At 36.0% G+C, this 57,671-nt stretch carries 55 protein-coding genes and 3 tRNA genes (1 of these 58 running past the window's edge); 22 read left to right on the top strand and 36 right to left on the bottom strand.

From position 1 onward, the window contains the following. A protein-coding gene (locus ACI6PS_RS11595) for a M3 family metallopeptidase (RefSeq protein ID WP_421012732.1) crosses the window boundary here: on the bottom strand, positions 1–1,433 show its 5' portion. The gene continues 709 nt to the left of window position 1, outside the view; 1,433 of the gene's 2,142 nt are visible here — the first part of the coding sequence; it begins with the start codon at positions 1,431–1,433; its stop codon lies beyond the left edge, outside the window. Between the two features lie 353 nt (positions 1,434–1,786). Between ACI6PS_RS11595 and ACI6PS_RS11590 the strand changes: the two genes are divergently transcribed. The 6 genes from ACI6PS_RS11590 (at position 1,787) to ACI6PS_RS11565 (ending at position 6,902) form a co-directional block, all read left to right on the top strand. After that, positions 1,787–3,172: a phage integrase SAM-like domain-containing protein gene (locus ACI6PS_RS11590; RefSeq protein WP_421012731.1), complete on the top strand. Its 1,386-nt coding sequence runs from the start codon at positions 1,787–1,789 to the stop codon at positions 3,170–3,172. Continuing rightward, the gene (locus ACI6PS_RS11585) at positions 3,169–3,927 is read left to right on the top strand and encodes a hypothetical protein (protein ID WP_421012730.1); all 759 of its coding nucleotides are present in this window, start codon (positions 3,169–3,171) and stop codon (positions 3,925–3,927) included. Before ACI6PS_RS11590 ends, ACI6PS_RS11585 begins: the two co-directional genes overlap by 4 nt. Before the next feature lie 78 nt (positions 3,928–4,005). Beyond that, the gene (locus ACI6PS_RS11580; RefSeq protein WP_421012729.1) at positions 4,006–4,290 is read left to right on the top strand and encodes a helix-turn-helix domain-containing protein; all 285 of its coding nucleotides are present in this window, start codon (positions 4,006–4,008) and stop codon (positions 4,288–4,290) included. 145 nt (positions 4,291–4,435) lie between these two features. Continuing rightward, on the top strand, positions 4,436–5,347 hold the full coding sequence (locus ACI6PS_RS11575) for a hypothetical protein (RefSeq protein WP_421012728.1): 912 nt from the start codon (positions 4,436–4,438) through the stop codon (positions 5,345–5,347). Between the two features lie 428 nt (positions 5,348–5,775). Continuing rightward, positions 5,776–6,222, top strand: a complete 447-nt coding sequence (locus ACI6PS_RS11570; RefSeq protein WP_421012727.1) for a hypothetical protein — start codon at positions 5,776–5,778, stop codon at positions 6,220–6,222. Between the two features lie 302 nt (positions 6,223–6,524). Beyond that, the gene (locus tag ACI6PS_RS11565) at positions 6,525–6,902 is read left to right on the top strand and encodes a hypothetical protein (RefSeq protein WP_421012726.1); all 378 of its coding nucleotides are present in this window, start codon (positions 6,525–6,527) and stop codon (positions 6,900–6,902) included. Positions 6,903–6,914: 12 nt separating this feature from the next. On the opposite strand, the gene ACI6PS_RS11560 is transcribed toward ACI6PS_RS11565, so the two are convergent. The 5 genes from ACI6PS_RS11560 to ACI6PS_RS11540 form a co-directional block, all read right to left on the bottom strand. Next, on the bottom strand, positions 6,915–8,174 hold the full coding sequence (locus tag ACI6PS_RS11560; protein ID WP_421012725.1) for a Y-family DNA polymerase: 1,260 nt from the start codon (positions 8,172–8,174) through the stop codon (positions 6,915–6,917). 2 nt (positions 8,175–8,176) lie between these two features. Beyond that, positions 8,177–8,638, bottom strand: coding sequence for a LexA family protein (locus ACI6PS_RS11555; protein ID WP_421012724.1), 462 nt, complete (start codon positions 8,636–8,638; stop codon positions 8,177–8,179). 157 nt (positions 8,639–8,795) lie between these two features. Then, positions 8,796–9,449 (bottom strand): hypothetical protein, encoded by a 654-nt coding sequence (locus tag ACI6PS_RS11550; protein ID WP_421012723.1) that lies wholly within the window; start codon positions 9,447–9,449, stop codon positions 8,796–8,798. 1 nt (position 9,450) lies between these two features. After that, positions 9,451–9,882 carry a Panacea domain-containing protein gene (locus tag ACI6PS_RS11545; protein WP_421012722.1) on the bottom strand — a complete coding sequence of 144 codons (432 nt, stop codon included), beginning with the start codon at positions 9,880–9,882 and terminating at the stop codon, positions 9,451–9,453. 207 nt (positions 9,883–10,089) lie between these two features. Then, a tRNA-Leu gene (locus ACI6PS_RS11540) sits at positions 10,090–10,171 on the bottom strand. A 111-nt stretch (positions 10,172–10,282) separates the two neighbouring features. Between ACI6PS_RS11540 and ACI6PS_RS11535 the strand changes: the two genes are divergently transcribed. The 10 genes from ACI6PS_RS11535 (at position 10,283) to ACI6PS_RS11490 (ending at position 18,641) form a co-directional block, all read left to right on the top strand. Continuing rightward, entirely contained in the window at positions 10,283–11,671 is a 1,389-nt protein-coding gene (locus ACI6PS_RS11535; protein ID WP_421012721.1) for a dipeptidase, read from the top strand. 126 nt (positions 11,672–11,797) lie between these two features. Further along, positions 11,798–12,247, top strand: coding sequence for a WG repeat-containing protein (locus ACI6PS_RS11530; protein ID WP_421012720.1), 450 nt, complete (start codon positions 11,798–11,800; stop codon positions 12,245–12,247). A gap of 6 nt (positions 12,248–12,253) precedes the next feature. Further along, positions 12,254–12,787, top strand: a complete 534-nt coding sequence (locus ACI6PS_RS11525; protein WP_421012719.1) for an RNA polymerase sigma factor — start codon at positions 12,254–12,256, stop codon at positions 12,785–12,787. Positions 12,788–12,790: 3 nt separating this feature from the next. Then, positions 12,791–13,513, top strand: a complete 723-nt coding sequence (locus tag ACI6PS_RS11520) for a hypothetical protein (RefSeq protein ID WP_421012718.1) — start codon at positions 12,791–12,793, stop codon at positions 13,511–13,513. 127 nt (positions 13,514–13,640) lie between these two features. After that, positions 13,641–14,060 carry a hypothetical protein gene (locus ACI6PS_RS11515; protein WP_421012717.1) on the top strand — a complete coding sequence of 140 codons (420 nt, stop codon included), beginning with the start codon at positions 13,641–13,643 and terminating at the stop codon, positions 14,058–14,060. A gap of 11 nt (positions 14,061–14,071) precedes the next feature. After that, on the top strand, positions 14,072–14,443 hold the full coding sequence (locus tag ACI6PS_RS11510) for a BlaI/MecI/CopY family transcriptional regulator (protein WP_421012716.1): 372 nt from the start codon (positions 14,072–14,074) through the stop codon (positions 14,441–14,443). Further along, entirely contained in the window at positions 14,440–16,230 is a 1,791-nt protein-coding gene (locus ACI6PS_RS11505; RefSeq protein ID WP_421012715.1) for a M56 family metallopeptidase, read from the top strand. The genes ACI6PS_RS11510 and ACI6PS_RS11505 overlap by 4 nt, the downstream gene beginning before the upstream one ends. A gap of 55 nt (positions 16,231–16,285) precedes the next feature. Further along, complete coding sequence (locus tag ACI6PS_RS11500) at positions 16,286–16,747, top strand: energy transducer TonB (protein ID WP_421012714.1); 462 nt, start codon at positions 16,286–16,288, stop codon at positions 16,745–16,747. Positions 16,748–16,876: 129 nt separating this feature from the next. Continuing rightward, positions 16,877–17,395 (top strand): energy transducer TonB, encoded by a 519-nt coding sequence (locus ACI6PS_RS11495; RefSeq protein ID WP_421012713.1) that lies wholly within the window; start codon positions 16,877–16,879, stop codon positions 17,393–17,395. A gap of 145 nt (positions 17,396–17,540) precedes the next feature. Beyond that, positions 17,541–18,641 carry a DUF4407 domain-containing protein gene (locus tag ACI6PS_RS11490; RefSeq protein ID WP_421012712.1) on the top strand — a complete coding sequence of 367 codons (1,101 nt, stop codon included), beginning with the start codon at positions 17,541–17,543 and terminating at the stop codon, positions 18,639–18,641. A 108-nt stretch (positions 18,642–18,749) separates the two neighbouring features. On the opposite strand, the gene ACI6PS_RS11485 is transcribed toward ACI6PS_RS11490, so the two are convergent. The 5 genes from ACI6PS_RS11485 to ruvC form a co-directional block, all read right to left on the bottom strand. Continuing rightward, a complete protein-coding gene (locus ACI6PS_RS11485) occupies positions 18,750–19,487 on the bottom strand; it encodes a PH domain-containing protein (protein ID WP_421012711.1) in 738 nt (245 codons plus the stop codon). Positions 19,488–19,548: 61 nt separating this feature from the next. Then, positions 19,549–19,920, bottom strand: coding sequence for an MmcQ/YjbR family DNA-binding protein (locus ACI6PS_RS11480; protein ID WP_421012710.1), 372 nt, complete (start codon positions 19,918–19,920; stop codon positions 19,549–19,551). Between the two features lie 32 nt (positions 19,921–19,952). Then, complete coding sequence (locus tag ACI6PS_RS11475; protein ID WP_421012709.1) at positions 19,953–20,720, bottom strand: cyclase family protein; 768 nt, start codon at positions 20,718–20,720, stop codon at positions 19,953–19,955. A 21-nt stretch (positions 20,721–20,741) separates the two neighbouring features. Beyond that, positions 20,742–21,875 (bottom strand): radical SAM family heme chaperone HemW, encoded by a 1,134-nt coding sequence (gene hemW, locus ACI6PS_RS11470; protein WP_421012708.1) that lies wholly within the window; start codon positions 21,873–21,875, stop codon positions 20,742–20,744. 49 nt (positions 21,876–21,924) lie between these two features. Further along, a complete protein-coding gene (ruvC, locus tag ACI6PS_RS11465; RefSeq protein WP_421012707.1) occupies positions 21,925–22,479 on the bottom strand; it encodes a crossover junction endodeoxyribonuclease RuvC in 555 nt (184 codons plus the stop codon). Positions 22,480–22,531: 52 nt separating this feature from the next. Between ruvC and ACI6PS_RS11460 the strand changes: the two genes are divergently transcribed. Together ACI6PS_RS11460 and ACI6PS_RS11455 are read left to right on the top strand one after the other, a co-directional pair. After that, entirely contained in the window at positions 22,532–23,458 is a 927-nt protein-coding gene (locus ACI6PS_RS11460; RefSeq protein WP_421012706.1) for a hypothetical protein, read from the top strand. Next, positions 23,446–24,573, top strand: a complete 1,128-nt coding sequence (locus ACI6PS_RS11455) for a glycosyltransferase (protein ID WP_421012705.1) — start codon at positions 23,446–23,448, stop codon at positions 24,571–24,573. Before ACI6PS_RS11460 ends, ACI6PS_RS11455 begins: the two co-directional genes overlap by 13 nt. Positions 24,574–24,778: 205 nt before the next feature. On the opposite strand, the gene ACI6PS_RS11450 is transcribed toward ACI6PS_RS11455, so the two are convergent. After that, on the bottom strand, positions 24,779–25,258 hold the full coding sequence (locus tag ACI6PS_RS11450) for a hypothetical protein (protein ID WP_421012704.1): 480 nt from the start codon (positions 25,256–25,258) through the stop codon (positions 24,779–24,781). A gap of 82 nt (positions 25,259–25,340) precedes the next feature. On the opposite strand from ACI6PS_RS11450, the gene ACI6PS_RS11445 reads away from it, so the two are divergent. Further along, a complete protein-coding gene (locus tag ACI6PS_RS11445) occupies positions 25,341–25,841 on the top strand; it encodes a DUF456 domain-containing protein (protein ID WP_421012703.1) in 501 nt (166 codons plus the stop codon). Between the two features lie 244 nt (positions 25,842–26,085). Here the strand turns inward: ACI6PS_RS11445 and ACI6PS_RS11440 are convergent. The 20 genes from ACI6PS_RS11440 to ACI6PS_RS11345 all read right to left on the bottom strand — a co-directional run bounded on the left by ACI6PS_RS11440 (position 26,086) and on the right by ACI6PS_RS11345 (position 49,319). Continuing rightward, positions 26,086–26,159 (bottom strand) — tRNA-Asp (locus ACI6PS_RS11440). 86 nt (positions 26,160–26,245) lie between these two features. Continuing rightward, positions 26,246–27,172 (bottom strand): DUF58 domain-containing protein, encoded by a 927-nt coding sequence (locus ACI6PS_RS11435; protein ID WP_421012702.1) that lies wholly within the window; start codon positions 27,170–27,172, stop codon positions 26,246–26,248. Positions 27,173–27,560: 388 nt separating this feature from the next. Continuing rightward, positions 27,561–30,227, bottom strand: a complete 2,667-nt coding sequence (locus tag ACI6PS_RS11430; RefSeq protein WP_421012701.1) for a carboxypeptidase-like regulatory domain-containing protein — start codon at positions 30,225–30,227, stop codon at positions 27,561–27,563. A gap of 19 nt (positions 30,228–30,246) precedes the next feature. Then, entirely contained in the window at positions 30,247–30,531 is a 285-nt protein-coding gene (locus tag ACI6PS_RS11425) for a GLPGLI family protein (protein WP_421012743.1), read from the bottom strand. A gap of 50 nt (positions 30,532–30,581) precedes the next feature. Then, positions 30,582–30,932 (bottom strand): hypothetical protein, encoded by a 351-nt coding sequence (locus ACI6PS_RS11420; protein WP_421012700.1) that lies wholly within the window; start codon positions 30,930–30,932, stop codon positions 30,582–30,584. A gap of 158 nt (positions 30,933–31,090) precedes the next feature. Next, positions 31,091–31,789 carry a GLPGLI family protein gene (locus tag ACI6PS_RS11415; RefSeq protein ID WP_421012699.1) on the bottom strand — a complete coding sequence of 233 codons (699 nt, stop codon included), beginning with the start codon at positions 31,787–31,789 and terminating at the stop codon, positions 31,091–31,093. A gap of 75 nt (positions 31,790–31,864) precedes the next feature. Next, positions 31,865–32,101: a hypothetical protein gene (locus ACI6PS_RS11410; RefSeq protein WP_421012698.1), complete on the bottom strand. Its 237-nt coding sequence runs from the start codon at positions 32,099–32,101 to the stop codon at positions 31,865–31,867. Between the two features lie 145 nt (positions 32,102–32,246). Next, positions 32,247–32,900 (bottom strand): hypothetical protein, encoded by a 654-nt coding sequence (locus ACI6PS_RS11405; RefSeq protein WP_421012697.1) that lies wholly within the window; start codon positions 32,898–32,900, stop codon positions 32,247–32,249. A 657-nt stretch (positions 32,901–33,557) separates the two neighbouring features. Next, the gene (locus ACI6PS_RS11400) at positions 33,558–35,084 is read right to left on the bottom strand and encodes a DUF4394 domain-containing protein (protein WP_421012696.1); all 1,527 of its coding nucleotides are present in this window, start codon (positions 35,082–35,084) and stop codon (positions 33,558–33,560) included. A 136-nt stretch (positions 35,085–35,220) separates the two neighbouring features. Beyond that, positions 35,221–36,144, bottom strand: a complete 924-nt coding sequence (gene queG, locus ACI6PS_RS11395) for a tRNA epoxyqueuosine(34) reductase QueG (protein WP_421012695.1) — start codon at positions 36,142–36,144, stop codon at positions 35,221–35,223. A 165-nt stretch (positions 36,145–36,309) separates the two neighbouring features. After that, complete coding sequence (gene ruvB, locus ACI6PS_RS11390) at positions 36,310–37,332, bottom strand: Holliday junction branch migration DNA helicase RuvB (protein ID WP_421012694.1); 1,023 nt, start codon at positions 37,330–37,332, stop codon at positions 36,310–36,312. A gap of 38 nt (positions 37,333–37,370) precedes the next feature. Then, positions 37,371–37,673, bottom strand: coding sequence for a GNAT family N-acetyltransferase (locus ACI6PS_RS11385; protein ID WP_421012693.1), 303 nt, complete (start codon positions 37,671–37,673; stop codon positions 37,371–37,373). Between the two features lie 97 nt (positions 37,674–37,770). After that, positions 37,771–39,570, bottom strand: a complete 1,800-nt coding sequence (locus ACI6PS_RS11380) for a cytochrome c oxidase subunit I (RefSeq protein ID WP_421012692.1) — start codon at positions 39,568–39,570, stop codon at positions 37,771–37,773. Positions 39,571–39,610: 40 nt separating this feature from the next. Next, positions 39,611–40,780, bottom strand: coding sequence for a cytochrome c oxidase subunit II (locus tag ACI6PS_RS11375; RefSeq protein ID WP_421012691.1), 1,170 nt, complete (start codon positions 40,778–40,780; stop codon positions 39,611–39,613). An 18-nt stretch (positions 40,781–40,798) separates the two neighbouring features. Beyond that, on the bottom strand, positions 40,799–42,319 hold the full coding sequence (locus ACI6PS_RS11370) for a quinol:cytochrome C oxidoreductase (protein WP_421012690.1): 1,521 nt from the start codon (positions 42,317–42,319) through the stop codon (positions 40,799–40,801). A gap of 24 nt (positions 42,320–42,343) precedes the next feature. Beyond that, positions 42,344–42,889, bottom strand: coding sequence for a c-type cytochrome (locus ACI6PS_RS11365; protein ID WP_421012689.1), 546 nt, complete (start codon positions 42,887–42,889; stop codon positions 42,344–42,346). An 8-nt stretch (positions 42,890–42,897) separates the two neighbouring features. Then, positions 42,898–43,425: a DUF3341 domain-containing protein gene (locus tag ACI6PS_RS11360; protein WP_421012688.1), complete on the bottom strand. Its 528-nt coding sequence runs from the start codon at positions 43,423–43,425 to the stop codon at positions 42,898–42,900. Further along, positions 43,418–44,821: an NrfD/PsrC family molybdoenzyme membrane anchor subunit gene (gene nrfD, locus ACI6PS_RS11355; RefSeq protein ID WP_421012687.1), complete on the bottom strand. Its 1,404-nt coding sequence runs from the start codon at positions 44,819–44,821 to the stop codon at positions 43,418–43,420. Before nrfD ends, ACI6PS_RS11360 begins: the two co-directional genes overlap by 8 nt. 36 nt (positions 44,822–44,857) lie before the next feature. Further along, positions 44,858–47,926, bottom strand: a complete 3,069-nt coding sequence (locus ACI6PS_RS11350) for a TAT-variant-translocated molybdopterin oxidoreductase (RefSeq protein WP_421012686.1) — start codon at positions 47,924–47,926, stop codon at positions 44,858–44,860. A 67-nt stretch (positions 47,927–47,993) separates the two neighbouring features. After that, positions 47,994–49,319 (bottom strand): c-type cytochrome, encoded by a 1,326-nt coding sequence (locus tag ACI6PS_RS11345; RefSeq protein WP_421012685.1) that lies wholly within the window; start codon positions 49,317–49,319, stop codon positions 47,994–47,996. A 216-nt stretch (positions 49,320–49,535) separates the two neighbouring features. Here ACI6PS_RS11345 and ACI6PS_RS11340 point away from each other — a divergent pair, with 216 nt between their 5' ends. Then, positions 49,536–49,925, top strand: coding sequence for an SPOR domain-containing protein (locus ACI6PS_RS11340; protein ID WP_421012684.1), 390 nt, complete (start codon positions 49,536–49,538; stop codon positions 49,923–49,925). A gap of 50 nt (positions 49,926–49,975) precedes the next feature. Here ACI6PS_RS11340 and infB read toward each other — a convergent pair whose 3' ends face one another. Genes infB through rimP form a run of 3 tightly spaced genes read right to left on the bottom strand, consistent with a single transcriptional unit; the run spans position 49,976 to position 54,612 of the window. Next, a complete protein-coding gene (gene infB, locus ACI6PS_RS11335; RefSeq protein ID WP_421012683.1) occupies positions 49,976–52,849 on the bottom strand; it encodes a translation initiation factor IF-2 in 2,874 nt (957 codons plus the stop codon). Positions 52,850–52,900: 51 nt separating this feature from the next. Continuing rightward, positions 52,901–54,145: a transcription termination factor NusA gene (gene nusA, locus ACI6PS_RS11330; RefSeq protein ID WP_421012682.1), complete on the bottom strand. Its 1,245-nt coding sequence runs from the start codon at positions 54,143–54,145 to the stop codon at positions 52,901–52,903. A 2-nt stretch (positions 54,146–54,147) separates the two neighbouring features. Next, the gene (rimP, locus tag ACI6PS_RS11325) at positions 54,148–54,612 is read right to left on the bottom strand and encodes a ribosome assembly cofactor RimP (protein WP_421012681.1); all 465 of its coding nucleotides are present in this window, start codon (positions 54,610–54,612) and stop codon (positions 54,148–54,150) included. A 173-nt stretch (positions 54,613–54,785) separates the two neighbouring features. Between rimP and ACI6PS_RS11320 the strand changes: the two genes are divergently transcribed. After that, positions 54,786–55,610 carry a universal stress protein gene (locus ACI6PS_RS11320; protein WP_421012680.1) on the top strand — a complete coding sequence of 275 codons (825 nt, stop codon included), beginning with the start codon at positions 54,786–54,788 and terminating at the stop codon, positions 55,608–55,610. A gap of 59 nt (positions 55,611–55,669) precedes the next feature. Here ACI6PS_RS11320 and ACI6PS_RS11315 read toward each other — a convergent pair. Next, positions 55,670–55,740 (bottom strand) — tRNA-Gln (locus ACI6PS_RS11315). A gap of 150 nt (positions 55,741–55,890) precedes the next feature. Here ACI6PS_RS11315 and ACI6PS_RS11310 point away from each other — a divergent pair. Then, positions 55,891–57,671, top strand: a 1,781-nt coding sequence (locus ACI6PS_RS11310; RefSeq protein ID WP_421012679.1) for a DUF2723 domain-containing protein, incomplete at its 3' end; no start/stop codon positions are given.

Genomic DNA, 57,671 nt, shown 5'->3' with positions numbered 1-57,671 from the left:
GCAGTTGGTTTTGTAAAATTACAAACGATGGAAATTACCGGTGCTTTTCGTTCGCCATTAACTGTACTCTGGTTTCTGTAAGATGTCATCCATGCCCCGCCTCTTTTGGAAGCTCTTGGAAAGAAATCCATGTATAGGATTCCAACGTGGGTGCCGTTTGCTTCGGTCACTTCCCACGCCGTAACGTCTTTGTGGTAAACAGGAACATTGTGAAGCTGCTTGAATTTTAGTCCGTATAAATTCTCCGTTACCTGGAAAACGCCCTTGGTTACATTGTCCAAACTGAAATAAGGTTTCAGTTCCTGCTCGTCCAGATCAAAACGCTGTTTTCTTATTTTTTCTGTGTAATATCTCCAGTCGTAAGGCTGTACTTTATCTTTTATACCATCCTTGTCCATCATTTTTTGGATGTCAGCGGCTTCGATTTTGGCTTTCTCCAGAGCCGGTTTCCATAAATCATTCAAAAGTTTGTTTACATTTTGAGGATTCTTCGCCATCGATTCTTCGAGAACATAATCTGAATGCGACTTGTAGCCCAACAACCTCGCTTTTTCTCCACGAAGGTTGGCCAGTTTTATGGCATTGGCTTTATTGTCCAAATCATCGTCGTGGTTGGCTCTTGTTTGGTAGGCATTCCAGATTTCCTTGCGCAATTTTCTGTTGGAGCTGTATTGAAGGAACGGCATCACACTCGAATTTGAAAGCGTGAACACCCATTTTCCATCCTTTCCTTTTGCTTTTGCGTCAAGAGCTGCGGCTTCGATCAGTTCGTTTGGCAAACCTGCTAAATCTTTTTTATCAGTGATTACCAATTCGTATTTATTGGTTTCCGCCAAAATATTCTGACCGTATTTTAAAGACGTTAATGAAAGGTCGGCGTTTATTTTTCGCAATTTGTCCTTATCGGCTTCTGAAAGATTGGCACCGCTTCGAACGAAATATTTGTAACGGTTTTCCAATAATTTGGCCTGTTCCAAATTCAGGTTCAAGCTTTCTTTTTTGTTCCAAAGTGTTTTTACGCGTGCGAATAGCTTTTCGTTCAAGGCAATATTATCGCCGTGAGCCGACATTACAGGAGCTGTTTCCTTGGCAATTGCTTGAAGTTCATCGCTAGTATTGGCCGAATTATAATTCCCGAAAACACGGTTTACTTCCGAGAGCAACTCGCCGGCATTTTCCATTGCTAGGATCGTATTGTCAAAAGTTGGTGCTTCGGTATTATTGGCAATCAAGTTGATTTCTTCCTCGTGCTTTTTTATACCTTCCAAAATAGCCGGCTTGAAATGTTCGTTCTTGATCTTGTCGAACGGTGGCACGTTAAACGGCGTGTCATAAGGTTGAAAGAATGGATTCATGGTTTGCTTTTTTTCTTGTGCTTCCATTGTTAGTAGGTTCCCGATGGTGAGCAAGATTAGAAAAGATTTAGATTTCATCTGAATAAATTTAAGGAACGTAAATTTAGGAGAAATCGAATAATTATCAGGACTTTGAAAAGTTAAATTAAGCCCATAAAAAAAAGCTTCTCGATTGAGAAGCTTTTGGTGCGGATAATAGGACTCGAACCTACACGCTAAAGCGTTCTATTTATTATTTCACACAACCTTTTGTAAAAACAATAAAAAACTATTTAAACTCAATATACATACGGTTTTAATAATTTAAGAAACCATCTAAAGAAATAGAATAAAATAGAATGTTATCTATAATTCGTTGGGCAACCGTTGGGCAACTTTGTAAAACGTACTAAAATAATACATATCTTTGAATTGTTCAAAAAGTTCAAATTATGGCAACAATACAATTTAGGCTAAGAAGTAAGGCTAACAAAAACGTTTCAATCAAAATAAGAGTTTCAATTGATAGAAAAAATGTTTACGAATTAAACACAGGCTTTTCAATTAATCCAAAAGATTGGAGTGAAAAGATTAATTTACCTAAACAAAATCAAGTAGACAATAAACAGTTATCTAATAACCTTAAAAAATTAGAAACTTATGTTTTATCAAACCTCAACAAAGATTTAGCAAATAGTGTTTTAATTGATTCTAACTGGCTCGATTCAAAAATAAATTTATGTTTTAATAGAGTTATCAAAACTGATGCGGGTTTACTTGTAAACCATATTCAGCATATAATAGATAATGCTAACACCCGAAAGGTTAAAACGAATGGTGGTTTCAAAATAGGTTTAAGTTCAAGTACTATTAAAAATTATAACCTCTTTAAAAACATAATTTCCGAATATCAATTAGCAATTAAAAAGCAAATTCAATTTGCAGAAATTACAAAACCTTTTGTAGATAAATTTACTAATTGGTTAATCAATACTAAAAACTACTCAACTAATTATTCGGGCAAACAGTTAGAAATATTAAAAACCGTTTGCATCGATGCAGAAAAAAATGAAATTCCAGTTACACCCTATTCAAAAATAATTCAACATTTTAGAGAAAGTGATAATGACAGATATATACAAACCTTATCGTTTGATGAAATAGAAAAAATAAAAAAGGCTGACTTTGAAGATATTGATTTAAATGAATTTAAAATTAAAAATCCTGAACTCTCAAAGAATTTATCCATAACTCCCGAAACTTTAAACAATGCAAGAAAATGGATTCTATTAGGTTGCGAAGTTGGGCAACGTGGAGGGGATTTACTTAAAATGTCAAATAGCAATATTAGATATAACGGAAAAAGTTATTATGCTGATGTCACTCAACAAAAAACAGGCAAGAGTGTAACTATTGGGTTAATTGCACCTCACATTATTGATATTATAGAAAATGGTTTCCCAAGAGCATTACCCCTACAAAAATTAAATGATTATATAAAAGTAGTTTGTAAATTATCTGATATTGATGAGGTTGTAAAAGGAACAAAATTAAACATCGAAACAAATCGTAAGGAGTTTGGTAATTTTCCCAAATATGAGTTAATGTCCTCGCACAGCTTTAGACGCTCTTTTGCAACAAACTATTACAAAAAAATCCCTACCGCTATTTTAATTAATATTACAGGTCATTCAAAAGAAAGTTTATTTTTGAGTTACATAAACAAAAGAGAAGATAAAGATGCGAATGCGGATTTGTTTATGAAATTCTATGAGGAAATCACTAAAAGTAAAACCCCTGAAATGAAAGTAATATTAAATAACGGAACGGAAAAATGAAAGATTTTGATTTAATTGAATTTGACTATAAAAATTTTTACGATAATATTCAGAATATGAGTGGTCAAACTATGATGAAAATATTGAAAAAAGAAACTGATAACTTTGATATATATCAATTATGCAGTTTCTACGGACGATTTTTCGATTTGGCGACTAATCAAAGATTACATAACATCAAATCAAATGACGTAGATATAATATTTTTAAGGAACAATGAAGATTTAATCGATATATGTGACTTCAAAACAAACATAGCTTATTCAACATATAGAATCGAAAAAGGAGAGCTGATTAAAACAGGTATTTTAATTAAGTTTGACCTAATAGAACCAATTAACATACACTACTATACTTGTATTTATGATTTTTTGTTTTGGTTAGAGGAATTAGTTTTAAACTATGCCTCTAAAAAGCAATTAAAGGGTTTAGAACCCAAAGCAAAAAAGTTGCTAATTAGCCAAGAGCCTGAGGCATTCGATTTAAGCTCAACTTCTTGTGTTTCTAAATTAATCTATCTTAACGAATTAGGCATCATAGAACAATTGAGAAAACAACCGTGTTTTGGAAATACTACTAATAATCTTGCATCAGTAATAAGTGCGATCACTGGCGAAAATAGCAAAACTATTCAATCAGCATTAAACGCTTTATTGAACCCAAACACAAGCCAAAAAAACAATCCTTACAACACCAGTAGCACAGTTGAAAAAGTTAAAAATCAACTTATTCAATTTGGTGCTAAACCCAAATAATACTATTTCATACTTTTTAGGGAAACCCTAATAAAACCCTAATGTTGATTTGCACTTTAATCTATTAACAAATATTTTATGAGTGCAACTATTCAATTTATTCAGTACACCCCTGAGCAACTACAAAGCGAAATTAACGCGGGGGTAAAAAGTCAACTTGACAATTTTCTAAAACATTTCACACCAAAGCAACCCAATGAATATCTAACGCGTCAGGATGTCGCAAAAATGTTCAATGTGGATATATCAACAGTTCACAATTGGTGTAAATCAAAAAAACTAAACCCACTTGGGATTGGCTCACGTGTTTATTTTCTACGTTCAGAAATAGAGGAAAGCTTAAAGCCTTTGAGCGATAAATAAAAGAACCTTATTGAGAGGATATTTTTAAAATTATCCTTTTTAAACTTCATTCACTATAACAAATAAGGGGAGTAGTTCACGCTCCCCTATTGTTCAAAAGTTCGTTTTCACAGGCATTGCAAAAACATTTCAAATATAAATCAAAATGATTGATTTTGTAAAAATTCATTTCGCAAATATTAATGTTATACAATTAGAAAAATCAAAAGTTTTAGATTTCAAAACCGAACTTTCTAAAAGTACAGGAGAAATCAAAGAAAGTGTTTTAACTGCAAATTATCACTTCTGTAAAATAACAATTAATAAAAGTAATCCTCAAAACCCTCACGTTTTCTTATCAGGCAGTTTACACAAAATGTGGAACGACCTAAACGGAATTATTGCCCCAAATTGGCAGGATCAAAATCAATATAACGGCTATAACGGCAATCAGTTTAACTTAAAAAATATATTTGAAATTAGTTCTCATTTACAAGATTTATTTAAATGTACATCGAGTCAAATGGTTTTTCAAAATATTGAATTTGGAGTTAATACGGAGTTGGTTTTTAAACCTCAACTTTATCTTAAAGGTTTACTTTACCATAAAAACATTCCGTTTGATTTCACTCATTCTGGAAATAGCACACAAGCGAAGCATCAATCTTTCATATTTAAAATTTATAATAAATCCTATCAATATAAGTTACCGAAAAATGTTTTAAGAGTTGAGCTTAAGTTTATAAAAATGATAGGTTTAAAAGATATATCAATAAGAACGTTTCAAGATATAACTATCGAAAGCTTGAAAAATGTATCCGCATTGCTTTTAAAGCGATTTGATGAGGTAGTACACTACGATTACACCATCAACAAAAACAGGCTCACAAAGCGTCAAACTTTGGCGTTGGGTAATTATTCAAATCCAAGGTACTGGCTATATGATTTAAAACCCATTCATAGAGATCGCCACAAAAAGAGCCTCGGTAAGATAACGGTAAGTCATTCTGATAATTTACAGAAGCAAATTAGAGAAGAAATTCACAAAAAGTGTGTAACGATAAACAAACTTATTTAAAGCAAAATGTGTAATGATTAACCATTTAAATATAGAGTTAAACGTTATACAATTTTTACTCTTATATGGACACAAAAAATTCAAACAAGTATATAATATCTTTTCTTAAAATTAGGTTTTCCAACCCGATCAAAAAGAATAAATAATTACGACTATATTTGTACTAATAAAATTAAATGTCAAGGTCAAAACTGACCAAGATTTAAAATATTAGCGTTAGCTGTTTTTAGTGTATAGGAATTCCGACAATTCAAACACTCATCTAAAAATAAGACTGATGCTCATGCTTTGGCGTGGGTGTTGTTGTTCTTATTTGTGAGTGAGCCGTCGGAAGCTTCTATACAAATTTAAGGCTACATACCTACGCTTTTTTTGTATACAAACTTCGCTTTTAGGAATGGGGCGAATAAACAAAACACAATTTTATTATGAAAAAAATTATCATTGCTTTGTCTTTATTTGTTTGTGCTGTATCACACTCTCAAATGAAAGTATCTGAAACAGAAAAACTAAATTTAGTTGGAGAATACAAATTATTAGGTAAGTCCTATGCAAAGATTCAAAGTAAAGATTCTCTTTATATTTTCACGTATAGGGATGAAAAATTCACAACAGTAGATAATTATAAGAGCTTTGTTTTTAGAGGTTCTGATAAAGATGCACTTTTAAATATGTTTATAAATTTTGAGGGTATTGAAAAGGGAACAGAAAAAACAGTAGATCTTGAAGATGGAGATAAACTGTTTTTTACATATAAAAAGACTTTAGGCAAAATGTATGCGGAAGTTATTCATTTAAGCAAAAGCGGTGTAGCTGGGGCTATAAGATGGCTTACAGAAAAACAAGCTAAAAATGTCTTTGGAAAAAATAAATAAAATTAAATCCCGATACTAAGTCGGGATTTTTTAATTCTTATTCTATTATTTTCCCAAATCAAAACAGTACGCGTACGCGTGCGAGAAAAACAGTAAAATTAGAATCTATTAAATCATTTAATGGTTATTTCCCTATCTCATCGCGTATATAGAATAAATGTAATTTTAATTACTTACACGCGATGAGATAGGGACAAATAAAAGTTCGTTCCTATCTGTTACACGTGCGTGTAAATAGCCTCTTATAATTTGTTAAAAATTAGCTTCATTGCATTTATGTATCTAACTTTAAAAAAAAAATAATGAATGCTAGATGTGTTTTTAAATTGAATGAAAATATTGTTGTGATGGGAATGGATTTAACAGATGAAACACTTTCCAACTTTCGGCAAAAGCTAATTGAATTGCTAGAAAAAAGAGAAGCTGAACTTATTGTAGTTGAAAATTATTTTATTCTGTTAGAGAATCAAGAAAAAGAAATTGCCGATATTCCATCAGTTGACTGCACTTTTTTGGAGATAAATGTTAACCTATCTCAAAGTCAGGTTGAATTATGGAAAATCAATAAACAAACAATTTTTGATAAAACGATAGAGCAACTAAATTCAAAAAAAGTATATCTCACAAGTTTATGGAGTCGCAATGAAGAGCAACATATCGGATTTGTAACGGACTTTTAAGGTATTTAATCATTACCCTGCCTTAACTTTGATGATATGATTAAGATTAGTTGAGAATTGTGGTGTTAGGTGTTCTTGCCTCATTTTCCATTTACTCACTCCCATATTTCCAAATCTCACTTTTTCTCCTAGTTTCAAATTAATTTTGTCTAATACTTTCATCAATACTTTTTCTTTGGGATTTTCATATTCAAACATTGAAAGTTGTTGAGTGTCGTCTTGACTAATACCCATTAAAATTACACCCGCTTTTTTATATTGAATTCCGCTTTGGTAAATCTCATTTAATGCCTTTTGAGCGTATTTATTAATTTCAAACGTACTCGAAGTAGGAAATGGTATTTTCACAGTTACCTTGGGGTTAAATTGGGGTAAATCGAGCCTAAATCTGTTTGATTGAAGAAACACGTGAACCAATTCGCAATTTGATTGTTGACTTCTTAACTTAACTCCCGCTAATGCTGAAAATGTAGATACTCTTTCAGACAATTCTCTTTTATCGGTAATCATATTTTCGAAACTCCGTGTAGTTGCAATGCCCTTTTTTGGTTTTACATCTTCAAACTCAATTGTTGGCATACCTGATAAATCGTGTTTCAACCTTAAACCCACAACGGAAAACTCTTTTCTTACATACGCATCGGGTAACATAGTAAACTGATATGCGTTGTTTACATTGATTGATTTTAACTTTTTTGAGAATTGCCGACCTATGCCCCACACATCCCCTATCTCAGTCCATTTTAAAGCCTTAATTCTTTTTTCCTCAGTATCTATAATATAATAATTACCAGTTCGCTCAGGGAACTTTTTAGCTATTTTATTGGCAACCTTTGCAAGCGATTTAGTAGGAGCAAATCCAATTGATGTAGGTATTCCAACCCCTTTTAAAACAGTTCGGTGCATACTTTTACCTATATCATTCAAATCAAAATATTTACTAAAAGTGTGGAATTTTAAAAAGGCTTCATCAATTGAATAAATTTCAATATCAGGCGAGAATGTAGAAAGCAAATTCATAACCCTATTACTCAAATCCCCATATAGAGTATAATTAGAAGAAAATACTTTTATGTTGTGTTCCTTAACCAACTGATGGATTTGGAATATTGGTACACCCATTTTAACACCCAACACTTTACTCTCATTTGAACGTGCTATAACACAACCGTCATTATTTGATAAAACAACAACTGGAACATTTCGGTATTGGGGTTGAAATACCCTTTCGCAAGAAGCAAAGAAATTGTTACAATCTACTAAAGCATACATAACTATCTTCTTTTACGGTGGTATTTCAAAGTGTGAGTTACAATCCCCCAAACTTGAAAATCTTCATTTTCAGTTACTTTTATAGGCTTGTAATCTTCATTAGCGGGAACCAACCAAACACAATCCTTTTCAATTTTGATGGTTTTTAGAGTAAATTCATTATTGATTACACAAACAGCAATATCTCCATCTTGAGGCTCAAGAAGTCTATCAACTGCAATTGTATCATTATCGTGAATTCCTAAATCTTTCATTGAATTGCCGATAACCTTAGCACAAAAAATAGTACTTGGAGAGTTACCAAATACTTCTTTATCAAATGAAATTTTAAGTTCTTGAAAGTCATCCGCTGGACTTGGAAAACCACCATAAACTCCACCATCAAAGTAAGCAACTTCAATAGTTTCCTTGTTGTAAATACCTATAAATTGTATTGTAGTTTCGTGCAGACTTATAACTTTCATCTTCTCTCTCATTTTGGAAGTACAAAGTTAGATTAAATGATAATTGAAAGTTGAGGTGTTTATAACTTTAATTGAGGTTTGAGTTTTTCGGACTCGATAAAAACATTAGGCGTTAATTAACCTATACACATAGATTTTAATAATCCATTCATCTCTACTAATCCCTATTTGAAGGATAAATTTCGTGGTCGAAGTCAAACCATAACATTTTAAAATAGTTATAATCTCTAATACCCCACACTCTTTGAGTGCCTGTAAGCCTTATACTGAAAAGCTCCTGAACATCATCAAGTTTAAGGTTTACCAAACGTTGTTGTGCAGGTCGTATAATTTGCTTTACATCCACCCAATGATGTTTGGACTTACCTTTGCTCCCAAATTTTTCATTTTCTAACTCCCACCATTTTTTGGATTCAAAATCTTTTAGTTTCGGGTACAATTCATGCCAAAAAAAATTCTTTTTGAGTATTCCTAAGATGCAAAGTATATCAGTAGTTTTTATGTTGGGTATAGATTTAAGGCGGTGGAAAAAAGCATGAATATTAACAAAATCAGTTGTGTTGAATTTACAGATTTGATTATAGAGTTCCTCGTCACAATCTATTGCCATTAACGAGTATTCAATATCATACTTAATGTCATGCGAGAATTGCACCCTATCAATAACATGATTCCATCCATGTTCAAAGTCAAAGTCCATTAAACCAAATTGCCACGAAACATTTTTATCTTTGTATGTATTAGGGTCACCAGAAACTTTTATACTTTTATCTCCACTAGGAGTCTTACCAAATTTAACTTCTTTAATCATTTTACAAAGAACTGTAATAATCAAACATTGCTTCCTTTGTAATAACAACATTACTTCTATCGTTTGACCCAAGACCTGCTCTTGCATCAATCCATGGAGATTCAAGATGCGTCAAGTCAATCAACCATTTTGCAGGTTTATCCGCAAACGCCTCTAACACCTTATCAATAGTTTCTTTTGCTTCGCCCTGCACTTTAACAGCATCTCCAATTTTGAACCTGACTACTTCAAAAAAACCTCTATGAGCATTGTAAAGTTCTGGGACAACTGGTCCATTTGCCCAAGCTTGAATCTCTTCAGGAAAAAGGGGTTTCTCATCCCAAACAAGTGACCATGCTTGACAATAGTACAATAATTTTTGTAGTTTCATTGTTGTTATCTGACCTGTTTGTAAGAGGATATAATTTGCAACATCAAAAACATTTGTTTTCATTAGTTCGGTAATTTATTAAGTAAAATTAGTCAACTTTATTAATATGTGTGTAAAAATTGTAAATAATCATCTTTACAGTAGGTGTTAACTTTTGTAAAAAAAATTTAAATAAATATTTATTCTTTACATTTCGTTGGGCAACGGTTAGGCAGGTAATGTAACCAAAAAATGCAACTGCTTAACAATAAACCAGTTGCATTTAAAAAGTGCGGATAATAGGACTCGAACCTACACGCCTTGCGGCACCAGATCCTAAGTCTGGCATGTCTACCAATTTCACCATATCCGCGAATTGTGAGTGCAAATATAGCCATACTTTCGAACTTTCAAACAAAAAATTAAAAAAAATTACAATATTCTTTTTTTGTATTTTTGGCAGTCAACACATTAATTAAATATAATGGATACTATAAAAGATTACGTTCAAAAAAACAAGGAGCGTTTCCTGAACGAACTTATTGATTTACTGAAGATTCCATCCGTGAGTGCCGATTCTGCCTACTCACAAGATGTTATCGATACTGCAAATGCCGTAAAAGAAAGCTTGGAAAAAGCGGGTTGCGATTTTGTAGAAATTTGCGATACACCTGGCTATCCAATCGTTTACGGAGAGAAAATAATCGACCCAAATCTTCCAACTGTTTTGGTTTATGGACATTATGATGTTCAACCGCCGGATCCTTTAGAATTGTGGACTTCCCCTCCATTTGAGCCTGTAATCAAAAAAACAGAATTGCATCCTGATGGAGCCATTTTCGCCCGTGGCGCTTGTGACGACAAGGGCCAGATGTATATGCACGTAAAGGCTTTGGAATATATGGTACAAACCAACAACCTTCCTTGCAACGTGAAATTTATGATTGAGGGTGAAGAAGAAGTAGGTTCGGCAAGTTTGAGCTGGTTTGTAGAAAGAAATCAAGAAAAACTGAAAAACGATGTGATCCTGATTTCTGATACGGGTATGATTTCGAACACACAGCCTTCCATTACAACAGGCCTGCGTGGTTTGAGTTATGTAGAAGTGGAAGTTACGGGTCCAAACCGTGATTTGCATTCTGGACTTTACGGAGGAGCCGTTGCCAACCCGATCAACGTTTTGGCAAAGATGATTGCTTCGCTACACGATGAAAACAACCATATCACTATTCCAGGATTCTACGACAAAGTAGAAGAACTTTCGGATGCAGAAAGAGCGCAGATGGCAAAAGCACCGTTCTCTTTGGAAAATTATAAAAAAGCCTTGGACCTGAATGACATTTATGGTGAGAAAGGATATACAACCAACGAAAGAAACTCCATCCGTCCGACTTTGGACGTAAACGGAATCTGGGGCGGTTATACTGGCGAAGGAGCCAAAACAGTTATTGCAAGCAAGGCTTTTGCTAAAATTTCGATGCGTTTGGTTCCGAATCAAGATTGGAAAGAAATCACCGATTTGTTTGCTAAACATTTCGAAAGCATCGCTCCAAGCGGTGTAACTGTAAAAGTGAAACCACACCACGGAGGCCAAGGCTATGTGACGCCAATTGACAGCATCGGTTATCAGGCGGCCGCAAAAGCATACAATGAAAGTTTTGGCGTACAACCTATTCCGGTTCGTTCGGGAGGAAGTATTCCGATTGTGGCTTTGTTCGAAAAAGAATTGAAATCAAAGACAATCCTGATGGGATTTGGTTTGGACAGTGATGCGATCCACTCGCCAAACGAACATTTTGGAGTTTTCAATTACTTGAAAGGGATTGAGACCATTCCGTTGTTTTACAAATATTTTGTGGAGTTGAGCAAATAATTTTCAACTGATATATATAAAAGTCCGCTTATTCTTAATTGAATGAGCGGATTTTTTATTTCCAACCATTTTGAAACAACCCGCATCTTTATAAGAAACATCTATTCACAATTAAAATCTATTCTTATGAGAAAGTATTTATTTTTACTGTCAGCTTTTTCGTTAACAACGTATGCTCAAGAAAAAATTCAACATTCTGAAATAGCACTCGCCTTTCATTCCATAAAATCTGAAAAACCTTCCGATTGGATTATTGTTTATGCTTCAGATGGCTTGATGGGCTATCTAAATTCTGAAGGCAAGGAAATTGTTCCTCCTATTTATGAAAAGATTCATCCTTTTGGAGAATATAAGGAAAATTGGGCCCGTGTAGAAACCTTGGAAGGTTTGAGTGGTTTTATTGATTCTACTGGAAAAATAGTTGTAGAACCAAAGTATGAATACATTAACAAGTTCGGAGAATATAAAACCGATTGGGCTTTAGTGAGTCTTTACGATCATTATGGTTTTATAAATTCAAGAGGAGAAGAGGTTGTAGCACCTATTTATGCCGAAATTCCACTATTGAAAAGATAATACAAATTGATAGCTGAAAAAGAATTAATCATTGGTTGCCAAAAACAAGATTCAAAAATCCAGAATCTTGTTTACAAAGCCTATGCGCCAAAAGTTTTTGGAATATGCAAACGATATATGAGAGATCGTGAACGTGCAGAAGAAATGGTGATGAATACCTTTCTAACTGTTTTTCAAAAAACCAATCAATTTAAAAACCAAGGAAGTTTTGAAGGTTGGATTTTAAAAATTGCCGTAAATGCCTGTTTGATGGAACTTCGGAAGAAAACCAATTTTGAAAATGAATATCCGATAGAGAATTTGAAATCTTCGGTAGAAAATAATGTCATTGACCATTTATATGAAAATGACATTGAAAAAATGCTTGCAGTTTTGCCCGAAGGAGCAAGAATCATTTTCAACTTATACGTAATGGAAGGCTACAAACATTCGGAAATTGCCAAAAAACTTTCTATTTCAGAAGGGACTTCTAAATCCCAATTGAATTATGCAAAAGAGAAATTAAAGAAGATCGTCACTCACTTCAATCAAAAATTATAAATCATGGAAGATAAAGAACTGTTCCACTTTTTCAAAACAAGAAGCGCTTCATTTGACGAAATGCCTTCGGACGAGCTTTGGAGCAAGATTCAAAATGCAATTGAAATCCCGAAAAAAACATCATCTGCGACGATTTCAAAAATAGTTTTGTTGACCACACTGTCACTAGCAATTGTAACGGCAATTGTTTTTCTCATTAATAAAAACAAGAATCAGATTATAGATCATGATCCTATTCATCCAAATAAATTGGAAATACAGCCAGCAATAGATTCATTGGAAATAAATACTTTGCGAGAAAGCACTATTTCTTTAGACAGCTCACAAATACTAGAAGACACGTTGAAAAAAAGAAAAGTTGTTATTAAAAAATCTAATATTCTTTTAAAGGACAGTACTTTTTCTATCGAGAATGCTGTCATTGTTCCTTTGGAAATGGACTCAATTCAAATTATCGATTCTAAAATTTTATTCGATACAATGATGATTAAACCCATAATAAAAAAAGGACGTTTGTTATTTGAAACAAAACAAACTTTATCTAAATCTGAATTCGATTCGTTTGTCGAGAAAGTCTTGAAGCAAACCAAAAGGGACTTTGGCAGTTTGATCGTCATCAAAGCAAAAGGACACAAACCATTTCGTCATATTATAAAATTGAACGACACAACGAGGATTGAAGATTCCATGACAAAGGCAGACAGTATTTATAACATAAAAAAATAATACTTAATCATTTTTTTGGTCCATTTCTATTGAAGTGGATTTTTTTTGCATAAAAAAAATCCACTCTACATTTGTAGAATACATTTTAATTTCTACATTTGTAGAAACAATTCTATTTACGTAGAGAATGAAAAACATTTATTACTTGCTTCCAATACTTTTTCTTTTAATTTTTTCAAGTTGTAAGATCAACAAAACCAAGAATGGAGAAAAAACAGGAAAGTGGGTTTATAAAGATTCAATACTAAATATCTCATCAAAATCGAAAGGAAGATACAAAAACGGATTTGAAGTTGGCACTTGGAAGGATTATCTAGACAACCGATTACTAACCAAAAGAAAATACAAAGACAGTATTTGTTACACAACAGAGTATCATGATAATGGAAAAGTAAGAGCCATAGGCATTTCTAAAATGATTGCCGACAGTACAACAATTCATTGGTTTTTGTCTGGAGAATGGAAATTCTATGATTCAGAAGGAGTTCTCTTAGGAACAAAAATCTATGAAAAAGGCGAACCAATACTTGAAACTTACACCGATTAAAAAATAAAAACATGCAATTATCCAATTCAGAAGAGCAATTAATGGAACACCTTTGGAAACTCGAAAAGGCTTTTATGAAAGACCTGCTCGAAGCTTTTCCAGAACCAAAACCAGCTACAACAACGGTTGCTACGCTTTTAAAAAGAATGATTGACAAGAAATTCGTGGCGTATAATGAATTTGGAAATTCACGGGAATATTATCCGTTGGTAAAAAAAACCGATTATTTCTCGAAACACGTAAACGGACTGATCAAAAACTTTTTCGACAATTCGGCTTCGCAGTTTGCTTCTTTTTTTACGACCGAAACCAAGCTGTCAAAAAAGGAACTCAAGGAACTCCGCAAAATCATTGACGTACAACTTCAAAAAAAGAAAAAATGATCGACTTTATCCTTAAATCGACTCTCAGTTTGGTAGTATTGTATGCCGTTTATTTCTTCTTTCTGGAGAAAGAAAAAATGCATCGTTTCAATCGGTTTTTCTTATTACTTAGCTTGGCATTCTCATTGATAATTCCTTTTATCACCTTCGAAATAATTGTAGAAAGTATTGCTGTTGCCACCCAAGAAGTCATACCTTTTTCTCCGACTTCACCCGTTGTAATCGCCGAAGAAAAGACCGATTATCTTCCTATTGTTTTATGGAGCATTTATGGTTTGATTACAACTATTTTATCAGCTCGATTTATCATCAATCTGATAAAAATTCAAAATAAAATAAAAGGAAATCCAACAGTAAAAATTCAGCAATCAACCTTAGTTTTATTGGACGAAAAAATCCTGCCTCATACGTTTCTGAACTATATTTTCATCAACAAGAAAGACTATGAAAACAGGAAAATTGAAGACGAATTGTACACACACGAGCTAACGCACGCCAGACAAAAACATACGCTAGACATCTTATTCATCGAAATTCTAAAAACCTTCTTTTGGTTCAATCCGATGTTTATTTTATACAAAAAAGCAATCCAACTCAACCACGAATTTCTAGCAGACGAAAAAGTGGTAAAATCCTATAACAACGTTCCATTTTACCAAAACCTATTATTGGAGAAAGCATCATGGAACAGCAACTTTTACTTGGCCAGTAATTTGAATTTTTTAGTAACAAAAAAACGATTAATTATGATGACAAAAACCACATCAGCAAGAATAATGCTGTTGAAGAAAGTAACAGTATTACCTCTATTTATAGGGCTTATCTACTTCCTTTGTGTAGAAACAGTCGCTCAACAAAAGATGGAAACTGTAAAGCATGAACCAAAGATTTCTGACAAAACAAAGGATGCTTATTTTGCCGGAGTTCGAATCAAGGTATATAAAAATGGCTACACCACCAAAACAGAACTCAAAGGTGAAGGATTGGTATTGAACAAGCTTTATGAAGAATTGACAACTGAAGAAAAAGAAAAATATGCCACTTGGTTGCATGTTCCAACTCGTTTGCAAAAAAAATCGCCTTCACAAAAGGAACTCAATGATTATAAAGATGCTAAAAAATTTGCCGTCTGGATTGATGGTAAAAACGTTTCAAATGCTGAATTGAACAACTACAAACCTTCAGAAATTGCTTATTTTTCGGGAAGCAGTGTTCTTAAAAATGCACGAACAAAAAAGCATCCACAACCTTTTCAGTTTTGGTTTTACACCCACTCCTATTTCGATAAAAATGAAATGGGGAAACAACAAAAAAAGTATGGAAGCGACTTGATTGAGATTTTTGAAAATCACGAAGACAAGAAAGGAAACAAGCAAACGGTTATTACGAACAGTAGTTCAAATGCAAATGTTAGTCAAAAGGAAGCAACAATAGTCAAAGAAAAACAGGAAGTCAAGGCACAAGAATTACCTAAAAACGAATCTGATGTTTATACAGCTGTTGAGAAAACACCAGAATTCCCGGGCGGAATGCAAGCTTTCTATAATTTTGTAGCCAAAAATTATAAAGTGCCGGAAGGTAAAAATCTAAATGGGAAAATTTTCATCCAGTTCATAATCGAACCCGACGGAAGTTTGAGCGATATAAAAGCTATGCGAGATCTTGGAAACGGAACAGGTGAAGAAGGCATACGTGTTCTGAAAATGTCTCCAAATTGGATTCCGGGTGAACAAGATGGAAAACCTGTAAGAGTCCAATATTCGTTGCCGATTACGATATCCTCATAAATTTATATTGTAGCTTTACCACCTATAGCCTTTTAGCATAATTAACAAATCCTTAATGACGAAAAAAACCACTCTCATAGCATACTCACTTCTTTTACCAATTATGCTGCTGATGCTCTTTTCTTGTAAAAAAGAAGAAATACGAGTGCACGAAAATATAGATGCGCCAATAAAGGTAACCGAAGAGGAAAGCGTCATCAAAAGCGATGAAGAAGTTTATACCAATGCTGAAACAAAGCCTCAATTTAAAGGAGGCATCTCTGAATTTTACAATTATATTGGAAAAAATTACCGAGTTCCCGAAGTGGAAGGTCTCAATGGAAAAGTTTATGTCCAATTTGTCATTGAAAAGGACGGCTCTCTTGCCGATATTAAAATCATAAGAGACATTGGTCACGGAACTGGAGAAGAAGCTATTCGGGTATTAAAAAATAGTCCTAAATGGATCCCTGCAAAGCAAAACGGTCGACCTGTTCGAGTCCTTTATTCTTTACCTATTTCAATCGCAACTCCTTAAAATCAATCCACTCTTAATCGAGTAGTTTTTTTTTAAACCAAAAGACATTGATCTCTACATAACAAAAATACCAGATACTTTTAGTCAATTTGTTTACTTTTATCAGACTAAAAACTTAAAGCATTTATTATGGTTTCAAAAAAGACATTACCGATAATTCTTTCTTTATCTATTTCTTTATTAAGCTTGCAATCTATAGCACAAAAAAAAAGCAAACAAAAAAAGGAGAATTCTAAAACTGAAAAAGTTATTCAAACAAGTGTTGATCCTATCAACGGTCAAATTTTATTAAGTGAGCCTGTAGATCAACAAATTGAAAAGGAAGAAAATATCCAAAATAAAGTTTGGCATACAGTTGAAGTAAAACCTGAATATCCAGATGGTAACGGTGTTTACATCAAATATATTTCTGAAAACTATAATCCGCCAGCAGATTCTCCAGAAGACCTAAATGTATTTGCAAAATTTGTTGTAGAAAAAAATGGATCTCTATCAGACATTCAAATTATTAGAAGTCCGAGTCCTCTAGTAGAAAAGGAAGTTATACGAATACTAAAAAATAGCAAACGATGGAAACCTGGTATTCAGAATGGTAAACCTGTTAGAACACTTTACACATTACCGATACATTTCGCAGTCAAAAAGTAAATCCTAATCCACTCCTAACCGAGTGGATTTTTTATTTAAACCAAAAGACATCAAGACTTTATACCATAATTAAAAAATTGGCGTTACTTTTGTATCATCATCAATCATCATCGCTGGAACACGTTTTCAGTTTAAATCAATCATTATGTTAAAGCAATTCTTTATCCTTTGTTCGGGAGCCGATAAAACGCTTCTGGAAAATTGCTCAGAGGGCGAACAAACCAAATTCGCTGGTATTGGAGCAACCGTTTTCTTCACAGCCGTTATGGCTTTTATCGCAAGTGCTTATGCCCTATTTACGGTTTTCGACAGCGTTTATCCCGCTATTGGTTTCGGAATCGTTTGGGGATTACTCATTTTCAATCTCGACCGATTTATTGTTTCCACTATCCGAAAAAGAGATTCTTTTTGGAGTGAATTTCTACAGGCAACACCCAGGATTGCTTTAGCAGTTATCATTGCCATCGTCATTTCAAAACCGCTGGAAATTAAGATTTTCGAAAAGGAAATCAACACCGTTTTATTGAAGGAAAAAAATGCAATGGCCTTGAACAATAAAAAGGAAGTGGCCAATTATTTCAAATCGGATTTGGATAAAAACAAAGCCCAAGTTGACAGTTTGAAGTCGGAAATCATCAAGAAAGAAAAGGAAGTCAATACTTTATACGAAACCTATATTACGGAAGCCGAAGGAACTGCGGGAACCAAAAAACTTGGAAAAGGTCCCGTTTTTAAGGAGAAAATTGCCAAGCATGATTTGGCGAAAGCCGAATTGGATACTTTGCGTAAAAACAACTTGGCGAAAATTGCAGAAGCCGAAAAATCATCCAAAACACTTCAAACCGATTTAGATAAAAAAGTATCCGAAACACAACCAATAATCGATGGATTTGACGGTTTGATGGCTCGAATCAACGCGTTGAACAAATTACCCTGGTTGCCTTCGTTCTTTATCATGCTTTTGTTTTTGGCAATTGAAACATCGCCAATTATTGCGAAATTATTATCACCAAAAGGAGAATACGATTTCAAGTTGGAGGATTTGGAAACAGCTTTGAAGGCAACTATCAATCAGGATAAATACCAACGCGATTTATTGGTGAAAACAAGTGCGTCAATGCACGACAAGGTTTACGAAGATATCGCTTCGGATAAGGAATTATTCAATCTGCAAAGAAGGAAAGCAAAGGAACTGTTGGAGTTGCAAGCCAATAATTTTGTAGAAAAACAGAAGAGGACGTTTTAGAGAGGCAAAAGTAACTAGCCAAAAGGCAATAGCTAAATAAAAAGCGGAAGATGATTTAATTCAACTTCCGCTTTACTTTTGCCTTTTGGCTAATTACTCTTTACTAATTTACATGTGACTCAAAATCTCTTTCTTCAAGGTATCATACTCACCTTGCATAATCAATCCGTTGTCCAGTAATTTTTTATAATTCTGAAGCTTGTCAAACAATTCGTCTTGCGAAAGGTCTTTCAAAGCACGCTCTTTTGAAACTGGAGTATCATCTGGAAATTGCTTCTCATCACGATAACCCGATTGCGAAACAGGAATGATTTCTGCAAAATCAGATACTTCCTCGGTTTCTACTTCTTCAATAACTTCTGGCTCTTCAATTACTGCAATTGGTTCAGGGAAAATATCATCCTCAACTTCTTGCTCCAAAAATGTTTTTGCTTCTTGAGTTGGAGCAACACCATTCTTCAAAACATCCAATTGTTCCTTGGCAAAAGTATAAATCTTTCTTGCCTGAATTTTCGGAATATAATCAATCGAAATTGTCAAATCGGTTTTGGTTGAAAACGAAAATTCTGAACCTAAAATATTCTCCTTTACAAACGTTCCAGAGATATCATCCCAAGTATAATCGGTAAAATCCATGGATAAACCTAAGTTTTTAGGCTTGCAGATGATAATTCTTTTATTCGTCAAAACGATGCTGTCTGGAAAAACAGTAACAGGCTTTTTTTGAACACCAATATAGCCTACTTCCTCATTTTTCATCAATAAATCCGATAATTTAGAAGTGATTTTTTCAATCGCTTTTGGGTCTTGCTCTTCGTTCAAAAATTTCTTTATATGTTCGTTCATTTCTTTAAGGTGCTAAGTACTGAGTGGCTAAGTTACTAAGTTTGTTCTACAAAAATACTATCTAATTTTTTAATTCGGATATTTCGATTTGCAATTTTTTCGTTAAACTTTTGAAAACCAAATCATACGAATGGTCAATCAATTCGCACATAAATTTATCCGAAACATCACCGTTGAAGGCAATTGTATTCCAATGCACCTTGCTCATGTGATAGCCAGGTTTAATATCATTGTATTCTGCCCGAAGCTCTTCGGCACGTTCAGGGTCGCATTTCAAATTCACCGATGGAGTACCTTTTTCCCATTCGCTTAAAGAAGAAAGTGCAAACATTTTTCCCCCAACCTTAAAAACCAAAGTATCTTCATCAAACGGAAAATGTTCGGTCACTCCTTTTTTTGATAGGCAAAATTCAAAATATTGCTGGATGTTCATTTTTGGATTTAAAGATTTTAAGAATTAAAAATTTAAAGAATTTGATACAAAACTGGTTTGCTTGGCGAAGCATCATTTTCAAACGAAGCAATTTGCAGGTTTAGCAAATAGCTTCCGTCTTGAACCTCGTCTTTTACAAAAATCATTTCGGTAATCGTGCAATCCAATCGCGCATCATCATTTAGAATTTCCACATTCTTTACATTCCAGAATGCCTTGTGGGCCAATAATTTTCCCTCGTCATGTTCCTTATCCACACTTGGCAAATCAATCAAAAGGTGTTTTATTCCGCTTTCGCGGATGAATTCCGAAGCCTTTTCATCCAGATAAGGTGGATTGGTATTGGAATAATTTTTCGAAAGTTTAGCGTTTAAATTCGGTAACGTACGAATAACAATTGCTTCAGGCGTTTTTCCATTCAACGCCTTTTCAATTTGCTCTTTTGTAATAACTGAATCTTTACCTTCAATTTCTAGTTCAACTGAAACTAATTCTGCTAAAAAGAAAAACGTCTTTAAACTATCATTAATGCTGTAAAATTCCTTAGTAATATGTCCCAAACATTCGGTATGCGTTCCATGTCCGTGTGGGTTGAAGAAAATATTATTGAAATTTGTCGATGATTTTCCTTCTGAAACTTTCCCGATCCACTCTCCAAAAACTACAGGCTCAATTACTGGTTTTTCAATGTACCAAGCAATCGGATTTTCATCCGTGTTGGTTAGGGTAATGGAAATATCGAGTGGTTTTGAGAAATCGACTTTGAAATTTTGATTGTTATGATTAATTTCTGCTAGCATTTTACAGCTTTAAGGTTAAGGTTAATTCAAATTTATTAAAAACAAATCACTTGCAATTCCATCCGCCAAAAACTTTCCTTTTTTAGTGGTTTTCAAGACGTTATTTTCAATCGAAAGTAAATCATCCGAAAGGAATTTTTCAGATTGTTTCAATAAATAATTTAAATATTTTGCTCCAAATTCGGTTTGAATTCTGTCCAGAGAAATTCCCCAAATGGTTCTTAAACCCGTCATAATATATTCGTTATACCGGTCTTCTTCGGTAAGAATTTCCTTTTCTGAAGGCAATTTATTTTCTTCTATAGATTTCAGATAAACGATGTTATTGGCAATATTCCAACTTCTGGAAACACCGTCATAACTATGAGCTGAAGGTCCGATTCCGAGGTATTTTTTCCCCAACCAATAAGCCGAATTGTTTTTCGAGTAGTAATTTTCCTTTCCGAAATTTGAAAGTTCATAATGTATGAATCCATTTTCCTGCAAAATATCTACCAAGATTTGAAAATGTTCTTGGGCGATATCATCCTTTGGTTCGGCAACTTTTCCTGTTTCAATAAGTTTTTTTAAAGCCGTTTTCGGTTCAACCGTCAAAGCATAACTCGAAATATGCGGAACACCAAAATCAAGAGTATTTTGGATGTTTGCCTTCCATTTTTCGTTACTCATACCTGGCATTCCATAAATTAAATCAATCGAAATATTATCGAAATATTCCGTTGCTTTTGCTAATGATTTTTTGGCTTCCGCCGAATTATGAGCGCGATTCATCATCTTCAAATCGTCCTCAAAAAAAGACTGAACACCGATACTCAAACGATTTATTGGTGAATTTGCTAGCTCGATGATTTTCTCATCTGATAAATCATCAGGATTCGCTTCGAGCGTTATTTCTGGATTTTCAGCAACTTTAAAATTATGATAAACCGAATCAATTAAAAACTGAATTTCTTTAATGGTCAATACGGAAGGTGTTCCTCCACCAAAATAAATGGTTTCAACAACATCGTCTTGGACTTCATTTTTTCGCATTTGCATTTCTTTGGCCAAAGCCAAAACCATCTCCTCCTTCCGCTTCATCGAAGTCGAAAAGTGAAAATCGCAATAATGGCAAGCCTGTTTGCAAAAAGGGATATGGATATAGATTCCTGACATTTTCAGTGTTCAGTGTTCAGCATGCAGTGCTTAAAACCGCATGCTAACACTATTTTTTTACGCGTTCTTCATTCTGTTTTACAAAAGCATCCCAACCTGAATAGCTTTTTGTTCCCACTACTTTTCCAGAATTAAAAAAATGACAAACCGCAGCCGCCAAACCATCCGTACTGTCTAGGTTTTTTGGCAATTCTTTCAAACCTAAGAGTTGCTGAAGCATTTTAGCAACCTGCTCTTTTGAGGCATTTCCGTTTCCGGTAATCGCCATTTTTATCTTTTTAGGTTCGTATTCCGTGATTGGAATTTGGCGTGAAAGTCCGGCGGCCATTGCAACACCTTGTGCTCTACCCAGTTTCAACATCGATTGTACATTCTTCCCAAAAAAAGGCGCTTCAATTGCAATTTCATCCGGATGATGCGTGTCGATTAGTTCAATTGTACGCTCGAAAATGACTTTCAATTTCATGTAATGATCGTCATATTTGTTCAGAATCAATTCGTTCAACTGAAGAAATTCCATCTTCTTGTTGATGACTTTTATCAACCCGAATCCCATGATTGTCGTTCCAGGGTCGATTCCTAATATGATGCGTTCGTTGGCCAATTTTTGTTTAAAGTTTAATGTTTAAAGTCTAAAGTTTTGTTCCTTTGCGACAATGATTTCAATTCCTCACAAAGCTAAACAATTCCTCACGTTTCTGGTCAAACTTTTGATTGTTGGCGGTGCTTTTTATTTTATCTATAATCAACTGGCTCATAACGAAAAACTGGATTGGAATAAATTCTTGGAATTGCTCGAACGTAAAAAATCATTTTGGGGGATATTGTTCATACTTTACTTTAGTTTTTTTAATCGCTTTTTTGAGATTTTAAAATGGCAAAATCTAGCCCAAGTCATCGAAAAAATATCACTTGGAAAAGCAACAGAGCAAGTTTTAAGCGCACTAACCGCTTCGATTTTTACACCAAATGGAATTGGTGAATACGGAGCAAAAGCACTTTACTTTGAAAAGAAAGAAGCCAAGAAAGTTGTTTTCTTGAACCTTATCTGCAACGGAATTCAAATGATTCTAACCATTGTTTTTGGAACAATCGGATTGATGATTTTAGGTTATGGAAAATGGGTTTTAATCATTCTCGGAATTTCTTGCTTCTTTTTTCTTGCTTCTTTTCTCTTTAAAAAAATAAAGATCAAAGGTTATTCACTCGATCGACTGTTTGAAAAAATCAACGAAATCCCGAAAGCTATTCATCAGAAGAATATCTTTTTGGCGGTTTGCCGTTACTTGATTTTTTCGCATCAATACTATTTTTTATTTCTGGCTTTTGATGTCGATTTGCCTTATTGGACCTTGATGGGAACCATAACAGCAGTATATTTTTTAGCTTCATCTTTACCTACCTTTCAGTTTTTGGACTTTGCAGTAAAAGGAAGCGTTGCCGTTTATTTCTTCGGGATTTTAGGTGTAAATGAATGGATTGTAGTTTTTATCAGTACGCTGATGTGGTTTCTGAATGTGGTGCTTCCCGTTTTTATTGGTAGCTTTTATGTATTTAAATTCAAGTCGAAATGGAAATCCTAAGCATTGTTTTTTTTACAATCATTATTATTTATTCGATTTTCATCGCATGGATATCGTATGGATTTAATAAAGTGAGGCTTTATGAAAAAGAGAATTCCAAACCAATCACAAAATTTTCAATTGTAGTTCCTTTTCGGAATGAAGCCGAAAATCTTCCGGGCTTGTTGTATTCTTTTTCGCAATTGAATTATCCGCGAGAATTGTTTGAAGTAGTTTTTATTGACGATGATTCGGATGATGAATCTGTTTCAATAATTGAAAGATTTCCTGCCTTGAGTTTTTCTTTTCAGATTATAAATAACGAAAGGAAATCGAATTCTCCGAAGAAAGATGCGATTTCAACGGCAATTTGTTTTGCCAAAAACGATTGGATTCTCACAACTGATGCGGATTGTTTTGTACATCCCGATTGGCTTTTGACATTTGATGATTTTATCCAGAAAACGAATTGCGAGATGATTGCCGGAGCGGTTTCTTATGACGCGGAAGGTTCTTTTCTTCATCAATTTCAACAGATGGATTTGATGAGTTTGCAAGGTGCCACGATTGGAACTTTTGGAATTGGAAAACCTTTTATGTGCAATGGAGCGAATTTCGGTTATACCAAAAAACTGTTTGCCGACTTGAATGGTTTTGAAGGAAATGATGGAATTGCAAGTGGAGATGATGTTTTTTTATTGCAAAAAGCAATTCGCCAGTTTCCTGAAAAAGTGCATTATTTGAAAGCTTTCTCTGCGATTGTCTTTACAAAACCTTTGAACGATTGGAACGCCTTGTTTTATCAGAGAATTCGGTGGGCTTCTAAATCAACGTCTTATGATAGTGGCTTCGGAAAAGTTCTGGCATTGATTGTTTTTGCGGGAAATCTTGCAATCGTAATCTCTTTTTTCTTGACTCTTTTTTCTATGTTCTCCTTCTGGAATTGGTATCTTCTGTTTGCCTTGAAAATATTTGTCGACTTTTTATTGCTGTATCAAACGGGGAAATTCATCCAGACGAGAATGGTTCGGCATTTTGTTTTCAGTAATTTATTGTATCCTTTTTTCAGTACGGCTGTTGCTTTTTATTCATTTTTTGGAAAATACGAATGGAAAGGAAGACGGTTTAAGATTTAAGATTGCAGATTCTTGATTGAGGATTTTTGATTTTCTTTAGTTTGCGAAGTTTCTTAAAAACACTACTGCCCTAGCCCTGATAGTAATGGAAATCCTTTTCCTTTTTAAAGAAAAAAGGAAAAGATTATCTCACAATACATTTATTTGTCTTTGGAGTTCAATGAATTTCATTTGTAATGGATAGCAGGAAATAGCTCCTAAAAAATTACTCGACTTCTAAAATCACTGGCAAAATAAACTGTGTTTTTACAGGAATTCCTCTCTTCAGTGCTGGATTTATCTTTGGAAAATCAACCAAACGCGCATGAAGGATACTGTCGATTTTAATCTTGTCGTAGGCCAAAGAATCGGTTGGAAATTGCGGTTCGAATTTGAGTGAAGCATCTGGAAAGACGGTTACTTTTACTTCAATCGTGTCGAGTTCTGGATATAAGATCGAAAGTGTGTCGATGCTTAGTTTTTCTTGAATCTTGGCGGTAAGAAAGTCAAAAAAGCACTGTTGACGCTGGGTTTTGTCCTGAATTTGTTCGCATTCGTTGATGGAGGGAAGCTCATCGACTTCGTTCCAATTGATGGACTTCAATTCCTTTTGCAACAGTTCTTCTTTTGACGGCACTTGCTTGTCGAAATATTGGCAGGAATTGATGAAAATCAAAAAGGGAAGTAAAAAAATTGTCTTTCTCATCGCTGTTTTACGTGAACAAATAGTTTATTTTAGTGGATTAAAGATACTATTATAATTTTTCAAATGTAAGAAATTTTAAATTATGGACTATTTGCTGTTGGTTTTGGGTTTTGTGTGCATGATAATTGGCATTTTGGGAAGCTTCCTGCCCGTTTTGCCTGGTCCGCCGATAAGTTGGGTCGGTTTGTTGCTTTTGTACTTTACTAAGGCCGTAGAAATGAATTATTGGGTTTTGGGGATAACACTCTTTGTTGCCGTGATTGTTGCAATTCTGGATTATGTGATTCCGGCTAAAGGCACGAAACGTTTTGGCGGAAGCAGTTATGGCGTTTGGGGAACGAATATCGGTTTGATTGTGGGGATTTTTGTTCCGATTCCGTTTGGCTTTATTATTGGTCCGTTTGTTGGAGCTTTTGTTGGCGAGATGATTTACAATTCTACAGACCATAAGCGTGCCTTGAAAGCTGCGACAGGTTCGTTTATTGGATTTCTGGCTTCTACTTTTATGAAGTTTGTGGTGTGTATGGTGTATTTTGGATTGTTTCTTACGATTGTTTGGAGAAATTGGAAGGGATTGTTTTAAACAATCAAGAATATTCCTCTTAACCATATAAGACATTTAAGAGCATTTAAGTTACATATTACGCAACACAAAAACAATTACAAAACTGCCTTAAATCAAAAAAGCCATCCACAAAAGTGGAAAGCTTTTCATTGGTCTAACTACTAAACCTGCTCATTGCTGAGCAAAACAACACAACTAGCTTTAGATACTTTTATTGGGCAAAAAAGGTTTTCATTTCTGAAAACCTTCTTACTCAATTTAGCGGTCTGGACGGGACTCGAACCCGCGACCCCATGCGTGACAGGCATGTATTCTAACCAACTGAACTACCAAACCTCTGCTTTATTGCGGTTGCAAAGATACTACAGAATTTCACTTCTGCAAGTGTTTTTGAAAAAAATTTCAAACTTTTTTTTGATGTCTTACCCAAACAATTGTTTTTCAACTAAATATGTGGTTAAAATTTTTTCGAAATTTTCGCCCACATTTACCGGAACATACCTGATTTTGTTCTGAGCACAGGTCAAGGCCAATTTCTTGAAATAGCTTTCTACTTGTTTTTCGTATTCGGTTTTTACGTTATCAGCAAAAATATTCACTTCCTCCCCTGTTTCGAGGTCGATGAATTTGCGTGGGGCGTTATCAAAATCGAAATTGAGTTCGGTTTTGGAGTCGATTACATGGAAGAGGACTACTTTGTGCTTATTATGTTTTAAGTGTTGCAGGGCATTGAAAAGCGCTTCTTCGTTACCTGATTGAAACATGTCTGTAAACAAGATAATCATGGACCGACGGTGCATCTTCTCGGCAATTTGGTGCAAGAAGGTGATGGTGTCGGTGTTTTTTGTTTCTACTTTGTTGTCTATGAGGTTTTCGAGCTGGTTGAGGAGCATCCGATGGTGGCGGTCGCTTCCTTTTTCGGGGGCATAGTATTCGTATTTGTCCGAATAAACGCTGAGGCCTACTGCGTCTCTCTGTTTTTTGAGCAGGTTCATCAATACGGCTGAAGCCAGGACAGAGAAGCCTATCTTGTTGTTGTAGAAAGGTTCGTTGGTTTTTAGCTTTGGATAATACATGGAGGATGAATTATCGATGATGAGATGGCAACGGAGGTTAGTTTCTTCTTCGTAACGCTTGGTGTACAATCTATCGGTTTTGGCGAAGAGTTTCCAATCGATGTGCTTGGTGCTTTCGCCTGCGTTGTAGACTTTGTGTTCGGCGAACTCTGCTGAGAAGCCATGGAAGGGCGACTTGTGCATGCCGGAGATGAAGCCTTCTACAACTTGATTGGCCAACAGCTCGAGGTGCTGGAAGCTGGATATGGTTTTTATTTGTGATTCGATGTTCATGACTCAAAGATAAGAATTTAATGATTTGGTGATTTGATGTTTTGTTGTTTTAAAGTTTTGTAGGTATTGTAGCTGTGCTATGTGGCGTGAATGCTCCAACTGAAGAGTTTGAGAATTTCTAAAGAGGGAGAATGAATAACTAAAGATGAAGAATGAGCTTCTGAAGATGGAGAATGAGTTTTTGGGGTTGTGGGTTGTAGGTTGTGGGTTGTGGGTTAGCTTTGGTTGGGTGTTTTGGCGGGGTGGTGGTTTATGGTTGGCTCAATAGCCCTGACTGGAGGGAAAATCTTTTATTTTTTTTCTTTAAAAAAATAAAAGATTGGAAGGAAAGGCAGGAATATGGATTTATTTTTTGCCCTACCTTTTCGCTCCTAATACTGAGGATTTACTATAATTTATAACTTACTGAAAAGAGGATTACTCTTGGCAAAACATAGGTTGTGCTTTGGGTGATGCTGTAATCGGAGAAGGAATAGTCGTTTTTGACGGTGGTGTTGAAGAGGTTGTTGATGGAGATTTCGAAGCCGAAGGGGCTGTTTTTCTTTTGGTAGCGCAGGGATGTGTTGGCGATTTCGTAGAAATTGCTTTGGTTGTTGTTGTCGGTATTCTTGAGGTTTTCGTAACTGAATTTATAGACGAAATGCTTGAGGAACTCGATGGAGCCACTGGCGTTGAAGGCATCGGTCTTGTAATTTGTTTGGGTGATGCCGTTGAATTGGCTAAAACCTTTGGTGTAACCCACTTCCAGATCGGGCCATTCTCTTTTGGCGGTTCGAAGGGTGATGCCGATGTTTTGATCGTTTCGGTCGTTTTTGGTGGTGATGTTGTTGAGGGTTTGGGTGTAGTTGAACCAACTGAAACTGGTGTTGATACCTGCTCTGAACCTGTATATCTTTTTTTGGAACGAACCATAGAAACGCCAATTGGTTTCGGGATTATCGGTGATGATGGGCGTGTTGAACTGGTTGATGCCACTGATTTGGATTTGGTTTCGGGTGGTGCGGACTTTTTTGTTGAAATTGGCGCTGGCGTTCCAGTTGATGCCGCGGTAGAGGTTCATCTTGTTGTAGCGCAAGTTTGCGGAATGGAAACGCTCGTTTTTGAGCAGGGCATTTCCTTTGAAGACGGAGTTGTAGCTCTGTAATGTGAAACGGTTGGCGAGCTGGCTGGCTTCGGGGAAATCGTTCTCGAGCTTGTAATTGAAATGCATGGATTCGGATTTATTGAATTCGAATTCGCTAGTCCATTGGGGTTGGAAGAGGGTTTTTGAGAGGGTATAATTGCCCTCGGGCTGCTTGGTTTTTAGATTGTACCAATGGAAATAGAGTCCGGACTTGTTGGTCCATCTTCCTATCTTGAATTTATATTCCAAACCGATGTAGGCATCGTTCAAACGGTAATCTACGTTATTGCCGAAACCTGCCGTGGCGAAATCGTTTATGGTTCCGTCTGTCAGCAATTGTTTTTCGGAGGTTTCAAAATTAGAGGTGCCGAAATTGTTTCCGACATTGGTGTAAAGATGGTTGAAGTTGTTGATGATCCAATAGTGCTTGAAAAGCGCATCGACACTGTTGTTCTGCACTTTCTTGATTTGATTGATGGTGTAACTGGAATCGTCCTGAAGAGGAATGAGTCCGGCGAGAAAAGGCTGATTGGTGAACCATTGGCTTTGAGGCATGTTCTTTTCGTAGGCATGATTGACTACAAAAGTGGTGGTATGCTTGGTGTTGATGCTTTTGTGCCACTCGACGTATTGTTTTAGGGAAGTGTTGTCGGCATTTTTAAGGGTTTCGAAAGTGCTAGAATTCAAGTCGGTTATGGAATTCAAGGTGCTCAGCATATCGTTGTTGCTGGACTGGTATTGTGTATTGTAGTAGAGCTTTTCGCTTTTTGAGGGCGAATAATCGAGCTTGATGTTCCCGATTCCGAGCATGGAACGGTTGTCGGCGTTTTGAGTACGATTCTCGAAAGTGAGGGATTCGTTTTGCAGGTATTCTATCTTGCTTTCAATCCTTTCTGCGGTGAATACTTTTGAAAAGATTCCATAGCCCGAAACATCCAATTTAGAGGAAACTTTATAGCTAAAATTCAGTGCTCCGAAATGGGACTTGTTCTGCACGACATCTGTATTGTCGTTGGTAAAGGAATAGAGGTTGGTAAGTGATTTTCTGCCCGAGAGAAAACTGCTGGCACCACCATCAAAACGCATGAGGTCCTGGAAGGTGAAGGTGCTCCTGCCGATGTTGTTGCTGTCGCCAATGAAACTGATGTTGGTTTTTGGACTGTAGTAAAATAGTGCGGCGTGGCCGAGATAGAAACCGTTGTCGCCGTTTCCGGCTTCGACTCCTGCTTCTATATCGCCAAAAACGAATTTTTTCTTGTCCTCCTTGAGCTTGATGTTCATGGCGAGATCTTCAGAATCGGAGACCTGCTTCATAAAGCCGACTTCGTTGAAATGGTCGATTACCTCGACTTTATCGACTGCATTGGCGGGGATGTTTTCGACACCGAGCTTGGTGCCTCCTCCGAAAAAGCTGTCGCCTTCTACTAAAAATTTGGTTACTTTTTTTCCTTGCACGGTGACACCGCCGTTTTTATCGACCTCTACTCCTGGAAGTTTTTCGAGCTGTTCCTTGAGCTTTCGTTCGTTTCCGTTGGCAAAGGCTTTTACGTCGTAGATTAGGGTGTCTTTCTTGATGATGATGGGTTTAAACTCGTGTTTGATGACGATTTCCTTGAGGTTTTCGCCGGTTGCCCTGAGGATAAAGTTATGGGTGGTGATGGTGGAATTGGCTTCTACGATCAGGATTTCTTCGGCGAATCCGATGTAGGAAACCATGATTTCATATTTTACATTATTGTCGAGCTCTAGCTTGTAACGGCCTTTGTTGTCGGCCATGGCAAACTTGATCCCCGCTTTTTCCTGCAGGGGTTTTGCAATGACGTTGGCCGATTCTAAGGGTTTGTTTAGGGTATCGGCGATTACTCCCGTGATTGTTTTTTGGGAAAACGATTGGAAGGTTATTAGGAGGATGAAGAGGAAGTGTTTTGGCATTTAGTTTTGATATTGAACTCTAATGATAAATTCTTCTGTAATATTCCTTTATTGTTAACTCCTCTTTAGTATCTTTTTTAGGCAAAATAAAATTTCCTTTTTCAATTTTTACAGCTACAAATGTTATGATTCTTTGTTCCAACTCTAGTATTTGACCGGGTAAACTACCAATACCATTAGGTCCAAATGGTAATGCTATATCATCTGCAAACCATGCTACTAATGGATATGCTTCATAATATTGATTATCTTCATTTAGTTTTTCTAAGACAGCTATAGCTTTCCGGCATTTATAGCCTTGAATAGTTTTCTTCTCATCAGTAATTTTCCAATTTATTCTCGTAGGAAATTTAATTAAAAAGTTGCTTTTTCAACCATTGAAAAATCTGAATCCTTAGTTTTGTAGCATCTATTTCCTAACATGTCACAAATATCAAGTACAGTATTTATGTCGTCTTTGGATAATTTGTCAGCATCTACTAATGCAAAAGCACTTTCTCTATTGCTAATTATCATTTCAAAATTAACTTCCATTAATTTTTCATTTAAATTAGAAATCAATTCTGAGTACATTTGAGGATCTTCAGTTTTATTAAGGTATGCTTTATATTGGATATGGACATTATCGCTAGGCTTAAATTCTTGAGCTTCTACTTTTGTAAACAGCACAATTAGAAGTACTGTAAAATAACTAATCTTTTTCATTTTCAAAATATTTTTTTAAGGTCTCGCTAAATTCTTGCTGAGTAATTATTTTTCCTTTAGGTTCAGTAATTTTAGATACTTCTTTATTAAAGTACAATTATTTTCATTTTGAAATCGTTGCCAATAGACTATATCAAGTTCGCTGATCAGTATAAATTTTATTCTTCGCCATTTTTTCTTCTGATTAATGCATTAAGTTCTTCTTCTTCCAATATCTTAAATTTTTTCAAATCCTTAATCTCGATTGTAGTATCACTCAATTGTATTTTCTTAACCCCAAAAACAGCATCCTTAGTTTGCAATTCCAATATCAAGCCTGGCAAACCTCCATATCCAAGAGGGCCAAATGAAAAAGGTATTTGCGGACAATACCAAGCAGTTATAGGATGCTTAAATGTTTTATCCTTATAGATCACTACATGCTCTGCTGTTGCTTTATAACAAACATAATTATCAATCAATTTTGTTTCGGTTAGTAGTGTCCAGTTTTTAGAAAGTAGTTTTCTTTTTATATATTCCCCAATGCCAACAGATGCTCCTTCATTATAAACTGAATCGTTTTTTATTAGAAAACTGCCGTCAACTCCAACTTTTAATTGTCCGAATTTTACAGCTTGCTCATCTGAATACAGCTTCTGTACTTCTGAAAACGATGCTTTGCTTTTATTAAAAAGCAACTTAAACTCAAACTCCTTTGTTATCGAATAATAATTGGCATTCATAGAAAGCATCATTTTTTCTAGATTGCTCTCCTTATTTTCGGTTACAGTTACTCCATAAATAACCTCGCCACTTTTTACTTGTGCATGCGAATAAGTAAACATAAAAATTATAATAAGTAGTAAATGGTTTTTCATTTTATTAATTTTTAAGAAGACGACTCAATTTCTTGAGTCGTCTTTAAATGATCATAATTTAATGTCAAATAATCCTTATTTCCCCTTTGGAGTTTCCAATTTATTTGATTTCACACAATTTAAGTACACCTGATCAGCATATGCATCTGCAGTCTGATGATCTGCTCCTTCACTTCTTGCTAAATTGTATGCTAAATGACATACGTCTTGACAAGGATCACTAACTAACGTTTTTTCTTCAGCAATATCATTTGCCATACTAACTCCACTAAACGCTATCATCATGATAGCACTTAAAATTACTTTTTTCATTTGATAAAAATTTTAAATTATTAATTTGTTTTTGGTTAATGCATTAAAACCTTTGTGAAATTGTATTATTTAAAACAAATATCAAAATTTTACTTTAATATTTAACTAAGGGTATAGTTGAACTATACTTTCAAATATAGTTAAACTATACAAAACCCCTTTTTTTGGCTTCTCTTAAAATATTCGAGTCATCCGTTACATTAAGTGCCATTTTTATTTTTGCAATCCTTTTGTGAATACCTCCTTCAGTAAGATCTAATTCGGTACACATATCCTTAATTCTATATCCTTGCGAAAGATAATATAGGATTTTCCTGTTGGATGGTTGCACGAAAATTTCGGTCGCCCATATCTCATCAAGCTTCTTTACTACCGTTTCGCTTCTGTACTTTTCTCCTTTAAAAATGTATTCTAGTGCAAGAGGGAAATTCTCGTGAGTGAGATCACTTTTTAGAGCAATGCCATCTGGTTTTGCATTCTGAAGTATGTCAAATAAGGTTACGTTATCTATAATTGCTGTAATAATAAATACCTTGCAGTTGGGCATTGTCTTTTTTAAATGCAGACACAAATCGCCACCGTTGTTTATTTCTTGCTCCGGATAAGTTGGCATGCTGTAGTCAAGCAAAGCAAAATCGAAGGCTTTATTTTCGGATAATTTATTTTCTATTGCTAAATAAGTTTCTTTGCAGGATAGGCACTCCGTAAATTCATACCTCTTGTTTTCCAAACTACTATTCAACATTGCTTTGAGAGCAATTAGTGTTGACGGATGGTCATCAGCAAGTATTGTTTTCATTTATATGGCATTTAATTTGGTAGTAAATATATAGTATTGGCCGTAACTTTCTTACTTAAATTCTATATTTTAACAACTAGTAGAGTTTAACTGTATTTATTCTTAAAACCTAAATTCCCAAGCTTAAAATATTCGTCATACCTATCTTTTGATTGCTTCCTCCTTATTGTTTTATTTGTCCTTAAAATTCTCAGCATTTTTCCGCCACATATTATTCAAATCCTTTTTATCATTTATTTTTACAGCATACTCCACATAAACATTCTTATTTTGTGCATACACCGAGAACAGCAATGTTTGTCATAGCTGTTTTTTTTTTAACATATTCATGTCCATAATATAAAGAATGTATCTTTACAATTATAAAGACAGCCTCGTTTTTCTTACTCATTTCCCAAGGTAATCCCCTTCAAAAAAACACTTCAAAAAAACACTTCAAAAAGCATTCTTCTACAAGGCCATACCGTAGCTATACCGTATCCATGCCGTATCAACCTCTAACCTACTCCATAATAGAGTCGTCTTAATTCCTATATACATCATCTCTAGCACCACTATCCTATACCGCTAATAAGATATTCTAATCATCCTACTTAATTAGCAAAAAAAAGAGCTTCGGTTTCCCGAAACTCCTTTTGCTAAATAACTAATTTAAATTTAGAAACCTAAACCAACTGCCATTGCGGTGGCATTGATATTAAAATCTTTTACTTTCGTTGCAGCACCAGTTGATAGATTGAAATTGTAAACAGCTGTTGTATTTCCTGCTTTCAGCAAACCAAAAGCCATATTGCTACTTCCTCCGATATCAAAACCGTTATCAGCAGTGATGTCAACTCCAATTGCTCCAACAGGAACCAGCGTGCCATCGTTTGGAGGAGTTTGCGTGTAGAGCATATTCGTTTCGGCATCCAAAACATATAAAACGGTAGAAGCCGCTGTTGAATAATTGTTACTGTAGGCCGCACCGCTCACGCTCGGACTTCCTGGGTTGAGCGAACCATCTGTTGCGGCAACGGTTCCTAAATCTGGATGCAAGCGTAGGTTTTGTCCCGAATTGGTCACCAATCGGATCCTATCTTCCATCGGATTAAAATCGAACCCAATAGCCGTCCCCGAAACCGCCGGAGTCAACGCAGCACCTATAGCCGTAACCTGACCATTGGCCGTATTCACCGTAAGCAATCTGCTTTGGCTGGAAATAGCATACAAAGTTCCAGTAGCTGGACGGAAATCAAGTCCTACAATGGTTTCACCATCCATCATTCCCATCAAGTCAACTGCATTTTCAGCAGGATTCATAGGATTGAAACGGTGTAGTTTGTTTGTTGCTGTAACCGCAAAAGCAACCGGATTTGTTTTGAAGGCAATACTTTTGATGGATGTTCCAAAATTCCCTACCCAGTTTGCCTTTCCAGTTTCCAAGTTGATGGTATATAATTTAGATCCTTCGGCATCGGCAGTAACGGCAAGTGCTGCGCTGTTGTCTGGATTGATATCGAATCCAACAGTTGCAGCAAAGTCAACCGTTAAATCGCCAACTAGTTGAAGACCTCCGTCATTCGGGGGATTCTGTATGTATAATTTATCTTGTTGATAATCGATATCATAAAGTACTGTGGCACTCGCTCCGGCCATACTATTGGTATAGGCAACAGCTCCAATCTTAGGATTAGAACCTCCGTTGATGCTTCCATCTGTTGCGGCTACAGTTCCTAATTCTGGATGCAAGCGTAAATTTTGACCTGAATCGGTAACCAATCTTATTCTATCTACAGTAGGATTAAAATCGATTGAAGCATTTTGGCTGGCAATTGTTGGTGAAAAAGCTGTCGTTCCCAAAGCTGTGGCCAAACCTGATTGCTCATTAATAAAATACAAACGACTTGTAGAACCTAAAGCATACAATTGTCCGGTTGCAGGACGATAATCGATACTCACAATAGTTTCAGATGGTTGCAACCCCGTAATGTCCAAGGTAGAAGTTGGAGCAGAAAGGTTTCGGGCGTTGTAGTAGGCAATTTTGTTGCCCGCGGTTAATGCCGTAAAATCAACATTTGGTGCGTTTGCTCCTGGATTGTTGATTGGATTTGAATCATCATCACTGCACGAAACAGCTGTTAACGATAGTGCCGTTAATACCAATAACGACAATCTTCTTAAGGGTAAGAATGTTTTTTTCATAGTATTTATTTTTTTTGATTTAAATAAATCTACGTAGAAGAAGCTGGTCTGGTTTTATGGAATTTCAAGGTAATGCCATTTTTAAGAAAAGTTTAAGAAGCTGTATCTCCTTCTAAAAATCTATTATTATGACATTTTATTGTTTAAGGAAATCGATATTGCGCTTCATTCCTTCAAACTTGGTACGCTTGATGGGAGAATTTTTAAACACTGCCCGAAAGGTTTCCTCCGTAATTTCGTCCCAATCTTTCCTGGACATCGAAAGCAGTTCCGGTTTAGGGTCGAATAATGGTTCGCTGTGTGGTTTTGAGAATTTATTCCATGGGCAAACATCTTGGCAGGTGTCACAACCGAAGGCCCAATCATCAAAACTGCCTTTCATTTCCTGTGGGATGTTTTCCTTTAATTCTATAGTGAAATAAGAGATGCATTTGCTGCCGTCCACAACATAAGGCGCGACAATGGCTTGTGTGGGACAGGCATCTATACAAGCTGTGCAACTACCGCAATGATCCGTTGTGGCTTTGTCGTATTCCAAATCCAGATCAATAATCAATTCGGCAACAAAATAAAAAGAACCCACCTTTTTGGTAAGCAGGTTACTGTTTTTTCCAATCCAGCCCAAACCACTTTTTGCTGCCCAAGCCTTATCTAAGACCGGAGCCGAATCTACAAAAGCACGCCCTGAAACTTCACCAATTTCATTTTGGATTGAGAATAGAAGTTCTTTTAGTTTTTCCTTGATGACAAAATGATAATCTTGCCCGTAGGCATATTTGGAAATTTTGTAGGCTTCTTGGTTCTGAATTTCTGCTGGATAATAATTTAATAGAAGTGATATAACCGACTTTGCATCGTCGACCAAGAGGGTTGGATCAAGCCTCTTATCGAAATGATTTTCCATATAGGCCATTTGTCCGTTCATATTGTTTTTCAACCAATTTTCCAATCGAGGTGCTTCTTGTTCGAGAAATCCAGCCTTGGAGATACCACAAGCCAAAAACCCGAGACGTTTGGCCTCGGATTTTATAAAAGTAGTATATTTCTCTTTGGAATTCATTACGTCTTGATTAGGTTTAGCCCCGATTGTAACGGAAAGCCCGGAATTTGAAAAGTTTATTTTTCCTGACATAAAAGAGCGACCAGCGGAAGCTCCTTTTATGGACTTTGGAAAAATTACTTTTCAAATGAGGACTTGGAGTGGAAAGCGGGAATAGCTTCTAAATTAGAACAGTCCTCCTTGAATATTCGCTCTGATTTTTCCTAGATGCTGATAGGCTTTTTCAGTGACTTCTCTTCCTCTTGGCGTTCTCATTATGAAACCTTCTTGGATCAGAAAGGGCTCGTAAACTTCTTCGATGGTTTCGCTGCTTTCGGAAACGGCTGTTGCCAAAGTAGACAATCCTACTGGCCCGCCTTTGAATTTATCGATGATCGTTGTAAGGATTTTATTGTCCATTTCATCCAAACCATGGGCATCTACATTCAGTGCTTTCAGGGAAAACTTTGCTATTTCGATATCGATTTTTCCATTGCCTTTTATTTGTGCGAAATCTCGAACACGTCTTAACAATGCATTTGCGATACGAGGTGTTCCACGGCTTCTTCCTGCAATTTCAATTGCAGCTTCCATTGTTATTGGCATTTTTAAAATGGAGGAACTTCGCTGTACGATTGTGGTTAAAAGTTCGGTATTGTAATATTGAAGTCGGCTTTGGATTCCGAAACGGGCTCTCATCGGAGCGGTCAATAATCCTGAACGTGTTGTGGCTCCAACGAGTGTAAAGGGATTTAGATTGATTTGTACTGTTCTTGCATTTGGGCCAGATTCAATCATGATATCAATCTTGAAATCTTCCATAGCGGAATACAAATATTCCTCTACGATTGGGCTCAAACGATGGATCTCGTCTATGAACAGAACGTCTCTTTCTTCAAGATTCGTTAGCAAACCAGCCAAATCTCCCGGCTTGTCCAAAACGGGTCCAGAAGTTATCTTGATTCCAACTCCAAGCTCGTTTGCCAAAATATTGGCCAAGGTCGTCTTACCCAATCCCGGAGGTCCGTGAAAAAGGGAATGGTCCAAGGCTTCATTTCGCAAATTGGCAGCTTCAACAAATACTTTCAGGTTGTCCAAAATTTGATCCTGACCTGCAAAATCATCAAAAGACAATGGTCTTAATCTTTTTTCGAGATCAAGTTCTTCGGGATTGTAGTTGCTGTTTGTTGGGTCTAAATTCTGATTCATCTGGCAAAGATAGTCATTAGGGTATTTTATGAATACAATTATTTACTTACGTTGTAACCTTTGGCCAAAATGGTTTGCCAATTTGGATTCTTTACAAGGTATTTTGCAACAAATGGACAAAGTGGTGCCAAAGTATAATTGTGCTCTTTGATGTAGTTTAGAGCCTGTTCTACGATACTGCTCCCTATTCCTTTTCCACCCAGTGCTTTTGGGACTTCAGTATGCGTAAGGAACATCACATTGTCGTTTGTGAGGATGTATTCTATGAAAGCGATATGTCCTTCTACTTCTATTTCAAATCTCTTCTTGTCTTCGTTTAATTTCAATTCGTAATTGTCCATGATATTTATTTTTTATCCTTATAAAAGTAAACAATAATAGTTGAATAGCTTCCATAAAAAAACCCTGCAATGCAGGGTTTTTATTTTATATAGAATTCTAGTGATTTAAAACTTCTTCGCCTTCTTTCATCGGAACGTTCTGAGGAACGAAATCGACATCATGTCCAGGCTTGCTGTAATCGTAAGCCCATCTGTGAACTTCAGGAATTTCACCAGGCCAGTTTCCGTGCATGTGTTCTACTGGAGCTGTCCATTCTAATGTGTTTGATTTCCATGGGTTTTGTTCTGCTTTCTTACCGTAGAAGATACTACTGAAGAAGTTGTACATGAATACCAATTGGAAAGCACCACCAACCAAAGCAAAAACAGTAATCAATACGTTTACGTTTTGCAAATCGTCAAATATTGGGAAGTTCGTATTAGTATAATATCTTCTTGGTAGACCAGCCATACCGATAAAGTGCATTGGATAGAAAACTCCGTAAGCACAGATAGCAGTTACCCAAAAGTGAACGTATCCTAAGTTCTTATTCAACATTCTTCCGAACATTCTTGGGAACCAGTGGTAGATTCCGGCAAACATTCCGTAAAGAGCAGAAATACCCATTACTAAGTGGAAGTGAGCTACTACGAAGTACGTATCGTGAACGTTAATGTCAAGCGTACTGTCTCCAAGGATAATACCTGTAAGACCACCTGAGATAAACGTAGATACCAATCCGATAGAGAACAACATTGCAGGATTCATCTGCAAGTTACCTTTCCAAAGAGTTGTAATATAGTTAAACGCTTTTACAGCAGAAGGAATTGCGATCAATAAAGTTGTGAAGGTAAACACAGAACCTAGGAATGGATTCATACCTGAGATAAACATGTGGTGACCCCAAACAATTGTTGAAAGGAATGCAATTGCCAATATAGAAGCAATCATCGCACGGTATCCAAAGATTGGTTTACGTGAGTTGGTTGCGATAATTTCAGATGTGATACCCAATGCTGGCAACAATACGATGTAAACCTCAGGGTGTCCTAAGAACCAGAACAAGTGCTCGAACAATACTGGTGAACCACCTTGGTAATGCAATACTTCCCCTGCAATATAAATATCAGACAAGAAGAATGATGTTCCGAAACTTCTGTCCATGATAAGCAATAAAGCGGCAGATAGAAGTACTGGGAACGATACGATACCAATGATAGCGGTTACGAAAAATGCCCAAATTGTAAGTGGAAGTCTGGTCATAGACATTCCTTTTGTTCTCAAGTTGATAACCGTTACAACGTAGTTCAATGAACCCATCAAAGACGAAGCGATGAATATAGCCATAGAAACCAACCATAATGTCATACCTGTACCAGAACCTGGAATTGCCTGTGGCAATGCTGAAAGCGGAGGATAAATTGTCCAACCAGAAGATGCCGGTCCAGATTCAACGAATAATGAAGCAACCATGATTACACTTGAAAGGAAAAACAACCAATAGGATATCATGTTCATAAAACCTGACGCCATATCACGTGCTCCAATTTGAAGCGGGATAAGTAAGTTACTAAAAGTACCACTCAAACCAGCAGTAAGTACAAAGAATACCATGATGGTTCCGTGAATCGTAACCAAAGAAAGATACGTATCGTTCTTCATTACTCCTCCTGGAGCATAGTTTTCACCCAAGAAAAATTTAAAAACTCCAAATGATTCCTCAGGCCAAGCAAGCTGCATTCTGAAAAGCAGGGACATACCCACACCAATAATTCCCATGATGATACCTGTAATCAAGTATTGTTTGGCAATCATTTTATGATCAATACTAAAGATGTATTTAGTAATGAAAGTATCCTTGTGGTGGTGTTCGTGTTCGTGATCGTGCTCGTGGTGATCGTGTCCGTGATCTGACATATATTATAATTTAAATTTTATTTAAAAATATACTTATTAATTACTTAACTGCTACAACAACTTTTGCAGTATCAACCGCTACTGAAGTAGTATCTTTTTTAATTGGTGCAGATGGACCTTGTGGTTCTTCTTTTGAAGCTTTTTCAGCTAAAACTGCTTCTACCAATGTTGGTTTTTCACTTAACCATTTTTTATAATCTTCTGGAGTATCCACTACAATTTTCATTTGCATGTTATAGTGAGAAGCTCCACAAATTTTATTACAAAGCAACAAATAATCAAATGTATAAGGATCTAGTGGAGATTCGCCATTAGCAACTAAAACTGCACTTCTTTTAGCACGTTCTTTGTTAATGTTAGCCACTTTTTCGGTCATTTTTTTGCTGTTTCTATACTCCTCAGTTGTTTGAGTAGGAGTAAAAGCGAATTGCGTTACCATTCCAGGAACACAGTTCATCTGTGCTCTAAAGTGAGGCATATAAGCAGAGTGCAATACATCCTGAGATCTCATTTTGAACAACACTTTTTTACCTTTTGGAATATGAAGCTCAGTAACTACTTTATCATCCTGTGCATTTGGATCAGCCAAATCAACACCTAAAGTATTTACACCTTCAATGTATCTTACGTTTGCTTTTCCAAGCACATTGTCTTCACCAGAATATCTAGCTTCCCAAGCAAATTGTTTTGCATAAAGCTCAATAACAATTACTTCTTCTTCTTTTTCATCAACAAACATGATGTTTGTCCAAGCATACAATCCGTAAAGGATCAAACCAGCCAATACAACAGCGGGAATAACAGACCAGATGAACTCCAATCTATCGTTATCTGCAAAGTACAATGCTTTTTTATCTTTGTTTCCTCTGTATTTGAAAGCAAAATAATGCAACAATACTTGTGTAATGGCTTGAACAGTAAAAATCAAAACCCAAGTAATGTTCATCAATCTGTCCACATCTATACCGTGCTCAGAAGCAGGATTGTCCAAAACCAAGTGTCCCCATTTGAAAAGACCATAGATTGTGAATATGTATAGGAAGGCCAAAAAGCCAAACATTAAATATCCCTGAACATTATTATCCTTATCATTAGCAATCTGATCATTGTTTGCACCTTGGCCAACTTGCGTCAGATCGAATATTTTAGTCAACTGCCAAAGAGCAATAGCTAATAAAACTAAAACTATAATTACCAACAAACTTGTCATCTGTTTTTACTTTAAATATTAATAATGAAAATGCTTACTTTCCTCAATAAATGGATTTCTTTTTGCCAATAGTGGAGATTTTGTAAGTGCTGAAAAGACAACAAATATAAATAACCCAACAAAGAAAAGTAAAGACCCAATTTCAGGAATTCCTATGAACCATTGATCGCCAACTGTTGCAGGCATAATCATATTATAAAAATCTACATAGTGACCAAGTAAGATTACAGTTCCAGCCATAACGATGATCCAAGTAAGACGTTTGAAATCTGTATTGATCAAAATCAAGATTGGGAAAACAAAGTTCATTACTACCATTCCGAAGAAAGGCAAGTTGTAATCTTCAATTCTTGTAATAAAATAAGTAACCTCCTCAGGAATGTTAGAATACCAAATCAACATAAATTGAGAGAACCATAAGTATGTCCAGAAAACACTAATTCCGAACATAAATTTAGCTAAATCGTGAATGTGGCTTGTATTTACAAATTCTAAATATCCTTTTGATTTAAGGTACAACGTTACCAATGCAATTACAGTGATTCCACTTACGAAGAAACTTGCAAAAACATACCATCCGAATAATGTACTGAACCAGTGAGGGTCAACCGACATGATCCAATCCCAAGACATGATAGACTCAGTTACAATAAAGAATACCAAGAATGCCGCAGACATTTTGAAGTTCTTTTTATAGAAAGTATTATCGTTAGCTTCGTCTTGAGCAAGACAGTTTTTTCTTGAATAATATTGGTACAAATTCCATCCAATCAAGAAAATTGCAGCTCTGATCAACCAAAATGGTACGTTTAGATATCCTGTTTTTCCAGCGATAAGTTTGTCATAATTTTCATGTCCAACAACATCAACACCTTCTTTCATCCAAACAAACAAATGATTGAAATGCATACCTGTCAAAACCAAAATAATAAAGAAAATCACAGATCCAACTGGTAAATAAGATGTAATACCTTGCATTACTCTGAACAATACTGGAGACCAACCTGCTTGAGCTACTTGCTGGATTGCATAGAAAGCCAAAGCTCCTAATGAAATCAACATCACAAAAATACAAGCAACGTATAAAGCTGACCAAGGTTTGTTTTGCAATTGGTGCAATACGTGATGTAAATGCTTTTCATGTTCTGCATTAGCATCTACATGCTCAGTAGCTTTTGCTTTATGGTCAGTTGCATGGTGATGCTCAGCAACAGCTGTAGCTACATGAGTAGCATCATGCGCTTCATCAGTATGCGCTACAGTATCGCTAAGTTTAGCAACAGTATCTGTAACTTCATGATGAGCTTCTGCCTTATGAGTTTCAGCCTCTGAAGCATGTGCATCGTGTTTTGCTTCTGCATGATCTGCTGTTGCATGATCACCGTGAGCATTACCATGACCGTGGCTATCAGCAGCAAGGATTTTTTCTACTTCTGCAATATCTTTTGGTGCATTTAAAAAACCAATTACAATACCAATAGCTCCTAAAAGCATTAGGACGATTGCAAGCGTTTTTAATTTGCTAGAAAATGTGTACATATCTTATATATCAGTGTTATACAATTATAATTCGCTTTTCAACTTCATTACATAAGAAGCTACCATCCAACGCTCATCCGGAGACAATTGGTTAGCGTGAGATCCCATTGCATTCAAACCGTAAGTTTCAACGTGGAAAACACTTCCTTCTGTAATTACTCTGTCTTTATAGCTAGGAACTCCTAGGAATTTTTCTCTTTTAGATAAATTTCCTTTTCCATCACCTTTTTCTCCGTGGCAAATTGCACAGTAAACACCATACAGTTGAGCACCTTTATCAGAACCTTTAGCAATAGAATCCAAAGGAGACTTTAAATTAGCCTTAGCCAATTCATAACCTTCAGTTGTATTTGGATATTCGTAAGGTACAAATCCTCTTTTAATTGCTCCTTCTGGAACCAATTGTCCTTCTTTTCCATTTCCAAAAGCTGCAGATTCTGAGTAAGTTTCATAACTTACCGACTCATACATATTAGGAAAGTATTGGTAATTAGGACTATTCTTATCGTGACAAGAAGTTATCAGTGCTGATAATCCTAATAAAATCACTATTTTATTTAAGCTTTTCATATCTACTATTAATGCTTTTCGATTACTTTAACTTCAACTGCACCTGTATTCTGGAAAAAAGAAACCAATTCTTCTTCGTTATTGTTTACAGCAACTTCCATCAAGAAATGGTCGTCTGTAGTTCTAACATCAGGATTTTCTGCTTGTTTGAATGGCCATAATCTACTTCTCATATAGAAAGTAATAACCATTAAGTGGGCTGCGAAAAATACTGTCATCTCAAACATTACCGGAACGAATGCAGGCATGTTTTCGATATAACTGAAACTTGGTTTTCCACCAATATCTTGTGGCCAGTCAGAAATCATAATATAATTCATCATCCAAGTAGCGAAAGACAAACCACACAATCCGTATATAAAAGCACATATTGCTAATCGGGTTGGTGCTATTCCCATCGCTTTATCCAATCCGTGAACAGGGAATGGCGTGAAAACTTCTTCAATGTGGTGATGTGCTGCACGTGTTTTCTTTACGGCATCCATCAAAACATCATCATCATTGTAAATAGCGTATATAACTTTATTACTACTCATGGTGTGAATCTTTATTTGCTTCTCTTAATTTTTTATAATTTTCTCCAGATGATTTCAAGATTGTCTTAACCTCTGCTTGTGCAATTACTGGGAACGAACGAGCATAAAGCAAGAACAATACGAAGAAGAAACCAATTGTTCCGATGAATATTCCGATATCTACAAATGTTGGTGAGAACATTGTCCAAGAAGATGGAAGGTAATCTCTGTGTAGAGAAGTAACGATAATTACGAAACGCTCAAACCACATACCGATGTTTACCACAATCGAGATTACGAAAGAGAACATGATACTTGTTCTTAATTTTTTAGACCACATGAACTGAGGAGAGAACACGTTACAGGTCATCATCGCCCAATATGCCCAAGCGTAAGGTCCTGTTGCTCTGTTCAAGAAAGCGTATTGCTCATACTCTACTCCAGAATACCAAGCTACGAATAACTCTGTGATATATGCAACACCTACGATAGATCCCGTAATCATGATTACGATATTCATCAATTCGATGTGTTGGATTGTAATGTAAGCTTCAAGGTTTGAAACTTTTCTCATAATGATAAGCAAGGTATTTACCATCGCAAATCCTGAGAATACCGCTCCAGCAACGAAGTATGGAGGGAATATTGTAGTATGCCATCCTGGAATAACAGAAGTAGCGAAGTCAAAAGATACGATCGTGTGTACAGAAAGTACAAGTGGAGTTGCCAAACCTGCAAGAACCAAAGATACTTCTTCGAAACGTTGCCAGTCTTTTGCTCTACCGCTCCAACCGAAACTTAATATTGAATAAACTCTTTTTGTAAAAGGTGTGATTGCTCTATCTCTAAGCATTGCAAAATCTGGAAGCAAACCTGTCCACCAGAAAACCAATGAAACCGAAAGGTAAGTAGAGATTGCGAATACGTCCCAAAGAAGTGGCGAGTTAAAGTTTACCCATAATGAACCGAATTGGTTTGGTATAGGTAAAACCCAGTATGCTAACCATGGACGTCCCATGTGGATGATAGGGAATAAACCTGCCTGAACTACAGAGAAGATGGTCATCGCTTCCGCAGAACGGTTAATGGCCATTCTCCATTTCTGACGGAATAACAATAATACCGCAGAAATCAAGGTTCCAGCGTGACCGATACCAACCCACCAAACGAAGTTAGTGATATCCCATGCCCAACCAATTGTTTTATTTAATCCCCATGTTCCGATTCCTGTAGATATTGTGTAGATAATACAGCCTAATCCCCATAAAAAGGCGACTAATGCAATAGTAAATACTGTCCACCATTGTTTATTGGCTCTTCCTTCAACAGGTGCAGCGACATCTACTGTTATATCGTGATAAGATTTATCACCAATAACTAAGGGTTTTCTAATGGGTGCTTCGTAGTGAGACGACATAATCCTTTTATATGTTACTTAATTAATTATTTTTTACTATGTATTTCTAACTTTTACTTGGTAGAATACATTAGGTTTTGTTCCAACGTGCTCCAATAAATGGTACATTCTATCGTCTTCTTTCAATGCAACGATAGCATCTTCTTTATCATTCACATCTCCAAATACCATAGCTCCTGAAGAACAAGCTGCAGAACAAGCAACAGCATTATGGAATTCTCCTTTTGCAACTGGTCTTCCTTCGCGTTTAGCCTTAAGGATTACAGCTTGAGTAGATTGGATACAGAAAGAACATTTTTCCATAACCCCTCTTGAACGAACGTTTACATCTGGATTCAATACCATACGACCTAAATCATCGTTCATGTGGTAATCGAATTCACTGTTTTTGTTGTACAAGAACCAGTTGAAACGACGTACTTTATAAGGACAGTTGTTTGCACAATAACGAGTACCAACACATCTGTTGTATGCCATGTGGTTTTGACCTTGACGACCGTGAGAAGTTGCGGCAACTGGACAAACCGTTTCACAAGGAGCGTGGTTACAGTGCTGACACATTACCGGTTGGAAAGCAATTTGAGGATTATCTGAAGGATGTTCCATCTCTCCAAATCCACCTAAAGAACCTTTATCACCAAATAGCCCGTCAAATTCTTCTTTCTTTTTATTATCTCCAGAGAAAGTATCTTCTGAAGAGTAATATCTGTCGATACGCAACCAATGCATATCACGGCTTCTTCTAACCTCTGTCTTACCTACAACCGGAACGTTGTTTTCAGCGTGACAAGCGATAACGCAAGCTCCACAACCAGTACAAGCATTCAAGTCGATAGACAAGTTAAAGTGATGACCTATTGAACGATCAAAAGAAGTCCACAAATCTACATCTTTAGCCTTAACCGGGTTATGATCCAATGAAACCATTGGTGCAATATTCCAGTCTTTTGCTTCTTTTGTATTGAAAACTTCTAAAGTAGTTTCTTTAAGAATATCTCCACGACCCATTAATGTTTTTTGCAACTGAACACAAGCAAACTCGTGATCTCCAGCAACTTTTTCCACCTTAACAGATTGGATATTAGTAAAGTTCTTATATAATGTGTAAGCATTAACACCTACTTGCATTTCTTGTTTTAAAGCCGCCTTTTTACCGTATCCTAATGACAAGCCTAAAGTTCCTACAGCTTGCCCTGGTTGGATGATTACAGGCACTTTTTCTAATGTTGTACCATCAACTACCAAGTTCACATAGCTTCCGTTAAGTCCGCCATTTGCAACATTATAGTTTTCAAGTTTCAAATTCTCAGCATCTGCTCTTGAAACAGTAACATAGTTATCCCAGGAAACTCTTGTGATTGGATCTGGAAACTCTTGCAACCAAGGATTGTTTGCCTGTTGTCCGTCTCCCATTCCTGTTTTAGTATAAAGTACCAACTCTAAACCAGCAACATTTTTTGATTGAGCCAATGCATTTGCAGCACCAGCATAATCAGCCGCCCCTCCAACAGAAGCAGAAACCGCTCCAACAAAAACACCATCATGAACCACTTTGTTCCAAGTAGTACCCACTAGGTAAGAAGCCGCATTAGCTTTTAAATAATCATAATAAGAAGCTGTATTACCAGTCCAAGACAATAAGATATCTTGAAATTGTTTAGTTTCAGCAAATAAAGGACGAATCGTTGGTTGCGTCAATGAATAAGTTCCTTTTGTAAGAGAAACATCATTCCAATCTTCCAAGTAATGAGTCGTTCCAAGTGCGATATTAGAAACCAAAGCCGTTTCGTCTTCCTTCAAGGAAACTGTCACAGAAAGCTTTACTTTTTTCAAAGCATCTGTAAATTCTTTAGCATTTGGTAAAGAATAAGCAGGATTAACACCACTCATGATCAATGTATGAACACTTCCAGCTTTCATATCATTTACCAACTGAGCAACTTTTGCACTTGATCCTTTTCTAATTTGTCTTGTTCCTGAAGTTGTAAAAGCCTCGCTAGACAATGCACTATTGATTGCAAAAACCAATAATTGAGCATTTTTGTCTTCGATTCCAGAAACTAAAACTCCTTTAGAACCAGCTGCTTTTAATTGTTGAGCTGCTTTAGTAACTTCAGCATCAAATTTTCCAAGATTTACAGAAACAGAAGCACCTGTTACGATATTGTATATTTTCACCAATGCTTGTTTTTGAAAAGCCGTAGTCATAGGAATACGCTTATCAGCCGCAGCACCAGACAAAGTCATATTTGATTCGATTTGGATATGCTTAGACATCACACCGTTTTTAGGCACTCTACCTTTTGCATAACCTGAATCATAACTTCCACCTTGCCAATCTCCTAAGAAATCAGCTCCAACAGAAACGATTGTTCCCGCTTTTGAGAAATCATAATCAACCAAAGCTCTTTCTCCATAAACCATTTCGAAAGCATCCAAAGCTTCTGATGAAGAAACTGCGTCATACACTACGTGTTTAGCGGTTGGATTAGCCGCAATAAATTCACCGATCAATTTCTCTGTAGATGGACTTGCAAGCGTATTGGTCAACAAAACAACTTGTCCGCCTTTTGCTTTAGCATCAGCAAGACTCGCTTTAACTTTTGAATCCACTTCGCTCCAAGTTGCCGTTTTACCAGCAATTTTTGGTTGCTTCAAACGCATACTGTCATACAAAGACAGGATAGACGCGTGAACTCTTGCATTTGCTGAAAATTTAGCTCCAACTACTGTATTATTTTCAATTTTGATAGGACGGCCTTCTCTTGTTTTTACTAACAAATTAGCAAAATCAAAACCATCAAAAATGGTAGTGGCATAATAATCTGCAACTCCAGGAATGATTTGCTCTGGCTGAACTACATAAGGAATAGACTTGATAACCGGACCTTCGCAAGCCACAAGCGATGCTGCAGCAGTACTAAATCCTACGTACTTTAAGAAATCACGACGAGTTGTTGATGAAGCAGATAAAGCAGCTTCGTCTCCCAGAAATTCATCCGTAGGAATAGCTTCAACAAATTCGTTATTTCTTAACGTCTCAACAATAGAACTATTTTCGTTTAGTTCCTCAACACTTTTCCAGTATTTTTTGTTTGATGACATCTTATATAAATATTAGCTTCTTAATTATTTTCTTTACTTGTTTCTGACTATTGTTTTTTAAACAATATTAATAGTGACATTTTCCACACTCTAAACCACCCATATCAGCAGCCGTAAGTTTGTTTTTGCCATATTTTTTAGCAAGTTCTTCGTGAATTTTTGTGTAGTATTCGTTTCCTTCCATCTTCACATCTGTCTCACGGTGACAGTCAACACACCATCCCATCGTTAATGGAGCGAATTGCTTCATCACTTCATAAGTTTCAACAGGACCGTGACATTTTTGACATTCAAGACCTGCAACAGAAACGTGCTGAGAGTGGTTGAAGTAAGCAAAATCAGGAAGATTATGAATACGAACCCATTTCACTGGTTTCGTTTTACCTGTATATTTTTGAGTGTTTTTATCCCAACCTACAGCGTCATATAATTTTTGAATTTCAGCAGTGTAGAATTCTTTGCTGTATTCAACATAAGTAGAATCTTTATCACCTTGGAATTCAGAAATATTCTTATGACAGTTCATACAAACATTTAAAGAAGGAATTCCAGCAGTTTTACTTGTTCTTGCAGATGAGTGACAGTATTTGCAATCAATACCGTTATCACCAGCGTGAATTTTGTGCGAATAGTGGATTGGCTGGATTGGAGCATAATTCTGATCAATACCTACCTGCATAAAGAATCCATATACAAAATAAGCACTTGACAACAACAACAAGATTGCAGTCACCAATACCAAGAATTGATTTTTAGCGTATGCTTTCCAGATTGGCATTGTAGCTTCTTTTTGAGCAACTTCAATTCCATTTGATTTAGCAATCTTATTAAGAACATTACGAACCAAGAACAACATTACAACCAACATTGCCATCACAAGCACCAAAGCACCTAGAATGATATTGTTTGAGATTCCCGAATCTGATGAACCACCCGTTGCAGTAGCACCCGCTGGTTTTTCTACAGCCGGAGCAACTTCAGATGTATAAGCCAAGATATTATCTATATCAGCATCTGACAATTGAGGAAAAGAAGTCATCACCGACTTATTGTTTTCTTCAAAGATTTTCTTAGCCGTTGCATCTCCAGATTTAATCAAGCCTTGGCTATCTTTAATCCATTTATGCAACCAAGCTTTGTCGTACTTATCAGCAACACCTCTCAAAGCAGGACCCGTCATTTTAGCATCAAGCTTGTGACAAGCAGCACAGTTTGAATTAAACAATGCTTTTCCCGCAGCAGCATCACCAGCCGCAGCTGGAGCAGCAGCAGTTTCTGCAACCGGAGCAGCAGGAGCGTCTTGAGAAAATGATTTAACGGAAATCGTTAGCATTAAAGCTAAACTAAACAGTAGAATTCTTGAAATCGAATTATGGTTACCCACTTTTTTCATATTTTAAATGATTATCGACTAATTTTGGTATGATTTTTTCTGTTTGAAAAACAGAGAAAACCTTATAGGTCATTTATAATTTGCACAAAAATACGATTTATGAACTATTCTCAAAACCCTAAATATATCTTAATTCTTAATTTATATCTATTCTAAATAATTTTATTCTTCTGTTTAATTGTATATATACTACATTTGTTTAAAATACACCACTTTATGAAAAAAATCGGATTAAATTATTTCACTTTTGCATTATTCTCTACAACCATTTTCTCATTAAATTCAAATGCTCAGAATGAGAAAATTACAGTAACACAAGATTCAAAATTTGAGAGTTTATTAAGTGAAAAAAGACGCATAAATTCATCCATAACTATAAATGATCGATACAAAATTCAGATTTTTAATGGCGATAGCGAAAATTCCAAAAAAACGTTAAATGAATTCAAGAAGGAATTCAAGAATCTTGACGCAACCCTAATTTTCAACACTCCTTACTACAAAGTATGGGTAGGCAATTTTAAAACCAAAATTGAAGCCGAAAGAAACCTTATTGCTTTGCAAAAAAGGTATCCAAACGCTCTCCTGATAAAACCTAACAAATAGGCATAAAAAAATCCCGATCGAAATCGGGATTTTTTATTTATATAAACTTACTATTTAAGCTTTTTCTTCACAGCCACTTCCTGGAATGCTTCGATGACATCATATTGCTCGATATCATTATATCCTTTGATTTGCATACCACAGTCATAACCTTTAGAAACTTCCTTCACATCGTCTTTAAAACGTTTCAAGGCAACCAATTCACCAGTATGGATAACCACTCCGGCTCTGATCAAACGGATTCTAGAAGAACGGAATATTTTTCCATCGGTAACCATACAACCTGCGATTGAACCCACTTTCGAGATTTTGAAAATCTCACGAATTTCTGCCGTTCCTGTGATTTCTTCCTTCATTTCTGGAGAAAGCATTCCTTCCATTGCATCTTTCAAGTCGTCGATTGCATCATAGATGATTGAGTAGTTACGAATATCGATTTCTTCTTTATCTGCCAACGCTTTTGCATTTACAGCAGGACGAACATTAAATCCGATGATGATCGCATCAGAAGCAGAAGCCAAGTTGACATCAGTTTCTGTTATAGCCCCAACACCTTTGTGGATGATCTTGATTTCGATTTCCTCAGTAGATAATTTAGAGAACGAATCCGCCAATGCTTCAACCGAACCATCCACATCACCCTTGATGATGATGTTCAATTCTTTAAACTGTCCAAGAGCAATTCTACGTCCAAGTTCCGCAAGTGTCGTGTGTTTCTTAGTTCTTGCCGATTGCTCGCGGATTAATTGCGTACGTTTTGCAGCAATTTGTTTCGCTTCTCTTTCGTCTTCAAAAACGTTGAATTTATCACCCGCAGTTGGTGCTCCATCCAATCCAAGGATTGAAATTGGCGTTGATGGACCTGCTTCTTTGATTGAGTTTCCTCTTTCATCGTGCATTGCCTTAATCTTACCGTGGTTTTTACCTGCTAAAACGTAGTCACCTACTTTTAAAGTTCCTGCTTGAACCAATATTGTTGTAACATAACCTCTACCTTTATCCAATTGCGCTTCCACAACAGTACCAACAGCTGGTTTCGTAGGGTTTGCTTTCAAGTCAAGGATTTCAGCTTCTAATAAAACTTTCTCTAGAAGATCTTTCACACCTGTTCCTACTTTAGCAGAAATATCATGTGATTGGTATTTTCCGCCCCAATCTTCAACAAGTAAATTCATACCCGCCAATTGTTCTTTAATTTTCTCTGGATTCGCAGCTGGCTTATCCACTTTATTGATTGCAAAAATCATTGGAACATTCGCAGCTTGTGCATGCGAAATTGCTTCTTTTGTCTGAGGCATGATATCATCATCCGCAGCAGCAACGATGATTGCAATATCGGTAACTTGAGCTCCACGAGCACGCATCGCGGTAAACGCTTCGTGACCTGGAGTATCCAAGAATGTAATTTTTTGACCGTTATCCAAAGTCACAGCATAAGCTCCGATGTGTTGCGTGATACCTCCCGATTCACCAGCGATAACATTCTCTTTACGGATGTAATCCAAAAGCGATGTCTTACCGTGATCGACGTGACCCATTACCGTTACAATCGGCGCTCTAGACACTAGATCTTCTTCTCTATCTTCGATGATTTCTTGAGCTTCTTCAATATCAGTAGTGATAAATTCTACTTCATATCCAAATTCATCAGCAACGATAGACAATGTTTCAGCATCAAGACGCTGGTTCATGGTAACCATGATTCCAAGTGACATACAAGTTCCGATTACTTTCGTAATTGGCACATCCATCATCGTAGCGATTTCACCAACGGTAACGAATTCTGTTACTTTGATTGTTTTGCTTCCTTCTTCGATGGCTCTTTGCTCATCATCCGATTTCTGACGGTGCGTATCTCTTTTATCCCTTCTGTATTTGGCCGCTTTTGATTTACCGCCTTTACCTTGAAGTTTTTCAAGGGTTTCACGAATTTGATTTTTAACTTCTTCTTCCGTAGGCTCCACTTTTGCCACAATTGCCGGACGATTTCCTTTTACGAAACCTGGTCGAGCACTTCTGTTTGCATTGTTTCCACCTGCTCCTGGAGCATTTGGACGGATAATATTTCCTGGCGTTGCAGTTCCACCTGTTTGACCCGGTGCTCCTGGTTTTCCTGGAATTCTTTTTCTCTTATTCTTGTTATTATTGTTCGCGCCTGCGGCACCTGGAGCACCCGGTTTGTTTGGAACAATTTTAGGCTCCTCTTTTTTCTTCTTAGGCTTATTGAATTGAGATAAATCAATTGTTTTTCCTGTAAAAGTAGTTCCTGATAATTGAACATATTGTGTTGTGATGGCCTCATCAGCTGGTTGTTCTGGCGTTGCAGCAGGTTCTGCTTTTGTCGCTTCTTCCTTAGCAACCGGAGTTGCTTTCGGTTCAACTTTTTCTGTTTTTTCTACTTTTTGTTCCGCTACAACAGGCTTCTCTTTGGGAGCTTCTTGCTGAACTTGTTTTTCAGCTACAACTTCAGGTGCTTTTTGTACTGGAGGAGTTTCAACAGGTTTTGCTGGAGCAACTGGCTCTTCTGCTTTTGCAACTGGTGCTGTTGCAGGTTTTTTAGGATTCAGATCAATAGTTCCCACTTGTTTAGGACCAGAAACCGTAGCTTTCGCCTTGATTACTTCTTGTTGTCTTGCACGTTCTTCGTCCTGCTTGCGTTTGTCTTCGATTTCTTTTTCTCTTTCGATACGCAAAGCTTCTTTTTCTTTTCTCTTCTCTTCACTTACTTCCAGTGAAGCTTCCTTTTTCCCCTTATCGCCAGCAAATTGATTTTGCAGGATACCATATTCCGCATCAGAAATTTTGGCGTTTGGATTTGCATCAATGGCAATTCCCTTATCTTTCAGATAATCAACGGCTCTTTCTAACGAAATATTGAATTCCCTTAAAACCTTGTTTATTCTTATTACTCTCTCTTCAGACATAAAAACTTTTTATTATTACCTATTTTGTTGTGTTGTTGTAAGAAGAGTTAATTAGGCATTAAACTCTTCATTTAATATTCTCATCACATCAAGAATCGTTTCCTCTTCAAGATCTGTTCTTCTTACTAAATCGTTAACATCTTGCTTTAAGATGCTTCTTGCCGTATCCAAACCAATTTTAGCAAATTCTTCAATAACCCAAGCTTCAATTTCATCTGAGAATTCTGTTAATTCAACATCATCTTCTTCTTCCGCGATGTTTCCTTCTCTGATTACATCTAGCTCATATCCTGTTAATTGACCGGCCAATTTAATGTTATGACCTCCTCTACCAATTGCTTTCGATACTTCTTCTAATTTCAAAAACACTTCCGCTCTTTTGTTTTCTTCATCGATTTTGATGGAAGATACTTTTGCAGGACTCAATGCTCTTGTAATATACAATTGAGCATTTGTTGTGTAATTGATTACGTCGATATTTTCGTTTCCTAATTCACGTACAATTCCGTGAATACGCGAACCTTTCATACCTACGCAAGCTCCAACTGGATCAATTCTATCGTCATAAGAATCTACGGCTACTTTTGCTTTTTCACCTGGAATTCTCACTACATTCTTAACCATAATCAAACCGTCGAAAACCTCTGGAATTTCTTGCTCGAACAATTTCTCTAAAAACTTCTCAGAAGTTCTAGACATAATAATTTGAGGCTTGTTTCCTTTCAATTCAACGTTTTCAATGATTCCTCTAACATTATCTCCTTTACGGAAAAAGTCAGATGGGATTTGTTTTTCTTTTGGAAGAACAATCTCATTTCCTTCATCATCCACCAAAATTACAACTCTTGGACGAACGTGGTGCACTTCTGCAGTATAAATTTCACCAATTAAATCTTTAAATTGCTTGTAAAGATTTGTATTATCGTGTTCGTGGATTTTAGAAATAAGGTTTTGACGCAAGGCCAAAATAGCTCTTCTTCCTAAATCAATTAGTTTTACTTCTTCTGAAACCTCTTCTCCGATTTCAAAATCTGGTTCAATTTTTCTAGCTTCCGTTAAGGTAATTTCTAGGTGATCCAAATCCAGGTCATCATCCGCCACAATCACTCTTCTCTGCCAGATTTCCATATCTCCTTTATCAGGATTGATGATGATGTCAAAATTATCATCAGAACCAAATTTCTTTTTCAATGCATTTCTAAATACATCTTCCAAGATTGCCATAAGCGTTACACGATCAATGAGCTTGTCATCTTTAAACTCTGAAAATGAATCGATTAATGCTAAATTTTCCATAATTAAAATATTACTGTAACAATTGCTTCTTTTATATCTGTGTATGGAATTTCCTGTCTTTTCTGAACAGTTTCCTTACCTTTTCCTAATTTTTTAGGTTCTCTCGCTTCCCATGCCAATGTGATGAATTCATCATTAGCGTCTACCAATTCTGCTTCAATTGTTGATTCGGCCAACTTTACAATCAACATCCGTCCAATATTTTTTTTGTATTGGCGAACGATCTTCAAAGGCGAACCCACTCCAACCGAAGCTACTTCTAGAGAAAAATCCTGTTCTTCTCTATCCAAATTATGTTCTATTGAACGGCTAACATCAATGCAATCTTGCAATTGCACTCCATTATCACCATCTAAAGTTACGATAATTTTGAATGCATCCGTAATGGTCATATCAATTAGAAAGATAGACGGTTTTTCTTTTAAACCCTCATTTAATAAATCGCTAACTTTTTCTTTGAATGTCATAATTTTATAAAAAGAGGGAAGCATTGCTTCCCTCATTATTCAATTTTTAGTAAATAACGGTGCAAATATAGTGATTTTTTTATAAATCAAAAATCATTGTTTAATCTTAAAATATTCATACCTTTAATACATCAAAAGAAAACAATTAAAATACCAACCTTTATTCCTTTTTTATGAAACGAATTTTAGTACCCACAGACTTTTCTGAACACGCTGAATACGCACTTAAAGTAGCTGCTCAAATTGCTAAAAAAAACAATAGCGAAATACTTCTATTAAACCTTCTTGATTTGCCAACCCACATGAGCGATGCCGTGAGTAGTGGCGTAAACATTCCTGAAGTAATGTTGTTTTTAAGAAAAACCAACGAAAGGCTTGATGACCTTAAAGAAGAAAGCTACTTAGATGGACTTACTGTTTCTGCCGAAGCCAGAATAGAAAAAGCTTTTGAAGGAATTTACACTTATAGTAAAGAACACAGCGTAGATTTAATCGTAATGGGATCTCATGGTTCTTCTGGTTTCCAAGAAATGTTTATCGGATCTAATACAGAAAAAGTAGTTCGCGCTTCAGATATTCCTGTTTTGGTAATCAAAAATGAAATTAACGAATTTAAAGCCGAAAACTTTGTATTTGCTTCTGATTTTTCTGGAGAGATTAAAAAACCATTTCAAAAGCTAGTTGATTTTGCTAATTTGTTTAATGCAAATTTAAATTTGGTAATGATCAACACACCAAACAGCTTCAAAACAACTATTACGGCCGAGAGAATCATGAATGATTTTGTAAAGAATTTCTCAATCAACAATTACTCATTAAACATTTATAATGATGCTAATATCGAAAAAGGAATCATCAATTATTCTAACAGTGTTGACGCAGATTTAATCGGAATGTGCACACACGGAAGAACAGGTTTGGCACATTTTTTCAACGGAAGTATCAGTGAAGATATTGTAAACCACGCAATAAGACCTGTGATTACTTTCAAGATTTAAGCTCTAAAATTTAAGTTTATTGCATAAAAAAACCTCTCAATTTCTTGAGAGGTTTTTTGTTGGTCTACTAGGACTCGAACCTAGAAAGACTGCACCAAAAACAGTTGTGTTACCATTACACCATAGACCAGCTTGCTTATTGCGAGTGCAAATTTAAAACAAAAATCAGTTCTCGCAAATTTTTTTACAAAAAAAATTAAAAAATATTTTTTATCATTCCATTAAGCAAAAAAGGGTTTTCTTTGTATTCGGATAAATAAAAACAAATCATTACGTAAATATGATGACATTTAACTTTAAAAAATGGAACACAATTTTAGGATGGACTGCTTTTGCAATTGCATTAGCAACCTATACACTAACTGTTGAACCAACTTTAAGTTTTTGGGACTGTGGAGAATATATTGCAACTTCCGCTAAATTAGAAGTAGGACATCCGCCTGGTGCACCTTTATATCAAATGATAGGAGCCTTCTTTGCAATGTTTGCATTGGAACCTTCTCAGGTAGCTTTGATGGTAAATATGATGTCGGTTTTTTCGAGTGCTTTTACCATTTTATTTATGTTTTGGTCGATGACCATTTTATTAAAAAAGCTGATTTCACAATTTTCTGAAGTCGATAACAGCAATGCAGTTGTAATATTAGGAAGTGCATTTGTAGGTTCTTTGGCTTACACTTTCTCCGATAGCTTTTGGTTTAATGCAGTTGAGGCCGAAGTTTATTCGATGGCATCTCTATTTATTGCTGTTTTGTTCTGGCTTGGATTACGTTGGGAACAAGACATGTTTACACCAAGAGGAAACAGATGGTTGCTTATAATATCACTTGTAATTGGATTGTCGTTTGGAGTCCACTTCATGGCTTTGCTGACCATTCCATCCATCGGATTTTTATACTACTTTAAGCATTACAACAAAATTACCGTAAAAAACTTCATCATTGCCAACATCGTTGTGGTATCGGTGTTGCTATTTATCTTCAAATTATTATTACCATTGACAATGGCATTGTTTGGTAAAACAGAAGTTTTTATGGTAAACAGCATCGGATTACCATTTGATTCTGGAACCATTTTCGTGGCATTATTACTAGTTGCTTTCTTTTATTTTGGTTTAAAGTACACTAGAACTAAAGGATATGTACAAATCAACACTTTAATATTAAGTATCCTGTTTATTCTTATTGGTTTCTCTACTTGGATGATGTTGCCTATCCGTGCGAATGCCAATACGGTAATTAACGAAAATAGACCATCAGATGCACGTGAAGTTTTGGCTTATTATAATAGAGAACAATACGGTGTAAATCCTTTGTTCTACGGACCTCAATTTACAGATACTTATGCTGGGTTGGATCCAGACACACCTTATTTGGACAAGGCTCCTAACTATGAAAGAGATTACAAGACTGGAAAATATGTCATCGTAAACAATTATAAAAATGCTGAGCAAAACAGCGACGACAAGCAAAAAGGCTATCTTCCTAGAATGTGGAGCGTAGATCATGCCACCAACTATATGACGTTTACAAAGCCGGTTGAATTCAGAATCAATCCGGAATATGCACACGAAAAAGAACTGGTTCAGATTATTGCTGAGTTCAGAAAGGCATTCAATCAAAGAGAAATTGATCTCGATGGCTACCATAAGTTCCTAAAAAGCTATGGCGAATACCTCATCATTGAAAAACCAACAATGAGCGATAATTTAGGATTTATGTTTGAATACCAATTCGGATATATGTATTGGAGGTACTTGATGTGGAATTTTGCCGGAAGACAAAACGACAATCAAGGAAAATACGACAACCTTGACGGGAACTGGATGAGCGGTATTAAATTTATTGATGAAGCAAGATTAGGCTCCCAAGAAAACCTTCCTTCGGATGTTTTAAACAACAAAGGACGAAACTTCTACTTCTTCTTGCCATTCATTCTTGGCGTGATCGGATTGATTTACCATGCAAATAAAGATTTGAAAAGCTTTTATGTGTTGCTTGTTCTATTCTTATTTACCGGATTAGCGTTGAAAATTTACCTTAATGAAAGACCTTTTGAGCC

The sequence above is a fragment of the Flavobacterium sp. PLA-1-15 genome, assembly GCF_049060005.1.
Lineage (GTDB): Bacteria > Bacteroidota > Bacteroidia > Flavobacteriales > Flavobacteriaceae > Flavobacterium.
This window is presented reverse-complemented; position numbering and strand designations above follow the sequence as displayed.

Excerpts from the sequence above, each read along its gene's own strand:
- ACI6PS_RS11590 (WP_421012731.1), top strand. The coding sequence starts at position 1,787 with ATGGCAACAATACAATTTAGGCTAAGAAGTAAGGCTAACAAAAACGTT.
- ACI6PS_RS11585 (WP_421012730.1), top strand. The coding sequence starts at position 3,169 with ATGAAAGATTTTGATTTAATTGAATTTGACTATAAAAATTTTTACGAT.
- ACI6PS_RS11580 (WP_421012729.1), top strand. The coding sequence starts at position 4,006 with ATGAGTGCAACTATTCAATTTATTCAGTACACCCCTGAGCAACTACAA.
- ACI6PS_RS11575 (WP_421012728.1), top strand. The coding sequence starts at position 4,436 with ATGATTGATTTTGTAAAAATTCATTTCGCAAATATTAATGTTATACAA.
- ACI6PS_RS11570 (WP_421012727.1), top strand. The coding sequence starts at position 5,776 with ATGAAAAAAATTATCATTGCTTTGTCTTTATTTGTTTGTGCTGTATCA.
- ACI6PS_RS11565 (WP_421012726.1), top strand. The coding sequence starts at position 6,525 with ATGAATGCTAGATGTGTTTTTAAATTGAATGAAAATATTGTTGTGATG.
- ACI6PS_RS11560 (WP_421012725.1), bottom strand. The coding sequence starts at position 8,174 with ATGTATGCTTTAGTAGATTGTAACAATTTCTTTGCTTCTTGCGAAAGG.
- ACI6PS_RS11555 (WP_421012724.1), bottom strand. The coding sequence starts at position 8,638 with ATGAAAGTTATAAGTCTGCACGAAACTACAATACAATTTATAGGTATT.
- ACI6PS_RS11550 (WP_421012723.1), bottom strand. The coding sequence starts at position 9,449 with ATGATTAAAGAAGTTAAATTTGGTAAGACTCCTAGTGGAGATAAAAGT.
- ACI6PS_RS11545 (WP_421012722.1), bottom strand. The coding sequence starts at position 9,882 with ATGAAAACAAATGTTTTTGATGTTGCAAATTATATCCTCTTACAAACA.
- ACI6PS_RS11535 (WP_421012721.1), top strand. The coding sequence starts at position 10,283 with ATGGATACTATAAAAGATTACGTTCAAAAAAACAAGGAGCGTTTCCTG.
- ACI6PS_RS11530 (WP_421012720.1), top strand. The coding sequence starts at position 11,798 with ATGAGAAAGTATTTATTTTTACTGTCAGCTTTTTCGTTAACAACGTAT.
- ACI6PS_RS11520 (WP_421012718.1), top strand. The coding sequence starts at position 12,791 with ATGGAAGATAAAGAACTGTTCCACTTTTTCAAAACAAGAAGCGCTTCA.
- ACI6PS_RS11515 (WP_421012717.1), top strand. The coding sequence starts at position 13,641 with ATGAAAAACATTTATTACTTGCTTCCAATACTTTTTCTTTTAATTTTT.
- ACI6PS_RS11510 (WP_421012716.1), top strand. The coding sequence starts at position 14,072 with ATGCAATTATCCAATTCAGAAGAGCAATTAATGGAACACCTTTGGAAA.
- ACI6PS_RS11505 (WP_421012715.1), top strand. The coding sequence starts at position 14,440 with ATGATCGACTTTATCCTTAAATCGACTCTCAGTTTGGTAGTATTGTAT.
- ACI6PS_RS11500 (WP_421012714.1), top strand. The coding sequence starts at position 16,286 with ATGACGAAAAAAACCACTCTCATAGCATACTCACTTCTTTTACCAATT.
- ACI6PS_RS11495 (WP_421012713.1), top strand. The coding sequence starts at position 16,877 with ATGGTTTCAAAAAAGACATTACCGATAATTCTTTCTTTATCTATTTCT.
- ACI6PS_RS11490 (WP_421012712.1), top strand. The coding sequence starts at position 17,541 with ATGTTAAAGCAATTCTTTATCCTTTGTTCGGGAGCCGATAAAACGCTT.
- ACI6PS_RS11485 (WP_421012711.1), bottom strand. The coding sequence starts at position 19,487 with ATGAACGAACATATAAAGAAATTTTTGAACGAAGAGCAAGACCCAAAA.
- ACI6PS_RS11480 (WP_421012710.1), bottom strand. The coding sequence starts at position 19,920 with ATGAACATCCAGCAATATTTTGAATTTTGCCTATCAAAAAAAGGAGTG.
- ACI6PS_RS11475 (WP_421012709.1), bottom strand. The coding sequence starts at position 20,720 with ATGCTAGCAGAAATTAATCATAACAATCAAAATTTCAAAGTCGATTTC.
- hemW (WP_421012708.1), bottom strand. The coding sequence starts at position 21,875 with ATGTCAGGAATCTATATCCATATCCCTTTTTGCAAACAGGCTTGCCAT.
- ACI6PS_RS11460 (WP_421012706.1), top strand. The coding sequence starts at position 22,532 with ATGATTTCAATTCCTCACAAAGCTAAACAATTCCTCACGTTTCTGGTC.
- ACI6PS_RS11455 (WP_421012705.1), top strand. The coding sequence starts at position 23,446 with ATGGAAATCCTAAGCATTGTTTTTTTTACAATCATTATTATTTATTCG.
- ACI6PS_RS11450 (WP_421012704.1), bottom strand. The coding sequence starts at position 25,258 with ATGAGAAAGACAATTTTTTTACTTCCCTTTTTGATTTTCATCAATTCC.
- ACI6PS_RS11445 (WP_421012703.1), top strand. The coding sequence starts at position 25,341 with ATGGACTATTTGCTGTTGGTTTTGGGTTTTGTGTGCATGATAATTGGC.
- ACI6PS_RS11435 (WP_421012702.1), bottom strand. The coding sequence starts at position 27,172 with ATGAACATCGAATCACAAATAAAAACCATATCCAGCTTCCAGCACCTC.
- ACI6PS_RS11430 (WP_421012701.1), bottom strand. The coding sequence starts at position 30,227 with ATGCCAAAACACTTCCTCTTCATCCTCCTAATAACCTTCCAATCGTTT.
- ACI6PS_RS11420 (WP_421012700.1), bottom strand. The coding sequence starts at position 30,932 with ATGAAAAAGATTAGTTATTTTACAGTACTTCTAATTGTGCTGTTTACA.
- ACI6PS_RS11415 (WP_421012699.1), bottom strand. The coding sequence starts at position 31,789 with ATGAAAAACCATTTACTACTTATTATAATTTTTATGTTTACTTATTCG.
- ACI6PS_RS11410 (WP_421012698.1), bottom strand. The coding sequence starts at position 32,101 with ATGAAAAAAGTAATTTTAAGTGCTATCATGATGATAGCGTTTAGTGGA.
- ACI6PS_RS11405 (WP_421012697.1), bottom strand. The coding sequence starts at position 32,900 with ATGAAAACAATACTTGCTGATGACCATCCGTCAACACTAATTGCTCTC.
- ACI6PS_RS11400 (WP_421012696.1), bottom strand. The coding sequence starts at position 35,084 with ATGAAAAAAACATTCTTACCCTTAAGAAGATTGTCGTTATTGGTATTA.
- queG (WP_421012695.1), bottom strand. The coding sequence starts at position 36,144 with ATGAATTCCAAAGAGAAATATACTACTTTTATAAAATCCGAGGCCAAA.
- ruvB (WP_421012694.1), bottom strand. The coding sequence starts at position 37,332 with ATGAATCAGAATTTAGACCCAACAAACAGCAACTACAATCCCGAAGAA.
- ACI6PS_RS11385 (WP_421012693.1), bottom strand. The coding sequence starts at position 37,673 with ATGGACAATTACGAATTGAAATTAAACGAAGACAAGAAGAGATTTGAA.
- ACI6PS_RS11380 (WP_421012692.1), bottom strand. The coding sequence starts at position 39,570 with ATGTCAGATCACGGACACGATCACCACGAGCACGATCACGAACACGAA.
- ACI6PS_RS11375 (WP_421012691.1), bottom strand. The coding sequence starts at position 40,780 with ATGACAAGTTTGTTGGTAATTATAGTTTTAGTTTTATTAGCTATTGCT.
- ACI6PS_RS11370 (WP_421012690.1), bottom strand. The coding sequence starts at position 42,319 with ATGTACACATTTTCTAGCAAATTAAAAACGCTTGCAATCGTCCTAATG.
- ACI6PS_RS11365 (WP_421012689.1), bottom strand. The coding sequence starts at position 42,889 with ATGAAAAGCTTAAATAAAATAGTGATTTTATTAGGATTATCAGCACTG.
- ACI6PS_RS11360 (WP_421012688.1), bottom strand. The coding sequence starts at position 43,425 with ATGAGTAGTAATAAAGTTATATACGCTATTTACAATGATGATGATGTT.
- nrfD (WP_421012687.1), bottom strand. The coding sequence starts at position 44,821 with ATGTCGTCTCACTACGAAGCACCCATTAGAAAACCCTTAGTTATTGGT.
- ACI6PS_RS11350 (WP_421012686.1), bottom strand. The coding sequence starts at position 47,926 with ATGTCATCAAACAAAAAATACTGGAAAAGTGTTGAGGAACTAAACGAA.
- ACI6PS_RS11345 (WP_421012685.1), bottom strand. The coding sequence starts at position 49,319 with ATGAAAAAAGTGGGTAACCATAATTCGATTTCAAGAATTCTACTGTTT.
- ACI6PS_RS11340 (WP_421012684.1), top strand. The coding sequence starts at position 49,536 with ATGAAAAAAATCGGATTAAATTATTTCACTTTTGCATTATTCTCTACA.
- infB (WP_421012683.1), bottom strand. The coding sequence starts at position 52,849 with ATGTCTGAAGAGAGAGTAATAAGAATAAACAAGGTTTTAAGGGAATTC.
- nusA (WP_421012682.1), bottom strand. The coding sequence starts at position 54,145 with ATGGAAAATTTAGCATTAATCGATTCATTTTCAGAGTTTAAAGATGAC.
- rimP (WP_421012681.1), bottom strand. The coding sequence starts at position 54,612 with ATGACATTCAAAGAAAAAGTTAGCGATTTATTAAATGAGGGTTTAAAA.
- ACI6PS_RS11320 (WP_421012680.1), top strand. The coding sequence starts at position 54,786 with ATGAAACGAATTTTAGTACCCACAGACTTTTCTGAACACGCTGAATAC.